Source organism: Lysinibacillus sp. GW821-FHT14F06, assembly GCF_058803665.1.
In genome coordinates this window covers 1-56,699 of record NZ_JBXAPF010000032.1, presented here as the reverse complement: position 1 = coordinate 56,699, position 56,699 = coordinate 1, and the positions used below count along the sequence as shown (strand labels likewise).

Sequence of the window (56,699 nt, the reverse complement as noted above, 5' to 3'; positions counted from 1 at the left end):
TAGCCTGGAACGGAAATCACCTTCATTTTGACTAAATATTCACAAAGAGTCCCTTGACTATTTAATTTTTCAACACTATGAGACGTCATTAAGACGTCTCTTCTACTATATCTACTAAGGAATCAAATTCTAATATCTCGCCCTTAGCCTTTGTTTTTTCCAGCACCTCTAAATACTCTTCTTTTCGATCGATGAGTCGTTCTTGCTGCAATTTTTGATATGAATGAAGAAAATCATCACTAGCTGCTTTTCCCATTAACTCACCTCATTTAGTAGTATTAATTAGCTCTATTATAATATTGGTAATTTTTTCTGACAATTAAATTTTCTTTTTTGATTATTACGTACTAAATTTAATGAAGGATAAAAGACTTAAAACTGTGCTAAATGATATTATTATTTATCTACATCGATTCTTTATTTTAATGAAAGTACGGAAGCACTCTTTTTTCTACAACTTGCTCACCAGCACTTATCCATCTACTTTTATCATGGATATGTGCATCCTTGTCTAATGGTGTCTGAAATTGGCTTACTCCAGAAGCATCTAGTAAAGAGCCCTCATCATAATCTAAGCCAACATTTGCCACGTGCTTTATTACAAATGGGTTTTGGAAGCGTATTTTGGCATCTTCATTATCCAGCTCTCCTTCTGTTACAATAAAAGGCACACGTAAATAAATTGTCTCTCCGCCCTCTTTCCACAATACCGTATCAAAGCTTCCTTTATAATACTCCCAGTTACCACCAATGGTAAATCCACGACCTTCAATTTTATCACGTAAATAGCCAAATTCAATTTCTTTTCCCACTATTTTTGAATCAAATTGTAACAATTTTGAACCCTCCTTCATATTACTTGCTAAAAGTCTATCCTAAAAAGAGGAATTACAAACTCTACTAGTAAAAAGTGGGTGACAATAAAGTAAAGTTTCTAGTTTCCCATACAAAATAAATTGGAACAACATCCTTATAATCAACGTGCTCGCTACTACCTATTTATATGGGTTAAATATGTACTTATGAAGTCAATCCATTTACACTATAATTGTAAAGTGAAAAACAATCGGCCTTTTAAAATAATCATTTAAGTAAAGGAGTGTTAGCTATAATGAAAAAATTTGTAGTTAGTTTGATTCTATTACTTTCTCTCTCATTTCTTCTTGCTGGCTGCGGGAGTAAGGATGTACCTTATGACTATGAATATGATCGCTAAAAACCCCCATAAAAAGTCTCGAAACCTTGTATAAATACAAAGTTTCGAGACGATTATTTAGCTCAATTATAATTTGTGTCTTTACGATTATTTTTCAAAAATTAATAAATCTCCTTCTATTCTCAATTTCAAACCCCTTTCCTGACCATTTTGATCCTTTAAGTTTAATCCTTTCTGTTGACGAATGGCATTTTCCTTTCTATCCATTCTCTAAACCTATATTGATAATTACTTTTAACTTATACAGGCAAAGGCTACATACTTTCAAAAAACAAAAAGACTATAAAACAAAGCGGGTTAATCGCCCGATGTTCCATAATCTTTTATATTTATCTTGACCTCGTATGTGATGGGAACCTCACTAAATATTTGATCCCAATTCTTTTTTACTTTTTCCCACACTTTAGGATATTCAATTCTTAAGCTATTGCCAAATCCCGAAACATCAGTTTGATATTGTTGCTGTATCTTCTTTAATACATTGTCTATCAAGCGCTCTACTTCTTTTTTTGTCGTTTGTTCTGCTATTTTCAGAAATTTATTGTTGAATGTTTTTTCGGTTAGCACCCAATGTTCTGCAATTCGACCTTCAGACTCTATTTTGACATGAAATGAAATACTGTCTCCCTTTACTGAAGGCAAAATTTTACTTTTCATAGATAATGCCTCATATATGATAGGCTGATTTGTCTTTTCGTCAAAACTTTCTACTAAACCACCTTTAGCTTTTCCAGTTATCCATGAAATCCCTTCTAATTCTAGTGCATTTAAAGAACCTCGAAATGTTTTTGTTTTCCCTTCGATGACTGCAGCACCCACAAATTTTACTTCTCCGTTTTCAGAAACTACATATTGTAACAAAAAACTAGCATTCGAATTTAATTTCCCCTCTAACTTGGCAAATGTCATAGGAGGGAGAATTTTAGATGTTCTTTCATGACCCTGAATCATCTCCCTAAGTTGAAACGCTGGAATTTTTGTCTGTTCATTTGATTCAAGTATGTCACTAGCACGATTTTTAGCAATAAGCAAAACGCCACTAGGCCTTATCTCCAGCTCTCTTAGAAAAAAATCCAATGTCTGTTTTAAATTCAATGTACTCGCTAAATCCTCTGCAATAATAATTACTTTAGAATGTTCTGCAAAGGCCCGTTTGTCAATTTTTAATAACATGTTTCGTAAGGTGGGGAGTACAGTATCTCCAGTTTCAGAAACATTTTTATAGGCCTGTTGATGCACAGTTCCACCTTTTGCTCCAGTAGCAGTTGTCTCTGAGGTTACTAATTGATTGGTTATCGTAATGAGCTCTCTATTTGAAGGCCTCCCTTCTTGCTCCTCCAAGCTTCCCGAAAAATCACTGTTTGTGGCTAAGTCCAAGGAAGTACCTGCTACTAGACCTAAATCTTCTATTTCTTTATTACTCCAGCATCCTGATAAGGGTAAAATGATTACAGATAACATCGTCCCCAACAGAAATCTTTGATACAAACGCATTAATGTCATGCTTTTTCACCCTTCAGTCTCGAAATAATAAGTAAAATTATCGGTAGTATACCGAAAAGAATAATAGCAGCATGGCCTATCTGATCGCCAAATTTAAATAAATCATTTATATTTTTTGGTGTCATTGCGATCATATATATAACAGGTAGCAAGCCAAACAAGAAAGGTTGAATATTAGTTTGAAAGAGTTGAGCTAGGCCTAATGCAGCCGCATAATAAGTAATTGTAAACGTAGCAAATATTTGCATAATCCATATAACAAGTAAAAAGGATTCGAATCGTTCAAAGATTAAGCCCGGAATTTCATAACTTCTCATTAATTCAATTGTGGGCCATGTTCTTGTCACAACTCCCTCTATAGATAATGCACCTATCACCATTACAACCGTAATCACATAAAAAATGAGAGGAATTATTAAACCAACTACTACAATTCTCACAGCCTTCGTTTTATCAGCTGGCTTCATAAATGCGACTAGTAGCAACATTATTTCTGGACCTAAAAATGCCAATGTAGCCGTTTTTATTCCTTTTAACATCGGGGTAACACCTAAGCCTAATACGGGACGAAGATTGTCTATCTCAAAAATTCCAAAGCTTAAAAAGGCAACCAGCAAGAAAATAACAAATGTAATGGGGAAAATGATTTCAAATAAACGAGCAATCGAGTTTATACCGCTACTAACCAAATATAGACCAACCCACATAAAGGGCAAAATAATTGCCCAGGTGGGGGTGCCCTCTAACAAAAAAAGAGAGGTCACCTCAGCCATTGTTCTGACCTCAAATGCAGAAATTGTAAAAAAATAGCTAATTATCAGCAAGCTTAGAATCCAGCCAAGCCATCTTCCAACAATTATTTGGTTGTACTGATAAAAGGTTTTCTCAGGAAATTGCTGACTTAATTTCACAATAATGATCCCTGCAATCATCGCAATAATGCCTCCTAAAAAAACACTAATCCATACATCTGGTGTTTTCACCTTCTCTACAGATGCTCGAGGCAGTGTAAGAATTCCAGTTGCAAGAATATAATTGACAAGGATAACAAGTGCCTGTGAAGAGCTAATTTTATCTTGTGAACTAATTATCATGCTAAGTCAATGTCCTTTCTAGAGGATTAATCTTTGCGGATAGGATCTTTCGTATGCAGCATCTTAGGACGGCGCTTCATCATCATTAGTGGCATACGAACCATAAAATCTTTCCAATCACTCGCTCGATATGGAATGGTTGGACTTACATAAGGAACGCCAAAACTTTTTAGTTTTACTAAATGACTACATAGAAAAAGGAAGAACAATACAACCCCAAATAATCCAAATATTGCGGCAAAAAACATCGAGACAAATCGAAGTAATCTCAATGTTATACCTGCACTATATTGAGGGATAGCAAAGGAAGAAATCGCCGTTAACGCTACCACAATGACCATAATTGGGCTCACTATTCCAGCTTGAACGGCAGCTTCTCCAATAACCAGTCCTCCCACAATTCCCATTGTTGGTCCAATCGGTTTAGGTAGGCGAAGTCCAGCTTCTCGTAATATTTCGATGGCTACCTCCATAATCAATGCCTCTATTATTGCAGGAAAAGGAACCCCTTCTCTTGTTCCCATCATGGACAATGCTAGTTTTGTCGGTATTAAGCCTTGATGAAAAGAGACAAATGAAATATATAAGGAGGGTGCAAAAAGGGTAATGCCCGCCGCTAGATATCGGAGCAGTCTAATTAATGAACTGGGTAGCCAGCGCTCATAATAGTCTTCAGGTGATTGCAATAGCATGCTAAAAGTAACAGGAACGATTAGAACATATGGTGTTCCATCAAGTAAAATCGCTACTCGTCCCTCTAGCAAAGCCCCCATCACTCTGTCAGGCCGTTCTGTATTCTGTACTTGTGTAAATGGGCTGAGGAAATTATCCTCTATCATTTGCTCTATATAGCCTGATTCAGGTACATCATCTATATTAATTTTATTGATTCTATGTTTGACCTCTTCCACTAAGTTAGGATCAGCAATCTCTTTTATATAGGCAATGACTAATTCTTTTTTGGAGCGCTGACCAACCTGGATAGGAATCATGGATAGGTCACAATTTTCTCCATGCTGTCGTAATAAAGCAGTATTATCACTTAACGTTTCTGTAAATCCTATCCTTGGACCTCTAACCAATGCCTCCGATACAGGTTCTTCATAATTACGCGATTTATTTTTTGTGGTACCCAAAATAAACACCTGTTTCATACCATCCACTACTAATAAAGTAGATCCAATCAATACTTTTGCTACCGATTTTTTAACATCATGCTCCTCGGTTAACTCACTTATTGTAAGGACATTATTTGTTATATGCTTTTGTAAATCAATGGGAGTTAAATCTTGATTTTTTGTTTCTGAAAACCCTCCCATTAATGAAGTTAAAATATGCTTATCAATTAGCTCTTTATCAGATAATCCTTCTAGAAAAATAATTGCTGCACGATTACCAGTGTTACCAAGATAAAACTCTCTAAAATGCACATCCCAGTTATGTCCAATTGCATTTCTTATAAATGAGAGGTCTTGGGTAATATCACCTGTAAAGTCAGGGAACGAAACCTGAACATGTTTTGAATTTATCCATTTTTGATTTTCCACTTCTGCTGTTTTGATTTCTAGCATTCCATTTTTCTTCCGATGAAGTATCAATCCATTAAACAATTTGTACAGAATATAAGGAATGAGAAATACCAAAAACCCTTGTAGAAATACTCTCCATTCTGGTATGTAGGATATCACCTTTTCCCACATAGTTATCACCCTCACTAACTGCTGTCTATATCTATAACTCCATCTTTATCTATCCATTAGCTTTTTAAACTTACAGTAAGCATTCTTTCCCAACCAGCATAATTATTTACGAACAGAAAAAGGATAGGAATATGTTTTATAAAATAGGATATGGTATAGTATCTACATTGAATAAATAGAAGGTGAAGAAATATGCTAGAAGTCAGTGAAAGTAAATTAACACAGTATATCATCCATTTTATAAGTGACTCACTTGTGCTAGGTGAAGAATCGTTTACACAACCCGAGGTCATGCTAGAAGCAGCTTTTACACAACTAGCATTTAGCAAAATCGATTTAGAGCAGCAATATGAATTTTTCCATGAAACTGATATTGCCTTAAATGAGGTATATACATATGTAAGTACCATTTTTAAAGAGGAAAAAGGCTTTCTTGAGCAATCCAAAAACATTGCTACTCATTTATATAGCGTCTCTCAGCACCCTAATATTAAAAGCGGTGAATTATTTATCGGCTTGTTTGACAATTGCTTCTTTATGAATGAAGCTAAAAAAATTGTTGCTATTGTCAAAATTGATGAGAAAGAAATGTTTTTAGATGTTAAGAATGATCAAAACAAAATGATTATTCATGGTATTGACGGCATTAATGTAAAGAAAATCAATAATATGGCCATCATCGTGGATATGGGTGAGGAGCAAGTGCCTGCTGTATTTATAAAAACGAAGAGAAAAGAGGATATTGTCTATTGGCAGGAACGCTTTTTAAAGATTAAAGCAGCGGATGAATATTATCACAAAACGAATTTGGCGTTAACAGAATGTAAAAAGTATATTCTTAAAGAAGATAATTTTTCAAATACAGAAAAGCTAGGGTTATTAAATAAAACGCTAGATTACTTTAGAAATGAAGATGAGTTTCAAGTAAATGAATATATCGAAACGGTATTTGATAAGACCGATTCCACACAAAGAGATATAATCATAAATTCTGTAAAACCCTATGAAACAATTATTTCTGAAAGCGCACTTGAAAAAGCCGAGAAAAAATATAAACGAAAAATAAAGCTAGACTCTAATATTGAAATTCAGGTCAATGTACAAAATATCGAGCAGGTAGATGAACTAATCGAAGTAGGCTATGATGAAGCCACAAATCGCAAGTATTATAAAATTTATTTTCAAGAAGAAATCTAATCAAGTAATTCAATGAAAATAGAATGCTCCTATTAGGTAGACAAATTGTGTTTAGCTAATGGGAGTATTTTTTATAGAAAATTTCCGTAAAACAGCACATCCAAAATTGTTAATATGTTACAATTTAAATACTTTATAAGGGGGTTTTTTATATGTCAATTATTGATGAATTACAATATTACGTGGATAGTGCTTCCATTGGCATTGTACTTGAGCTTCTCCTAGTAACAACTTGCCTTTCTACTATCATCTATGTGGTCACTAAAAATCAATATATTTCATACTTATCATCGGCACCGATATTTTATTTTATGTCCTTCTTCTTCTATCACAATTCACACTTTATTCTGCTAATAGTAGCCATGACGATTCAAGCTTCTGTTATTCTCTTTATTCAAAAGAAAAATCTGTTCAAAGCACTTATAGAAAAAGACCGTACTATAAAAACTAATTAGCATCACTCAAGCTGCAAATAATAGCAATTTGCAGCTTGATTTTCTAAACATGTCCAAATTTTAGTGCACATGCCCAATCAGGTCTATTTAGTTTTTCACTTTGCTTTATCGCATCTGTCACATCATAAGTAATATTTATTTGCTCAAAAATCCATCGACCATCACGTTTTTTCACAATTGTATAATTAGCAAAGGGTGTCCCCGACTCCATTTTATAATAGAAGGGTTCTTCTTCCTCATATGCAAGCAAACCGACACTTCCAGGATTAGCTATAACTTTGCCATTTGGTAAATAAACAATGTCTGATAAATGAGAATGACCACAAAATATGATATTTTGCGGAATTTCCTTGACTAGATTCATTATATCTTGTGGTTGCTTAAGAATTGCATCGTTGAGCGTTATATCATGCAATAAATACTGTTCGTCACTTTTTGGAGAGGCATGACAGAAATAAAAATCTTCTGTCTGAATGGAAAATGGCAGATTGTTTAACCAATTTTTATGCTCATTCTCCAGCATATCTATTACATATTGCGCAGTTAGATTATCTGATGATGCTTGTAACAATATACGATCGCAATTACCACTAACACTTTTTATGTCCACTCCCTTTAATAAATCATATGTTTCTAACGGGAAAAGCGGTCCATACAGTATATCACCTAAATTATAGATACTAACAATATTTCGTTGCTGTATATCATCTAATACTGCCTTTAATGCATCTTTATTGCCATGAATATCCGATAATACTGCTACGTTCATAATTTCCCTACCTTATAGTATTGGATTGGTACTACTCTATACAAATTAATCAGGTAAAATGAAACAACAAAAAGGACTAGGTTCAAAATAAATGAAATACCTAGTCCTCTCTGCTGTTTCTAGAAATAAGACTTTGACAAGATTACATGCATAGCATACTACATCGTACTAAACAAATACTGAACAAAATTAAATTCATTGATTTATTAAGTATTTGATAATGCATATTTATATGTTTGAAAAAGTCGTTACTTTCAATTTCAAACTATCCACAAATTGATTAATTTGTTCCATTTTTACTATTAAACATAATGCCGGACCGCATTCTCTTAAGCCATAATTATTCTTTTCCTTTGCATCTAATACAAAAATTAATTTAAAACGAGGCTCATTTTCCTGTCTTTCATGTTCAGGAACTTGGAACAGTCCATAGTCAGGAAAATAATAGGTACCATATTCAGGAATATGATAAATACACAAACCTGGATCATGGGGTTCAAGCATACTTAGGTGTGTATGATCAACTCGTTTTAGATCATCTAATAATTTTAGAAAATCTCTTTTTAAGCAAGAGATTTCTGTATGTATCTCTGGGAAAGTAGGACCAGTGCGAAAAACAATACCAAATTTCACACTCTCATCATTAACTAATATTAATTTAATTTCAACTTCACAACTGGGCTTGCTAGAATGATCCTTTAAAATAGCCATAAATAAGCTCCTTTTAATTAATTAAATTATGAAAAATCAAATATTCACAACTTTCCACGCTTTGCAGCATCCTTACTTCAAGTTAGATTTTATTAATATTCAGTGCAATAAATTGTGAATCTATGAGTCAAAATCAGCTGAACTTCCAGTGTCTGCATCATGTCTACTGTTTTTGCTAAATAACCACAAAAACCATGCTTATTGTTGGACATAAAAGAATCCTCCTAATTAGGATATTAGAAGGAATACAAACAGTTCAAATAAATTTTTTCACATTGTTAAATGGAATATCGCTCAAATAGTTTTTTTCATCAATACCCTTATAACTACATTTGTCACAATTTTATGTATGGGATGGAGCAGTCCAAAAGAGCCACTATTTCGAGATTGTGTAGCTGTTTATATCATTATGCGGTAAGGATTTAAACAGCATTTGTCTGCACTTTCTTTTGTTTTAGAAAAGCAGTTTAAGGATAAATCTTAACGAAATCAGATATCATTATTAACATTCAATCATCTAATAATGCCAAAATGCGCTCATAATAATATATGATTTCGTCTGAAAGAGGTTAATTAAGTAAAGACAAATATTTTACCAACCGCCACGTTTTTGAATTTCGTCTGTTTTAGCATCAATGTTTCGAGCAAATTCTTTTACTTTTTGTACAGAATCATCAACTTGGCGTTTCGTTGTTTGAATGCGGTTTGCCAAGCTAATCAATTGCGAAGGCTCTGGTGGATTTGGCTGATTCGCAAGCATCAGTAATTCTTGTTGAATACCTTCGAAATTAATGCCAGCATTTGAAATCATGTCACAAGCCAAAGTGATTTGAGATGCTGTGTGATCTACTGAATCAGCAACTCGCTGATTGTTATTCCAATTCATTCGACCTCCACCTGTATATGAATTCATTTATCGCTCCCCCTATCCTTGCAGCCTATCTGTTAACTCGTCGATATCAGTAATCTTTTTGTTAACACTATCAGTAAAAGAATCAATTTCATCCGTTAATTTGTCAACGTCTTTTACATTACGTTGAACTTCTGCCAAGTTATTTAATGCATTTTGCACCTTACCTGTAATCCCCATAGCTACACTATCTAGCATTGCTTTTACATGAGGTGGTGCATCTTGACCAACTTGCGCTAGCAACATATCAACTTGAGGCTGAATTTCAGTCAATGTCGTTTGAGCATTAATTAATTCGCGTGAACAAGAATTCAACTCATTATCGATTTTGTCCGAAGAACGGTCAATATTTGCTTGAATATCCTTAATTTCACCTAACACTTTATCAATTTTATTGCCAACTTCTCTTGCAGTTGATTTACTAATAATCATAATAGCAAGCTCCTCCTAAAAAAAATGTTAATTCATATATAGATTACCAAAAAAATCTTCTTCTTCCTAGCTTCTATATACAAAAATTTCTTTTAAATTCCCTTGCTTAAAACCTCTAAAGTTTGTTATATCAGTATTATTCGATAATTCTTTTTTCAAATTACCCCTAAATAACAAGACTCTTTGTCATAAAGATTTTAGAGAAACAAATCACTTACTTCTTAGTACTTTCAAACAATGCTCATTTGATGAAATGAAAAAGACCAGTTACTCACTAGTAATGAGTCACCTGGTCAATTGTTATAGCTCTGTAAGTTATTCTTCTCAATCAATGTATAAAAACTCTTTTTAATTAAAGGGACTACTTATAATATTTATAAGATAACTACTGATTTCCTAATCCAAATTAAACATTTATCTTCATTTTTCTACTTATACTTTCCATTCCTAAATGTTTATAGAATTCAATTGCATTTGTATTGAAGTCCTAAACATTTAATTCAGTAGATAAAGCTCCTCTTGCTTTTGAATTTCCTTTTTTACACCAAAATCATTTATAAAATGAACTAAGATGTGCATTATATGTAGACCTATATACATTCAGGACTGTCCTAAAAATCATCTGAAATGGACTTTTTGGACAACCCCTAATGAATATTGAAAATAGTAATAAGTTAATTTACAAGTTTTTGGTTATATTCAACCCATTTTTCCATCTCTCTCTCCACTGCTCGGTTTTGCCATTCAAACCAAATAGCAGAACATTCACTACAATGACTGTCTACGCCTTTTTTTCCATTCATATCATTACATGTAAATATAGTCTTTTTACGACAGCTGTAACAGTAAATTTCTACATCTTTATAAAATTCCATAGCTATCAACTCCTACAATTTACACCTATTTCTTTCCGTTTTTCATATAAATTATTCTAATTTATAAAGAAATTATCTAGTGTGCAACAGGTATGAAGGTAAACATACTAAAGCATAATGAAAAAAGATCGTTTAAGAGCAACCGAAGTAAATGAATACTAAATTCCTTATATACTAATTCATTATCTTATGAACTTCTTTCAATAATCTACAATAAATCCCCTTCGTTCAGCTATTTAGCACATCTACCTAATTATCGATTCTGTAAACATTACCAATAAAATGGGTTTTACTCTTCTTGGTTTGTAGCGTAAACTTTTTTACTTAAGAGGGGAGGAAATATTTATGTCTCAAATAAGACACGTGAAAATTTTAGGCACAGGAAAATATTTACCAAGTAAAAAAGTATATGCGCGTGAAATAGATGAATTATTAGGGGTAAAGGCAGGCTGGGTAGAACAAAAATCAGGTGTTGCAATGCGGTCTTTCATTGTAAATGAAACGGCCTCTGAAATGGCAACTTTTGCAGCAATGGAAGCGATTAAAGCTTCGGGTTTACATAAAAAAGATATTGATTGTATTGTAAGTGTTAGCGGAACAATGGAACAGCCTATTCCATGTAATGCGGCACTTGTTCAAAAGCAATTAGGTTTAAGTGATTCTAAAATCCCCTGTTTTGATATTAACTCTACATGTTTAAGTTTCGTAACAGGATTTGATACGATTTCCTATTTAATACATTGCGAAAGATATAGAAATGTGCTTCTAGTATCTAGTGATATTGCCTCAGTAGGATTAAATTGGGAGGCTAAAGAAAATGCCATTTTATTTGGAGATGGCGCTGCTGCTGTCGTCATTACAAAAACGCCTGAAAATGAAACTTCTAAAATACTATCTGGACATATGGAAACATTTAGTGAAGGAGCACATATTACCGAAATTAGAGGTGGAGGCACAAAATTACACCCTACTAATCCTAATGCACATGAAACCGACTTTTTATTTGATATGAATGGGAAATCCGTTTTTAAATTATCTTCCAAAAATATTGGCGCTTTTATGGAGAAATTATTAGCTACATCGAATTGTACAATGAATGATATCGATTTAGTTGTTCCACATCAAGCAAGTGGTATGGCAATGAGAATTTTAAGGAATAAATTAGGAATAGAAGAGGCAAAGTTCATGAACATTATTCATAATCATGGAAACACAATTGCTTCCAGTATTCCAATAGCTTTACATGAAGCCATTGTGCAACATAAAATCCAGCGTGGAAATAAAATTATGCTTATCGGAACATCAGCAGGACTTTCTATCGGAGGGGTTGTGTTTGAATACTAATATTCTACTGACAGGCGGGCGTGCCCCTGCCACTTATTATTTTGCCCGTTTGTTAAAGCAGCAAGGCAAGACCTTATTTATGGCTGAAAGTTTACCACAGCACCTATGTATGCACTCTAACCTATTTGAAAAAAACTTTCATGTTCGTTCACCTAATAAAAATCGTGATGCCTATATTCAGGATTTAATTAAAATCATTCAAGAAAACAACATTGATTTAATAATACCAACCTGTGAAGAAGTGTTTCATATTGCCTATGGCTATGAACAGCTTTCTCAATATTGTCGGGTCTTTTGCGAACCGTTAGAAAAAATTAACGTCTTTCACCATAAAGGCTTGTTTATCAACACGTTAAGTGGTTTTTTTAGTAAATATATAACTGCCCCTTTTACTGTAGTAATTGATACAACTACTATTCACTCTAAAGCAGAGATTGCCAGTATTCTAAAGGCGAACCACATTAACTTAAGCCATGAATATGTATGTAAGCCTGCTTATTCAAGATTTGGAACGGAAGTTGCTTTTAAGAAAGAGCATGAAATAATTGAATATCTATATTTTAAAAAAACGATTTGGGTTATCCAAGAAAAAATCGAGGGTATACAAATTTGTACGTATGCTATAGCAGACAAAGGCTTTATGAAGTACTATAGCGCTTATCAAACAAATGATCAGGTTGGGCTTGGTGCTACCATTTATTTTGAGCCTTTTCGTAATGCCAAATTGGAAGAATTCATGAAGCTTTACATCGAAAAATACCAATATACTGGCCAAATTGCTTTTGATTTAATTATGACGAACAAGGGCGAATTTTATCCGATAGAATGCAACCCTAGAACAACTAGCGGTATTTGTCTCTTTCCTCTTCAACAGCACGGAAATAACACTGCTTCCTATATTATTGGGAGAGAGACAACGATGTTAGGCTTAGCCATGCTCCAAACATTGCTCTCAAAAAACTTTTTTAAACAGCTTCGTAAAATGGCGAAAGCAAAGGATATTGTTTGGAATTCAAAAGATAGAAAGCCGTTCTTTGGCCAAATAAGCAGCTTTTTTTATTTATTAAAGGAAGCGAAGAGAAGAAAAATCTCTAGTTATCAAATGAGTACCATGGATATAGAATGGAACGGAGAGGAAATTGTAAATGAGTAATATTTTGGTTACAGGAGCAACAGGCTTTTTAGGACAGCATGTTGTAAAAAGGCTCGTTGTTAAAGGGTATAATGTGACTGCTATTGGACGTAATAAAACAATTGGGAAAACACTTCCTAAAGATGTCCGATTTATTTCCCTTTCTTTAGAGGATAGAAAAGGAATTTTCAATGCTATGCAGAACCAAGATGTTGTTATTCATTGTGGAGCACTTTCCTCGGTTTGGGGTAAATACGAAGATTTCTATACATCTAATGTAGTCGGTACACAAAACATGGTTGATGCTGCCCTTTTGCACAATATAAAAAGATTTGTTCACGTTTCCACACCAAGTATTTATTTTAATTTGCAAGATCGATCAAAAATAGATGTTAAAGAAGATAGTTTATTGCCTAATCCTGCAATTAACTATTATGCTGACACAAAAAGAAAAGCAGAAGAGGTTGTAGACGAAGCATTTAGAAAAGGATTAGCTACCATTACCATAAGACCTCGTGCGTTATTTGGTCCTGGAGATAATGCTATTATTCCTAGATTAATTAAGGCCAATCAAAAATCTGGCATACCATTTATAAATGGTGGAAAGGTATTAACAGATATTACATATGTTGAAAATGTTGTAGATGCCTTATGTCTTTGTCTGGATTCGGATGAAAAAACCTTTGGTCAAAAATATAACATCACAAATGGTGAGCCAGTGTATTTATGCGATATTTTAGAAAAAGTCTTTAGTATGCTGAACCAGCCTATGAGGAAAAAAGAATTGAAATACAAAAGTATATTACTAGTTGCTAATCTTTTAGAAAAAGCATATCGAATCTTCCAAATTAAAAAGGAACCAATCATCACACCTTATACAGTGACAGTATTAGCTCACTCTCAAACTTTAAATATAGATGCTGCTAAAACAGATTTAGGCTATAAACCACTTATTTCTGTTGAAGAAGGGATTCATCTATTCGCAGAATGGTGGAAAACTCAAAATGATTAGCTATAAATTATTTCATACAGGGTACTGTACGCATAATGCAAAAATAGCTTTAAAAGGAGAAGCATCCTATGAGATGAAATTTCCTGCTATGGTTGCTCTATTAAAACATCCGAATAAAGGCTATATTTTATTTGACACTGGATATACTAAGCGTTTTTATGAAGAAACGAAAAGATTCCCTTATTCCATATATGCTAAGATCACGCCTGTCTATATAAAGCCCGAAGACAGCATCCTAGCACAACTAGCTCAAGAAAACATTTTTGCGGATGATATTCAATATATTTTTTTGAGCCATTTCCATGCCGATCATATGTGTGGATTAAAAGATTTTCCTAACAGTCAATTTATCTGCTCTAAAGAAGCCTATCTTTCAATAAAAAATAAAAAAGATATAGGTGCTGTATTATCTGCCTATATCCCCAATCTATTACCTGCTGATTTTGAAGAACGAGTTTCTTTTATAGAAGATGCAAAAACAACTCAAATCGGTAATCCATCCATCAACACAATTATTGACATTTTTCAAAAACCTCTTTTTGATATATTTGGTGATGGGAGTTGTATTGCCATTAATTTATCAGGGCATGCAAAAGGACAATTTGGTTTGATTTTTGAAAGTGACAAAAAGGAAACTATTTTTTTAATCGCGGATGCTGTTTGGAGAAGTGTTGGCTATAGGGAAAATCGTTCCCCTAGTAAATTAGCCTATATAATTATGGCTAACGCTAAAGAATATAAAGAAAACTTCGAAAAAATAGTGCAATTGCATTCATTAGACAAAAAAATTAAAATTATTCCTACTCATTGCGAAGAACCATTTCAATAAATAGGCAAAGAGGTTAAAAATGATGAAGGTCATTAAAATTCTACAAAACTATTTAAGAGTGAAACGTATACAAAAATACTCACCACAGTCCTTTCGACAATGGCAGAGCAAGCAATTGAAAAAACATCTTTTATGGATAAATAAACATTCTTCATATTATCGACAGTTGAGGTTAAAAGCATCTAATGACATAACTAATTATCCTTTTATGGATAAACAAATAATGATGAATCACTTCAACACCCTCAATACAAAAGGCGTTTTAAAAGAAGAGGCTTTCGGGGTTGCTTTAAATGCTGAAGAAAATCGAGATTTTTCCCCAACAATTGGTAATATCACTGTAGGATTATCATCTGGAACATCTGGAAACAGAGGGATTTTCTTAGTTTCAGAAGAAGAACAAACAGCCTGGGCAGGGACGATTTTAGCAAAATTGCTGCCTAATGGTTTTAAAAACAAAGAGAAAATTGCCTTCTTTTTACGTGCAAACAGCAATTTGTATGAGTCTGTAAAAAATAAAAAAATAGAATTTTCATTTTTTGATTTACTAGATAGCTTTGAATCCCATATAAAAAGGTTAAAAGCCTATCAACCAACGATTATTGCAGCACCCCCTTCAATGGTTAGACGCTTGGCTCAAGCTGTAAAAGAAAATAAACTAGCCATACAACCTATCAAAATTATTACAATGGCAGAAGTTTTGGACCCTTTAGACCAAGTATTCATCGAAAATATATTTAATCAAAAGGTTCATCAGGTCTATCAATGTACAGAGGGTTTCCTTGGATGTTCTTGCTCACATGGTACGATTCATTTAAATGAAGATATCGTTTATATCGAAAAAGAATTCCTAAATTCGGAGAAAACGAAATTTTATCCGATTATCACTGATTTTAGAAGACGTACACAGCCCATTATTCGTTATCGTTTAAACGATATTCTTACAATAAAATCCGAGCCTTGCCCTTGTGGCTCTCCAATGTTGGCGATTGAACAAATTGAGGGACGTATGGATGACTTATTTATTTTAAAAGATAGACACCATGATCATCTAGCATACGTTTTTCCTGATTTTATTCGACGAGCTTGTATTACCGCTTCAGAAAACCTAAAAGAATATAGAGTTATTCAACATAGCGAAAATAAAATCGAGGTCCAATGTTTAGTGTTTGATGAAGAGCAAAGACAAGAAACTGAACAAAGCATTCAAGCAAATTTAATGGTCTATCTACAAGAAAACTACCACTGCCCTCTTATCACTTTCAGTCCATATGAAGAACAAGACCGATTAACAAAACTGAAACGGATTGAAAACAAAATGGCAGTTAAAGAGGTTGTTCAAAATGCTGAATGATGATAAAGGTACTCTATTCAACAAAAATAATATGCACGAATTAGATTGGCATTTCTATGAAAACGGAGCATTTTTACAAGCGTTTTTCGAAGACATGATTGCTGACACAGCAGCTTATATCCAAAACGTAAAAACAGACATTTTTTTTGCCGCAATTGGGCGTAAATTAATACCCTGTACAGTCAATGACAGCACCTACGAAAATTCATATGTTTGTTCACCATATACGCATTATATTTCCTATGCAAAGGAAGAATTGCGCTTTATTTCTTCAAAACCGTTAAGAGTTGTTCTTAAGGCTATAATTAATCAATTTGGCTATATAGCAAAGAAAATGGAAATGAATAAAATCGTTTATATTAACAATTATTGCCTTTCCACAAACTTAATAACGCCTTTAACAGTAGAGGAAATTTTTTTAATAAAAGAGCTGCTGATTAAACATTTTCCAACACACCAACTTGGCTTTCGATCTATTAATGAAATTTGTCATAAAAATATGATGGAGGGGTTTGAAAAAGAGGGCTTTAATTTATTACCTAGTCGCTATATTTACATATCTACGAACGATAGACTAAATACACCTACTAAAAGTGAAAGAAAAAAACGAAAACATGATGAGAAATGTTTAACCAAGGATATGACGGTTGTTTCTAATAAAGAATTAGCAACAGCAGATATTGAACGAATCGTTGAGCTTTATCATCAATTATATATAGAAAAGTATTCTGATTTAAATCCACAATTCACCTATACATTCATTGAAAAGATGCTGAAAAAGAATTTATTCATTTTTCAAGGAGTAAAAATTAACGGTCAATTAGAAGCTATTTCTGGAACCTTTGTGTTAAGCAATATGATGACAAATCCGATTTACGGTTACAATCTCTCATTATTCCCGAAATATCAGCTCTATAGAATTCTGAGACACTTAAACACAACATTAGCTCTAGACAATAAATATTTATATCATCAAAGTGCAGGCGCTGGTCACTTTAAAAAGGCTAGAGGCGGTGTAGGAACACCTGAATATACAGCCCTATACGTCAACCATCTTCCCTTCTATAAAAGATGTTATTGGAAACTATTATCTTTCTTGCTTAAGAAAATTGGAATCCCTTTAGTAGAAAGGCTGGAATTATAAGATCTAAAAGCCGGGGTTGTGTGATTTACACAAACTCGGCATTCTCCTAATAAACAATTAATCATTTTTATAAATATACTCTAATTGGTAAATATACAATGGACTTACGGACTAACAAATAATGATTTAAACATATGAAGCAAGTTAAAAAAAGACAAACTAATGTGTAGGAAATCTTCATTTTCTATTGTTTTCTCAGAAAAAGGGGAAATCGCCTCAAACCCTTGATTCCTATAATTATAGCTATAAAACGAATTCGAGTAGTAGTTAGACTAAACGTTCTCTTTACCTAAAAATATTCTCCAAATGCCACTGCATATAAACTTTTTGTCTGTCTGTTAATTTGATTTTCATCGTTACTTGGATGTTCATAAACTGCCTCGTATTGTCATCTATGCTATCTGAAACAACAATTTGTCCATTATTTAGAAAGCTAATAAACCCTTTGTCGAACAATTGATCATGATTTGGGCAAAGTAGCAAACCATTGTCAACATCAAGTCGTTCGTGGTGATTTGAAATAGACCACGGCTTAATGTGACTCGCAATTAAAAATGCTTCCTCTGACACGCCACATAGCTTACACTTTTTCTCAAAGGACAATAATGCCTTTTTAAACGACGACTGACCAATACGTGACTTCACAATCTGCTCTTTTTCCGTTTCCTCAATTGGTGTCACTTTCAATTCATTCATTTCTTGTTCAAAATCATGTATGTAGTCTGCTTTGGTATTTGTTGTTTGATTGGATGAAATCTTTACATATGGCTCTCCACTTATAAGATCCTTATAAGTAAAATACACATGTCCATTATACGTTTTTACCGCTTGTGGCTCATGTTGTAATGACTGCTCAAAACATAGTACCCAAAACTGAAACTCAGGCTTTTCAAATCCAAAATCCCGCGCACGTTCCTCCACATATTGTCTAATTCTAACCTGCACATCTGTAGGAAATCGTTCAATCGTTTCATTTACCACACCATGCCGAACATCCATCACAAATGTACCAATCACTGTATACAGCTCTCGCATCGCCCCACCTTTTTTACGAAACGTCACAAGATTCGAATAGTTATACGAGCGTGGGGAAGGAAATGCATGGATATGGTAGCATTCGATTAAATGAATAGTTGATGATGCTGGGATGGAGAGGACGATGCCAGTGTTAGATTCTTTAACTTGTAAATGAGCTTGAGTCTCAGACTTTTCTACAGCTTCTTCCCATTCTTTCACTAAAGCTGCCCCTAAATCTGCCGTTAACAAATAATTTGTGTTTTGTCTAATTTTCAAAATGGGTAAGTGTTGTAAAATTTCATGTTGCAGCAAATTTGTTCTTTTTAACATGTTCTCTACTTCTACCTCTAAAACTTTCAAACGAACAGCTAAATAAACTTCGGTCACGTCTTCATACCAATACTGTGCAGATTCCTCACTATTTATGTAGTCTTGAGGAAGTGATATTACTTGCGCTCTAGCGACAATTCCACTACTTCCTTTTTCATTCCCATCAGATCGCCAAATAAAAACATCATCGCCAATTTCAATATAATTTGCTAAATGCTGCTGCCGCATAGACCAAGTAATCACATCATTATCAAGTAAATAAGCATCCACATTAAACCTTGTTGGATTGCCTTGGAAAATCCATTTATTCATGAAATCACCTCTTTGTATTTGTTCTAGAATTATATATTATTAAATATTCTTTAACGATTTTTATATTAAACAGCGCTAAGACAATATCAAAGTTATAAACCTGTATATCTAAGTTATTTTCTTCTCAATAGATTCTAAAAATGTAAGCACATTTGCCATTGCTCTAATTACACGTCTAGAACCTTGGTATTACTGCCCTTAGTTAGTAATAACATCCAAAATTTGTCCCAATCTTGTGAATCTTAATTTCAATCTATCTTATAAAGATATGGACCACACATTGATTCGTGTGTATGAACATATGTCCAAGTAAAGTTTTTATCAAATATATATATATCTTGTTGAGTATCAAAATCCCTTGATATTACTTCATTAGCATTTGTATAAAGGAATATTATTGGTGAACCTTGATACATTACATAAAATTCTTCTTTAGATAAAGTATCAAATGCTTTTCTGGCAGCATCTTTTTTCAAGCATTCTTGCTTATCATAGCTGAAAATATGCCATTTAAACTGTTCATAATATATTTCTTCTTTTAATTCTTCACTAATGTTTTGTGCGAATGTCTTATCCCATAAATTATTAATTACCTCTGCTTCATTAACTAATTCTATGACAACACCTTTTTCACGTAAGTTTTGTTTAAATATATAATCTTCTTGGATAAAAACTATTGACCAATAAACATTTTCTAATTCTTCCTCTGGTAAACAGTCTAAGATTTTATCAATTTTATCTCTAATCATTTTTTCCTCCATTAACGAATTAAAGAAATCCGTTTTTAGTAAAAATCAAACTTTTTTATTACTTCTTCAACTCTCCTGCTTAGTTAGTTTAATAATTCGATAACACGCTAACCTGGTGAGTCTGTAGTTAAAAACTACATAGTAAATCAACTAAATTACTACTATACCTTTAACTAAACGCTTCATATCTTAAGACCTCTATCAGACCATACTTTCACTAATCTGCTTTGTAATTTAATAATACCCCATAACACTTTCATTTGGATAACTATTTCCATTTACCATTCCAGCTATTTACCTAATGATGGTTCATCATGTACTATTGATTGTGGAAGACCATCACGCTCATTCAACCAATTATAGAAAGGTATTGGGCGTTCATTATAAGGCGTTTCTTCTATATGTGATAATTTATCAACTTACTATTTAAACGTTCTACAGCCTTCTATATGCCCCAATAAATACGGCTCTTAATGCCTAGCAACTGCCAGTACACCTTCTTTAATATTCATAGCAAAGCTCCTCAGCAACTTCTGCGTATTGCTACACTGCCTGATTGATTATAATTTCATCATTGACCATATCAAATTCTTTTTTATTAATATCACTAGTTAACGATTCTAACAGTTTATCCGAATCCGTTGTATTAGTGAATAATGGCTTTTCACCTACTTTTGTGCAAAAGAAAAAGCATCCTCGAAAGAGAACACTTTTATAATGTTTGTTATTAAACTTATACTTCCTTACTGAACAATATTTAACTCTGTAAATTAATCCAATCTTTTCTAATCAATCCCATATAATAAATATCGTAAAATCTTCCAAATCTAAATAGTTCTTCTTTTAAAGTTCCTTCCAAAGAAAACCCACATTTTTCATAAGAAGCAACTGCTCTTTTATTAAAACTAAATACCTGAAGTTTTACTTTATTTAAATTCATATAATTGAATATAAAGTCGATCAATACTTTCATCGAATCTGTTCCATAGCCTTTTCCTTGGTATGCGGTTCCAATGGAAACACCAACATGACAAGTACTGTTTTTCCAATTCACTGAGTAAACAGATATCGTCCCAATAAAGATTTTCTCATCTTTCAGCTCAATCCCGAATATATATTCATCTTTTTCAGGATTTACTTCACTTAGAAACTTTTCATGGTCACCTTTAGTTGGTGGAAATGGAATCCCATCATTCATTAATAATCGACTTTCTACAACATCTTCAATTGCATAGAAATTTTCATAATCATCTTTTGTAATTTTTCGTAAAACGATTTTATCACCTGTTAGAAAATTTTCAATATAATGCTTTATCATTTTTATCCCCCTATTAATACGCAGGGAACAGCAGTAAGGGTTATTCTACTGAACCCTTGCTAATTTTTTGCTTCTTTGATCCTGTTAAAACTTCTAATACAATACATGCCATCAAGAGTTCATCTCCCTTTACTTATGATATAGTTAAATTGTATATAAATTTAACAATTTTTTCAATCCAATTATTTAACAAGTAAATCTTTAACTATTTCTTCGATAACCTATCCTGCACAATATGGAACGATTAAACATCCCATTTATAAATCTCGTTGGGCAATTGAAAGTTTTTTCGTTGGATTAAACAAAACATGAATGTGCCTATTCTATTCGGGACAACAAGAAATTAATGCCATATTTTATTCGCAGCCCTTATTGCCTGAAAACATGAATGTTTTATTGTAATAAGGAGCGCCAAAATTGCATATTAACAACGCATATGCACGATTTTATGTACACTAGACAGCAAACCATAATTGATTAATTGTTGATGTATCAATTGTTTGCACCCCTTGCATAAAAAGCTGTATAAATAATGTTCATTAAAAAAACAAAAAACGTTGATTTAACAACGCTTTTTGGCTTTTTGATATATTTCTAAACTTTCATTTGACGTTTATTAGGTTTATTTTGTATACTTTTTAAATTCTTGTTGCACTAAGTATATTTTTCACAATCTCTTTATTGTAAAGTGAAACTGTCAGCAAATATCTAAAGTTAATAACTTTTCATATTAAGAGAATATAAAATATCTTTAAAGTAGTTCTCTGCTAAGTTGTGTAGGGTATGACTGAATTGTTTTCTGACACCGTAGCTAATTGTTCGAGGGTTTTCCATTCAACAATTTTTTCATATTCTTCTCCTTTAATACTAAAACTAATTTTTATTCTTCGTTCACTGTCTTCATTTACCTCTTCTCCCAATACTAATTTAAGCGCAATTTTACCATCACCGTTTATCTCTATATCTTTTATATTTTTTAATTCTCCTACATCTGATTCACCATATATCCCTGATGACTTCAATGGGTTTGCGCCAAAGACTTGATATTTTATACCATCTTCCTCGTATGTAATAGGCTTCTCATCTTTTTTTATCAACTTTATCGATTCTATTGTTACAGATGATTCTCCTGACCAATTAATTGGAACAACCAAATAAAAAGTTTCTTCTTTCCAATCAGTGCCAAAGTTACCTAAAAGAAATTCACCGTTTACATCCTTGCCCTGCTCGCTACAACCCACTACTGAAACCAAACAGAATAAGACACTTAAACATAGTGAAAATTTCTTCATATAAACACTCCTTTGATAAATATTCTATTATCTTCCAGCATTTTGCAGGCTAAACCTGTTATCGGAAATCGATGCTAGCTCACACGGTTTTATCTTTGGTAAAAATTCATTCTTTCAATTCTTCTATTTTGTATGAAGTTGTATTATTAATAAATCCTTTTATAAATCAATGATGTTATCAAAAGATGTAACCGCAAACGAATTACATCTTTTTCGTTATTTACCATTTTTACTAGAGCTTCTTAATTGATTATAAAATTTTGAAACCTACACACAATAAAAGGCAAAAATGACCTATCTTTAAAACAAATACCAAGTATAAATTATTTTGGATTTTAACCGATGTATATTAAGAGCGTAAAAGCTATTTACAGGAAATGAAGGGGCGATATTATGAAAGTGAGTTTGAATGGTTCATCGGTTGATAGCGGGTTGCAAAAATGCAATATCGGCATGTTTAACAAAGGCAATAAAGGCTCTATTAGCACAAATGCAAGCGGGAAAAATAGCGCCGCAGTTATTTTTAGCCGTTCACCTTTTAGTCCGAACGTGTCTAACGATACATTAAAAGATTTTTCGAATGACCTAGCTCGATTAAAGTTAAGCTTAAAAAATAATTCCGATAGCAATTCTGATAACGAATTATTAGGCGAGTTTTTGACAAAAATTGAACAATATAAAGAAAAAGGCATATTTGACGGACAGGCAGACGATAAAAACACCAACCAGATTTTTCAGAACAGTGTTTTAGATTTGGTTGATGAATTTCGTGCTAAAGCCGTAAATGAAGAGGCCCAAAATTATTTTAAGGAAAAGAATGCAAGAGCTGATATGGCAATGTTTCTTATCAGGGGTTTAGGCATAACAAGTGGGGAGGTTCATATTTCTGATGAGGGCATTTCTCGAATGATGAAGTTATACGAGGAAAAGTTAAAAGACGGTACGTTAAATTCTGATAATGCTGAAATACTCGATATTGACGCTTTTAATAAATATCGCGAAAAAAATAGCAAGGATATTGAAGAAGCAATCAAAGAGCGTGAAGCATACAGTTTATTATTGAAAAAACTTGACGCATTTAAAAATTCTTTAGTCCAGTATTTCGAAGGGAAATAACAAACTGCAATAGATAATCCCAAACTAAAGTGTACCCTTTGTAAAGGACATTTTAAAAAAGACTCTAGGTAACTTGAAGAAGATGATGTCTGTATTGCGCAGGCGTCATCTTCTTTAGGTTCCACTGACCTCGATAGTGATTGTAATAAGTCATATAACTTTTAATTTCCCCTTTTACATCTTCTAGTGTTTCACATGATCTTAAATCTGTTTCATCTTTAAAATGCCCAAAGAATGATTCTTGAGGAGCGTTATCCCAACAGTTCCCACGACAGGACATTGACTGACTTATTCCCATTTTCTTCACAAGCTTTTGGAATTGGGGATTGGTGTAGTGGAAGCCTTGGTCTGAGTGGATGAAGGCACCCTCATTTAGTTTTATTCCATTCTTCTTTAATTTCTTTAAAGTATTCAGGGCAATATCTAACGTTATTTTATCAGATACTTCATAAGCCAAAATTTCATTGGTTTCCCATCTTTAATTGTAGACAAGTAGGTGCGTTTACCTTTCCGTAACTCAAAGATAGGTGATGTCTGTTAATAATACTTTCCCAGCTACCCTTTGCTTAAATTGACGGTTTAGCAGGTTCGATAATGTTCGATGTTCCTTTGTTGCTTTGGCAATTCGTCGATATGGATTATCGCGAAACTGCCGAAAAAAGATTATTGGTCGAACTTGCTGTAGTGAGTGCCGCGTGCCAAGGTGAATTAGTAGCTATAGAAGAAAAACACTTGAACACTGAAAAAAATACTCTTTTAATAGAACAAGCTTTAGTTAATTTAACTGTGATGGAATTATTGTAAAAGAGACTAGACAAAAGGTAAAAGAAAACGTGTAGTAACTATTCCATCAAATATAATGAATGATCAAGTTACGCTTGCTGCAGTTAAAAAATATCAACTAGAAGAGGCTGGCGATGAACGAGAATGGAAGGAACATTTTTTCATTTTCTCAAATGAATTTGGTAAACCGTATCGCCCTGATTCAATAAGTCAATGGTGGGACAGTTTTACAAAAAGGAATCCTGATTTACCTAGAATACGTTTCCATGATCTATGTCACACTTCAGCATTTTATTAATTCATGCTGGCGAACACCCAAAAGTTATTCAGTCAAGATTAGGACATTCAAATATTACCACAACAATGAATACTTATGGACATTTATTAGAAGAAACTGATCAAAGAGCTAGTAATCACTTCAATAAGCTTTTTATCAAAAAAGATTGATTTGGACAAACTTTGGGCAGATTTTTCAGCTATTCGTAGTTATGCATAAAAATAAAATGCCTTACAACCGTTGTGGCTGTAAGGCTTAGGTTAGCGTCCCAGGAGGGATTCGAACCCCCGACCGACGGCTTAGCTTACCACTAACATCACTCTTTACAATCCTAGTAATACCAAGCCATTGAGACACTCTTAAACTATACATGGGATTCGGTCAAATTACGTTTTTAGACCGAAAGTATCTTTATATATAAAATAACATCAATTAAAAATGATTAAAAGTAAAAACAGTCCTATTTGTCTCACAAATTCATCTGATTAAATCAATTTAAAAATCACTTATAAATCTATTCATTTCTTCTACATTTGCGAATCTTTTATTTTTGTCTGGATTTAACCCTTTAATTTTATACTCATATAATTTTCCATTAGTTATATGTTCTAAATTCACTTTTCCTGTCATAATGAAAAGAATTAACCTAGTTAAGGCATATGTTTCATGAAGAATATTATAATTTTTAAAACCATCAATATGTAAAGATGAATCATTAAAAGAGCCTTTAATATCTGAATTTAATGAAGTTAATTCTAGCTCTGGAATTTTGACAAGACCAAAATCAGATATTTTAGCTACAACTATATCATCATATATCATTATAAGTACATTATTAGGACTAATATCTCTATGCAGGTAACCTTTTGAATGGATATATTTGAAAGCTTTCAATACTTGAAAACATATGTTTTTCCTTTGTATCGTAGAAAGAGTTGCGTTATTTTTTAATATGTATTCATACAATGTACAATCCATACATTCCATAATGTATTCGTTATTATCGTTGTTATACCTATAAACTTCAACAATATAAGGAGAACGCATTTTTTGCATCTCTGTAAATTCATTTTTAAATCTAATTAATTCTTTATGCTTTAAGTCTTTTTTTGCTCTTTTAACAATGAAGCTTTTATTATAATATTTATCTTTGTACCTATATACATTAGCGTAAGAGCCTTCTCCTATCATTTTTAAGTTTTCTATACTAATTTGATTAGGTGCTTCTATTTCTATGGAAGTATTCATTTTGAAAATTGGGATTTCATAATATAAATCAATCATATCCATATTTTCTGGAATTGAGTTTCCCCCACTAGAAGATAAAAACTCTGAGCATTTATTTATTACACTTTCATAATATTCATCAATTGAAAAAGTATAAATTGAATTTTTTAATGCCCTTTTAAGTCTTGTAGCTATATTAATCATTTTTATTAAATCTCTACTGGGTTCTGCCCAAAAATGAGCTGTATGTTCATTAGTAGGTAATCTTTGATTCATGGTTTTAAATAGATTAATTAAATTTCCATGTAAAGTTACAAAGATATTTTTTAATTTTTCATTTCCAATATTTGTATATAAATCAGCAAACTCTAAATCCACATATTCCTCTATTTCTTTATATTGAGATGTAATATAGTTGTTTATATCCATTTTATGCACACCTTTACATTATAATTATAATATTATAGATGTTAATTTGAATAATCTAATGATTCGCAAATCAGATTCAGACAAATCATTTAATTAATTCAAAATACAAAGAGAGCCTAATATTAGACTCTCTTATATACTTTTGCTACAACTGCTTTTGTTGATAAGAATAGAGTATTGTGTTTTGTAAAACTGAGCAAGTTACAATTAGGCTTCTTTAATTTGGTGGCTCAATTCCTACCTAAATATTATAATTTCCACTTTATTTATCTACTCTCTGCCCATTTTACAACTGCCACCTCTAAAACATCCAATCTAGGTAAAATCGAACGGTACCAGTGACTTGCTTCATCGCCAGGAAGACAATTAGCGGACACCAAAAATGCCCTTCTTTGCCAATTAGGGAACTGCATAATATTTCTCTTCCTTGTCTTAAACCACGATTGTTGATTTGCATTACCTAAAGCTAATATTATTTTTCTTCTTAAAAAATCATCATAATAATCATTGTAGTATGTAGCTAGATTATCAATATTCCAGCCTGTTCCGTTGCTAAAAGTTTTGAATAGCCACATTCTATGAAATTCTAAATGACCTACAATAGAATCTTCTAATATACTTATTAATTTTCCACTTATTCTTTCCTTCTGATAAATGCTTAAGTCTAGTTGATTAATGTACACAAATATATGTTGGAACGCCGTATATAGTTTATCTATATTATCTAAAACTAAATCTAACGCTTCAGTATTATTTAATTGAGCCATTCTTCTCAAAACAAATCCAACTATTTTAGCATCTGCACTCTCAGAATCGATTTGTTCTTGTAGAATTGCTATAAGATTTAGGCTATCTATTTGTTGCTGTAGTTCATCTGGTAAAATATCATAATCAATATCTCCGTACGGGTCATCTATGCCCATTTCTTTTATAATATCTAAAAATTCATCTGATAACCTCTGAATCTCTATTGACTCTCCTGATTTTAAATATCCCTCTCTGAATTCTTCCACAGACACTATTCTAGTTTTATGTTGTTGTAAAGTTAACCCATGATTTTCAAACAACATTTCCGCTAAAATGGCTAATTGTTGATAAGCCTCTTTTTCACTCGAGCAAAATATTCTAAAATCATCAACATATCTACAAAAGTCTATACCTTCGCTAAGCAATCCTTCATCTATATCATTTAGCGCAAGTTCTGCAAGCAATCTTGATGCATCTTGTCCTACTGGTATTCCATAAGAAATACTATAATTCCAACTATTTAATAGACGTTTAATTGCACGTGCATGATTGCTCATAGTAGTACACGAACTTAAAGCATTTTCCAATGGATGTAAGTATAATCTAGGGAAAAAGTCTGCTATATCTGCTACTACTACATATTTAATGTTATCATCACCAGTGAATTCATCGACTTTCTCTTCGCAATAACTCAAGAAACTTCCATAATGTATTTCTGAATCAAACATTCTACCGTCATCATTTGGATTAAATCTATAAGAAAAACTTACGTTCCTATCTACTGGAATCCTTTTTGATTCAATATCTTGACCAATTTCATATACTAAAGCTAAATATACCAATGTATCCAATGGATCTAACTGTGTGGATAATCTAAAGCCAAACTTATGTTTTGGCGTTAGGCTCCTTCTATAATCTCTTACATTCCACTGTAACATATCATGATTTCTTAAATATTCTTTAAGAGATGTTCCATTAGGTAATTCTCTTGTAGTTCTATCCCATAAATATCTAATTGCTTCATATTCAAAGGGAACTGGAAAAATATCGGTATCACCATAATTCTCTATATGTTTCAATGCCCATTCTAATGATTCAATTTTAAGCTTTAACAAATTAATCACTCCAATTAATAGTTCAATAATCACTAAACACCTTTGAATTACCAATACAATTTTACCATACAAAAAATAGAAAAACACAACAAATATGCCATATTGAAATATATAGACATACCTATCATCTCGTTTACCACTTCAATTTCTGTGTCTGTAAGAGGACTACACCATCTATAATAATTTAATTACTTTAGATCGGAAATACCCGCCCTATAATTCTGTATAATTTTCACTAATCCATATGCCTTTTCAACGGAAATTTAAATAATTTAAACGATTATTATCAATTCTATTCGAGTAATTCGGTTGTCCATAATATAAATACATATGTCTTTCAAATCCTTATGGTCAAATTTGTTGCCTTTTTAAAAAATATGTATCAACAACTTTAGACAATCCCACCAAAGTGTTTTTAATATCCTATTCTTATTTTTAAATCAATCAATTTATTGTTTCAATTTTTTCTTTAATGTATGTAATGGTATTAAATGAGAAGTATATTCCAAAGCATCTATACATTGTTTTATCGCTAAAATTATTTTTAAACAATCATTTCTCGAAACCGCATTAAAATTATGGTTTCCATGCATAATGCAATTTCTATTTAATACATCAGTTTTTAGTTCTTTATTTGAAGAAAAGAAATAAGAAAATGCTGAGCATGCAACATAAATAGTTAAATATTTTAAAGTTTCAGTAGTATTATTTCCAAATTTTGAATATAAATTATTCCTAATATCTTTGGCTAATCCTCCTATATATATATTTTCATAAATCATAGTTTGATTCTCTTTATTCTGAATCCAACGATTAAATAAATTATCATAAATCGCCATTAGAGGGAAAATAATAATATTATATTGTTCTTTTTTTAACATATCAAAACACGTTTCAAGTATATCTTTTTGTAATTTCAGCTTTGGTGAATTCACTATTGACTCCATATAATTGGTTAAGTTCTCTTCTAAATAATTTACTACAAAATCTTCATTGATTTTATCTGCTTGTTTTTTAAAAGCTAAATCTAAAGTAAGAACAAAAATTTCATCATCTATAAACCATTCTTTTTCTCCAAAATAATCAATTATCTTAAAATATTTATGTATATATGTCTCCCTAATATGTATAAAATCTCCGATTTTTCTTTTACTTTGAAGAAAATCCTTCTCTATCTCATCAATTTTCTTCAAAGTTTCTTCAAACTCTTCTGATTTTGAGTTAGTAATTAAAGTCTTGAATTCATTTATATTTCTTAGGAATCTATCTATAACTTCTATTGATGGTTTCTCTAATTCAAACATTTTTAGAGTTAAGTCTTTAATATTTACTTTACTCAAAAGAATCTCACCTCATTTTCCCATTAAATTCTCAAATGCTATCTATATTCTTATTGAGCTATTTCATACACTTATTTAAGTGTATATGCTTTTTCATTCCATGATAATTTAAAGTAATCAATAATTTCTCTCTCGACAAACTTATGTTCAATTGGAACAATTGTTGATGTCTTATTTCCTATAGAGTTTATTGAGCAACCTAATAAATAAACTTTCCCCTCATCAATTATTAAGTATCTATCATGATTATCCTTTGACTTTCTAATTTCTAGATTTCCTCGTTCTTTTCTCAGTGCTTTATACTGAATTTCAGAATCCCCTTGTAACTTTTCAGTTATCACCTGAATATTTACATTTGGGTCTAGCTCTTGAATTAAAGTAAGTAGTACTTCATTTATATATGGATCGATCAATTGAACGTTCTTTTTAGCCCCACAAAATAATTCTTTAACTTTCATATAACCTTTGTAAGGTTTATTGTTTTGAAAAAATACAGGATTATCTTCCTTTTCCTCTTCTTCGCCTATTGAACTCCATATTTCCTCAAACCATTTACCATCAATTGATGACCATTTAGGATTAACAATTCCTTCTTCTACCTCAACTTTATCGTAAATCAAGTGATCTTTATCAATTTGAATATCCTTATAAAAAATCCCTATTTTATCCTTATCGACTTCATATCCAACATCTACCAAATAATTATTTTGAATTTCTTCTAAAACAATTTCTATGAAATTGGTAATACTACCATATCCATAAATAAATTTAATTAATAAAATAGGTTCATTGTTAATTACTTTGAACTTAAATTCTATAAACATTTTTCTAATATCAAATTCAGCATACAAAAATAAGCCCTTCTTTATAAATAACTCTTTTCTTGAGAGAGAGTCTAACCCTTTTTTTGCTTTGTATAAATTACTTAATATATAATGCTTTGAAGATTTATCAAATAGTCCCTTTCTATTTGTTAGTTCAAAAGAAGCTCTAGTTATAAAATCTAACGCTTTGATTAATTCATCCTTTGATAACTGATTTATTATAAAGTCATTACCAGTAAATTTATAATTAATCAGTTGAACTAATCTAGTCATCTCTTTATCTGTTACTTGTTTATAGTCCTTCTCTATTTTTGAAAAAATTAAATCTAACTCTTTTTGCTCAGTCACACTAGCACTTCCTTTAATGTACATTTTATATGTAATTATACATTTGAGATCTTTAAAAAAACGATATAAAAATAATTTATATCGTTCATAATAAAAGAATAATTTTACTTCTTAATTCTCAAATTGACTATAAGCCTTTTTTAAATATTTCGCAATATTTTCAAAGTCTGGATAAATAACAGATTCATCCATCCCTAAATCTTTCAACCATGCTTTGAATTCCGACTTCTTTACTGAAGGAATTATATTTCTCAATATAATTTTATTTAAATCCATGTGTTCTTTTAAATTAATTAGGGTTTCTTCATCTAAATAATCCAGATTCGTCTCTAACATTGAACTCTGTCTCCAGTCAAATATCCGATACCTTTGAGTACCATTTCCTTTATCTAATAACCCATTCACAATAAAAGCACCTTGTTGTCTAATAATTCTATTATTATTTAATACTGGTTTCACAAAACAAATATCCAATAAGTCAATCGGATTTATTTCATCTAATGCTAATTGTGTCTGTTTTTTTATTTCATGACTTAATCTCTTCACTATCGGCAAAGAATTGAAATCTCTAATTATTTTAACTTGCATATCATTTATATTTTCCATAAAAACTTTTGAACGATTTTTAGAAATGTTAGGTAATGAATGTTTTATTAAGCTTATTATGCTCTCCATTATTTCTGTCAGTAATTCGTTTTTATCATTTATATTTAATATGGATAACGCAGATAACATTTCTACAGTATCACTATCAAAATATTTAATATCATCTTTATTTGTTCCATATACAATTAGTTCTCCATCAACCTTAAAATCGTTCTCAACTGCAAAAAATAAGGCAACCATGACACTAGAAGTAATATCTAAAAGTCTAGTTGGTAAAGAATAATGTTGCATAGCAGTTAGTTTCTCTAAGTATGTATTCAGTGCTAACATTTCTTCAGAACACCTAACTTGGATTTCACGAAACATTATATCTTCATTTTCAATAAACCCCTTTTCTCTATAAATACTTGGAATCGATAAATAGTTTGAGTTAGTATGTCCTCGATAAAATAATATTTTCTCCGATGATTCCTTAGATTTCCTCTTAATAAATTTATAAAAATCTAAAAAATCTTCCATTAAACTCCTTTTTATGTCATTCAATTCCAAACCCAGATTCATAGTATTTTTATTATTATAATCAGATAACAAATTAATTTTTTGAACTACCTTCTCAAAGATTCGATCCTCATATTCTATGCTATTACTTAATTTCACTTGTTCTTTTATTCTGTTTATTAAATTAAAAAGTTCATTGGAATCTTCTAAGAAATTAATTCGATATTTAAAAGAGTTGTAAATATATAACTTCCCTTCATTCTGTACTGCTGTATAAATAAGAGCATTAATGATCTTTTTTCTTCTTAGTTCCAATTCATTTTGAGAATAATTTAATCTTTCTTTAACTAATGACAATTCTTTTTTCAAACCATTTTCTTCTTCTAAATTCTCTTCTCGCTTTATTTTCAGCATATGTAATTTTTGAAGTATTTCACTATACTTACTTTCATCAAGTTGATATTTCATCTTTAAGTCATCTATTTCAGAATAAATACTTCTCAATTCAGTATCAATATTTTCAATATCTTTATAAATATTATCTATATATTTTTTTTCAGTATTTCTAAATAAGCTATCTTTAATTCTTTCTTTATCTGCTACTAAATCTTCTAGGAAATAAATCCTATAACGATGCGTTTGTCTTTTTTCATCAACTTTTTCTAATTCTATATTCAATTTCTTCATTTCACGATTGTACTGCGCTATATTACTTCGAACTTCAAAATTTCTATTTTGAAGAAACTTTAGTTCTTTATTATTGTTATTATTTTTTGCTCTATTATAATCTTTCACTAATTTAGAAAAATCACTACCCGAATTTTTAACATACTTACTAATTAATTCTTGTTTAACTCGATATTTGATCTCAGGCTTCTTATTTATCAGAAAATCATCCACACAAATATATCCATTTAAATCTAATAAGTTTTCTACTTTTTTTAAGACGTCATTTAAATCTTCACTACTTCCCAACAAATACTTTCCCACCAGATACACCTCCAAAGTAACAATAACTATTATATCCTTTAAAGTGAATTTTTACATTTTAATTATCTTATACACAGTTGCTCTGCCAATTCCATACTCCCTAGCAATATCATTTGCACTCTCTCCTGCTTCAAATAAAGCTCTTACACGCTTCTTAGTCTTCTCATCGATTGGTGGTCTCCCTCCTACTCTTCCACGTTTTCTTGCACTCTCTAATCCTGCTTTTGTTCGCTGTTGAATAATATCACGTTCAAACTCAGCAAATACAGCTAACATACCAAACATAGCTTTACCTGTTGGAGTAGTTGTATCAAATGCATCGTTAATTGAAACAAACTCTATTCCCTTATCTTGTAACTCTCCCGTGAGTGTAAATAGCTCTTTTGTGCTTCTAGCTAATCTATCTAACTTATACACAACAAATAGATCTCCATTAGCTGCAGCTTTCATCGCATGTTCAAGTTCAACTCTTTCTTCTTTACGACTTGATATTTTTTCAACATACAAGATAAACTCTAATCCTTTTTCTTTAGCATAGTGTTCAATGGCTTGCTCCTGCATATCTAGATTTTGATCTTCTGTACTAACTCGACAATATCCAATAACTCTTCCCATAATACCCCCCATTCCATTTACTTATACGTTTTATACACTTTTAACAATAGACGAGTTTATAGACAAAAACAACAAAAAAACGAAGTATAAACGTTAATTTATACTCCGCTTTAAATTAGTCTATTAAACGATGGTTTTATAGATCATCTACAAATGTAATATTATATGAAATCGGCGTTTTTTCCCACTTATTATTTTCAAAAAAACTATATGGGTCACAAATTTTCTGTATCTTCGGCGACTTGCTTAAACATTCAGCAACTAAGTAAATATAATACTGATTTCTATACCTCTCTGATGAATTAAGTTCATTCATGGTTAAAATAAAATTTGGAAATCTTTTAGTAGCAGTGCCTTTTACTTCAACATACTTTTCTACTCCATCTATATCAATGAACTTAATATCATATCCAGGCTTTTCACTTAGTTGAGCTACCCATAATACTTCTTTCATTCCTTCTTTTTTCAACAATTCTAATACTATCTCTTCTGCTCTATCTCCAATGATTTTAGCGTTCTTAGAATATCTTGGAACTCCACTATTTTTATTAGGATTGGAACTTCTGTGTTCTTTATTTGAAATTGGTTGTTTTTTTGTATGTACAATAATATCATCTACTACAGAAATATTTAGTTCTTCTAATTTAACAAGTGACTTTTCTTCTACAACCAAATTACTTCCTTTTACATCTTTTTCGACTTTATGACTAGTCTGAGAAAGAATTTTTATATATAATTCCTCAGAAATTTTTCTTACTCCATCTCTCCAATGGTTTTCTCGAATAACTTCTTCATAGTAATGATTATTTTCATCCTTATTGATTACAGGTTTATCAAACGGTATGAAATCTAAAATTTGCGCATAATATTGTTTTGGATTTTCTTCATCCTTATGAACCTCTCCAATCGTAGCGACACCAAAATAATGAGGAAATCTAGTTAATCTAAAATCTTCATAAGCTTTATTTTTCATTGTTCCTTTATAATAAATTACTCTAGTTCCACTCGTTAGCTTATTAATATATTTCGTGGGAAAGTGATATAAAACGCCTGTTTTGTCATCCCATTTTGATTCATCATTCTCAGTTATAACAGCATATTCCATAAGTCTTCTCCTTTATACTTTTGCTTTATTTATCATATCATTTTCTTAATGAACCTATTGTATTTATCTACCAGACCATATCGTCTCGTAAAAATACAACAAGACCACATGAATGATGCCCATGTAGTCTTATTTACTCTCCATTTAGATACCTTTGAATCTCAGAATTGACTTTTGAAACCAAAGCTTCTCCATTGTAGCCATAATAATCTCCAATAATGTCTTCATAATAATCCAATGTATAGTCATCCAATGTGTTAAGGAAGAATTGATTTAGAGCAATGAGATTATCCTTAGTAGTTGCATAACCTTGGATTTCTGTACCAATTGCTAAATATGCATACCTATTAGCTATGTGATCTAGCTGTGTTAAAAAATCATCGTCCGTTTTAATTTTAGCTCTTTTGAATACTTCTTTTGCATACAGAATAAAATAAAATGCAATTTCAAACTCTAATCTCAATTCAACATTCCTATTTGCACCATCTAAAAATCTATTCACACTATAGTATGAGTAATTTACTTGCAAAGTGGAATTGAAGTGTTGTAAATCCTTCTCCATTTCAATTATCGTATCTTGTAGACTACTAAACGGAAGGTTTGTTTCTTCAACCGGACGATTATACAAATAAGCATTTTTTAATAATGAACTTAAGTATTTCGAAATTAATTCTTTATGAATTGATTTATAATAACTTATTTTATCTCGTCTAACAGTTAACAGATTATTCAATAGTTGCGCTAAAACAGCCGCTATTAATGCTACAGAGGCTGTTATTATTGCAGGAATATATTCTACAGGCATCACTCTTCACCCTTTCAAATCTTCAATTTAATAATCTTTTAATATAAGTTTTTACGCTCTCTTACAAGGATATTACAATTTCACTAATTAATCTATCAGACACAAATATCCTTTATTTGATCTCTATCATTTGATATATACATACCTTATGATATGCATCTTCCTCTATTCATTACTTTATCTACTTTAAATCGATGTATGGGAGATATAAATAAAAATTTCAAAATATCACCTCTCCTAAACGCTTTTACTCCATTAAAATGTTCATAAGGACAACTAATTCTTAAAGATTGCTATTGAAAAAAAAACATACGAGATCATATGGTCAAATTTGGTGTCAGTGTATAATATCACTCTCAACATTTTCATCCTACATTAGAAAATCACATATTGGGGACGCTGCGTTTTTTGAAATGTTTTTATCTCCCGCTACGCTCTCGATAAAAATCAATTCAAAAACACGCTTTTCGTCCGTCCCCAAACCCCTCGACGAGTTTCATGTTTGGTCAATTTTGGTGTCCGTATATAATATCACTCACAACAAATTTAACCGACCATCTTTTCTTTAATCTGAATAATTCTCCATGCAGTTTTATAGCGTTTTCCCTCCTTTTTAGCCTCATGTGGAAAAATTCGATAAGAAGCTCCTTTAGTTGTAAGTAGCTCATTAATTTTCTTTGGTTTAGTGACTAAACGTCCATTTGATTTCAAGTTCAACTGTTCAGCAAAAGCTCGCTTTTCCTCATTGCTATAAAAAATTAATCCCTCAGTATACCCTTCTTCTAATGCTGTACGAGTGTTCAAATCTAAATAAGCATCCATTGATACGCTTCCCTCTTTTCCAAATAGCTCAACAATAAATTGACGATACCCGCCAGCCATTTCTTGAATATCCTCAAGTCGCTTATATTTATACTTATAGCTATCAAAAAGAAGTTGGTTTACACCTATTTTATACAACTGATTAGGGAGCGGCTCATAGTAAACTAGCTGATAAGGATCAGGTTCACGATAAAATTATCGATCATATTCTCCTTGGGAATGTTCCTCAAGAAACTTGGCGTGTTTCATACGAGTGGTTAAATTCCCTTTATCATATCCTAATCGCCCATTCGAACGATTCTTCACTGCAAGATGCACATAATCAGTTTCTGTATCTCTTATACGCTTTCTTCCTACACACTGAACCAGCACATCAGGATCAGCTATATCTACTATAATAAAGTGCAGGTCATCATCAATGATATTTAGTCCTGCATCAAGCGTTTGCGTAGTGAATAAGAATAGATCATCAAAGCGTTGGTTCTTTAAAAGTTGCTCTCGCTTTTCCTCATCGACATATTTATAATTTCTATGACTTTTACCGCAAATGAACATACTATGTTCTTCAAAGTGCTTATATAGCTCATAGCAATCATTAGCAGATTCAATAAAGATTAGAGCCTTCTCCCCTTTTGCTATTCGCTCTTTCAATCCATTAATTAAAAACTGTTCATCATCAAAAAACTCTAAGGTTTTAACATAATCATAATTAGCTGAAAGAGTGTATTCTTGTGGAGTAATTGATTTGCGGTTATGCAAATATTCTTTAATGAAATCATTTGTAGCACTCATAAGCACTACAACTCGCTCATCTGTTCCTTCGATAATTTCATTGAGAGATAAGTCGGTGAATTTATTGAAAGAAGAATCATTTCCGAAATAATGGTATTCATCACAAATAATAAATTCGTACATCCATAGATCAAGCTGATTTTGACGAATAATTGCCTTCTCAAAGCTCTGGTAAGTGATTAAATCAATTACATCAGATTTTCCTTCAGCAGCTACTTCAGCTTCAAATTGTTCCAAAGTGCCGGATCGATGAAGAAAGAACAAAATTTGCTTTCCTTTCTCTTTCGCATAATCATAAAGTGTATTTTTTACGAAGTGACTTTTACCTTTTCCTGTGCCAGCAGAAATGGTGATAATGTCCCCTCTTTGCCATTCAAGATAATCTTGTTGTATTAATTCAGTAACATTCATTATAAACTTCCCCTTTATTTCGAAAAAATTATGGGGCTAATATATAGCCCCAATTAAATTAAATAGAAATTATTCCTCGTTTGGCAAACTGATTCATTAATGAATCAAATTTAAATGCTTGTGAAAAGTTTGCCTTTTGATTTGTTTTCTTATTAATTGTGTAATACACAAAATCACCCGATGGTAAAATTGCCAAATGAATGATATATTTTGTATTCGAAATTACGTATTTATCCAATGAATTTTCAAAAGAAAACCCATGTAATCTTAAATAAATTCAAGGATGTATTTGTGCCATATAAACACCGTTTCATCAGGCTCATAAGCTCTCTTCACTTCCATGCTACCGTTATCTTTAAAATACTCACAATATTCAACTAATTTTTGCATACATTAGCCCCCCACCCATTCTATTCAAAACATTCAGATTTTTAAGTCTACCCAAATCCTATAAAACACTTTTATTAGATTTATAAAGATTCCTTAACTCTGCAGCCTTTTCATTCCAGAGTTTTATTGCTGACATACCTCTTAGATGTTTAACCTTCTCATTATAGGCTCTATCTTCAGCAAATAATTGTTCGTAAGTACTAATTAAGAGACGAGTCTCAACAATTGATTGATTAAGAGAAGATTTTTTCTCTATATCATTTGAATGATTAAAGAAGTTTATCAGAGCATCTAAATCAGTTTTTGCAGACTTTAGGTGTACCTCGAATGAAGCAATTTTTGATTCAACCATTTGAATTTGCGCATCAATTCCTTCGAACTTAAATGTACCTAATTCAAGAGCTAATTCTAATTGCTTACGACTTAAACCATATGATTTTCGAAGCTCCTCTTTATTCGTAAATCGCTCCCATACCAGATATTTTCCTTTATGATACTTAACCATATAGTACGGTTTATGAACATCATCATGCGCTAATTTTAGCAACCAAAATACACTACTAGATGTATAATGTTGTTCTCTACGATGTAATTCATATTTATCAATACCATCTGCAAATGCTAATTTTGTTCGGACATAAAAGTGATCGTGATTATCTACAAAGTAAGCAAATGCGGCTTCAAGTACATTTTGGTAAAGCACCTCAACACCTTTATATGCTCCATTACCAGCTCTCTTAAATTCCCCAATTATTCTACCAATAGTTGCTTCAACCATCGGTAAGTCTTCAAACTCACAAGCACCGATTTCATAAAATTTAATTGCATTACTTCGGTTATCTTTTTCGCTATCGGAAGTTGCAGAATTAAAATAATCCTGAACCTTCTTTGAGTGATGTTTAATAATGATTCTTTCTAATCGTTGATTTTCTACGATAGTTTCCATGTAAATCTTCCTTTACTCTGTTTTATTTATTGAAGTAAAATGGAGATTTTACTCTCCACTTTACAAAATTAAAGTTTAGCTTTCTCCTTAATTTTTTGGTAAATATGTTGCGGCTTCAAATAGCTGACTGAGATAAACTTCCTCATCCACATCAGCATACTTATCCTGAGCATCTTCAAAGAACATTTTCAAAATCTCTTCTTCGGATGCATCCATGATCATAACTGCTTCTCTCATTAGATCATCAATTAAATCATCGTCACAGTTATCAAAGATCATCATTTTATATTTTTCTAATAACCATGAACGATAACTCTCCGTAAAATCTTTTAGAAAATTACTATTAGGAATCATCATTAATTCCTTTTCTACAAAGTTTATTTCATTATTCCTATCCATTTTGTTATCCTCACTTTATTTCTAGTATTAAAATCAAATTACTAGGTTTTTTATTTTAATTAATCCATTCTTTTGTGAACGAATCTTAATGATATGAACCAAATCTATGCGTCGCTAATACCATATCGAACACTTGTTTAGAGTAATTCATATCTTCTTCATAATAACGATCATTCGCACTTACGACTAATTCGTCTAATAGCTTTTGCTTAGGCGTATTGTAATAATACAATCGCTCTTTGTTTAACTTTGCGATTAATTCAACAATAAACTCATCATTAGTATCAGAAACTGATAGTTCACGAAGCTTATTTTCTACATCTACAATTGCATAAGCTCGAAACTTTTCGATTACTAAATCAGTAAACCATTCTTTTGGAATAGTATAGAACTCTACAGTCATTTATTCTCACCTCACCTTATATATTAATAATATTTTAAAGTGCAATTATGCACTCTGAACACAAACACGAACATTGCTAAGTGTAGACAATACTTAGTTTCCCTTAAAACTACAAAACACGAACTTAGACCAACTTTCTCGGTCTAAAATTCGTGTATTTGAATAATACTCTATTATTCTAAGTTTGTAAACCATTTTATAAATTTCTTTTCCAAGAAAATAAAATTACAGATTTTATATTAAAGATACTCCCTCAAATCCTTTGCAACCTCTTCAACATCCAAATCCAAATACTGAGTCGTGACAGCCAAATCACTATGACCTAAAGCTTTTGAGATGATAGCTATACTTGCTCCTTTGTCATGTAATCTCTTCGCATACGCTCGTCTGATAGCATGAGCATTAATATTTTCTAATTTGAATCGCTTAGCGTACTTAGTCAATTGTTTTGAGATAGCATTATTAGTCGATTTGGTATTAAGGCTTGTTCCTTTAGTCGAAATGAACAAATTGCTATTGCTTTCACTATAATGATTACGAATGTTATTATTGCATCGAATCAATACTTTGAATAACTCCACCAATTGTTCATCAATAGGAAGCTTTAAAATTTGGTGATTCTTTAAGATAGCTCCTTCTAGTACAAGCGTCTTACTATCAAAGTCAATGTGATGCTCCTTTAGCTGTCCCAAGGTATTTATACGAATCCCTGTTTTATACATCGTCAGTATCGCTGCAACATCTCTTAATCCTACAAAAGTATTCTTATCAATCAACGAAACCAAAATTGCAATATCATTCGGCTTAGCACCTTTTTTAACCTTCTTATCAACCTTCACATTTATAGATTGCCAAAAGTTTATCGTTAGCCATCCATTTGTTAAACACTTACCTAGGAACGACTTCAGCACCTTTAAACGTGTGAGCTTCGTTTGATTCACGACCGCCATTCCGTTAAGCCATGAATAGATTGTGTCTACTGTAATATCATCTAAATACTTTACTACTGTACTTTTAGCGAAATTCGTTAATACCGTATTGTAGTCCTTTAGCGTTCTTGCTCTGTAACCACTCACTTCCATTTGCTTGATAATCGTTTCTAACGCCTCTGTAAAGCCTTTTGAGAAGCTCCTAACCTTTTCACCTTTAACCGAAGCGGCAAGCTCCTGTGTCGTTAATATAAAGTCTACATCAAACAATCCCGACTTTTTGGTCATAAAAAAAATCCTCCATTCAATTGAATTGGAAGATAATTTCGGTACGCTATTCACGTAATTTTTCGGGTAATAAAAAAGGAATTCTGCATCAGTGACCGAAGCCCCGACCGAATCCCTAATTTCTCACAAATCCAATTGTATCAATGGTTTGTGACTGATTTATTGACGTCCCAGGAGGGATTCGAACCCCCGACCGACGGCTTAGAAGGCCGTTGCTCTATCCAGCTGAGCTACTGAGACATGATGTCGTTTCTATATATTGCATATGAAGGACAATATTTATTATATGTACTTTAGAGGGAAATGTCAACATTAATTTTACTTTGAAGGCAAGGTTTGCCTCATAGAGGTTATTATATGATTTCAAGAGTGACATTATGAATCTTTGCCTGTTCTTTTTTCTAGTCATGACCGTTATTTTTGCTAAAATGATGAGTAGCAAAAACGGGAGGTATGATTATGTTTAAAGAATCAGTAGTTATTGTCACGGGTGGTGCACAAGGCATTGGTAAAGGCATTGTGCTTGCGTATGCGAGACAGGGTGCTCATGTTGTTATTGCTGATGTGAACAGAGAGTTAGGTCAGCAAGTAGAGTGCGATTTGCTAGAGCAAGGATATTCTGCGCTTTTTATTCATACTGATGTGACAAAGGAACAAGATATTATTCAGTTAATGCAAAGGACCTCTGATTATTTTGGTACTATTCATATTTTAATAAATAATGCGGGTAAGTTTCAACATAAATCTCCATATGACGTAACATTTAAGGAATGGAATGATATGATGCAATCTAATTTATCGAGTGCCTTTTTCTGTGCAAGGGAGGCTGCGAAAGTGATGAGGTCTCATGAGCACGGTGGTGCGATTGTTTCTCTGGCCTCTACTCGTGCTGAAATGTCTGAGCCTGAAACAGAGGCTTATGCGGCAACAAAGGGTGGAATTGTCGCGTTAACGCATGCTTTAGCACGGTCATTAGGTCCAGATCATATTACCGTTAATTGTATTTCACCAGGATGGATTGAAACCGGTGATTATCAGCAGCTTCGTCATGTGGATCATGCGCAGCATTTATCTGGACGTGTAGGTGTTCCTGAAGATATTGCTCAAGCCTGTCTCTATTTAACAAACCCTGCAAATAATTTTGTAACAGGCATCAATCTTACTGTCGATGGGGGTATGACAAAGAAAATGATGTATGAAGATTAATCAAATTTGCCATCTTTCATACTCGGAACTTAAAAAGAGTATTCTACAGTAGTAAGAAAAATAAAAAGGAGTGAATGATTGTATCCTTATTCTCAAGGGTTTACTCTTAGTATGCTGTATCCCGCTCCATACACTCATTATACGGCACCAATTCGCCATTTTTTAAAACGGTCAAATGATTGTCGGCGCTGTATAAGTAAAACTGAATCTGATTTTATGGCAATGAATCGACTTCTCTGGATGGAGCACGTTAATTGGACGAGGATGACAATTATCAGCATTGTTTTTAATCTGCCTGACCTTCCCTTTGTGCAACAACGATTGTTACGTAATGCGACCGACTTAGGAAACTGTCTACGTCCATTCTATGGTGATACTATTGCTGATCGTTATGCTGCATTAATTAAAGAGCATCTTATTATAGCAGCAGAATTAGTGACTGCCGCTGCTAAGGGAGATGCTAAAACAGGAGATGCTAAAGAAAAAGAATGGTATCGGAACGCAGACGAAATTGCTATATTTTTACACAGTATTAATCCTTACCTAAGTATAGAAGGTGTGCAAAAAATGTTCTACACACATTTAGCGTTAACGAAAAATGAAGCCATAACCATGATACAAAAAGATTATCAAACAGATGTAAATATTTTTGATGAAATTGAGGCTGAAGCACTTGCTATGTCAGATATGATTGCCCAAGCGATTGTCCTACAATTTTGTTATCTCTTTTAGGAATAAATACCAGATCTATTGACAATGATTTTTGTTAATAAATCTGGTTTTTCTGCTCAATTACAGGTGGAAAAATTTTCGCCTTCCTGCACTTTGCAAAATGGACTATTGGTTGAGTCCTTTGGAGCATTTCGTTTATAAAAGGTGCTAGCTTATTGCGCTCAATATTGATCTGTGCTTTTTGCAGCTGCCAAGGCAGATGATGTATATCGATACGTAATAATAAATTATTCGATTTTGTCCATGAGCAATAGCGTTCTACTAACCATTTATCAAAATTGCTGCTAGTAATTTCACTAGGTAATGGTTTATAAGAAATTCTTGCTCTTTCCTTAAAGATGTTACTATGACCTGTAAAAGAATAGTTATTCCCCTTTTGTCGTAGTGCCATTTTTGCATAACGATATTTTAAACCGCCCATTGAAGCTAATTGTGCAACAAAGTGATTTGAAACATCTAAGGTAAAAAAATAAATACCTTTCTTCCCCCTATACGTCACATAGGTACGTATATTAAGCTGTACATAAGAATCAGTTCCAGGAAATGGTGGCAGCATTCGTAGTCGTTGTCCTTTTACTTTAAAAAGCACTATACTAAGCCAAGCGTTTTGTTCAAAGAGATCTAATTTTAAACCAATTGGGATATGTTGCTCTAGTATATGAGGAGGGACAGGCCAATGCAAAAACAATACGTCCTGCCATATTTGCGTTAAAATCCACGGTTTGTTCCACATTCAATCACTCCCTTCTGTAGAATCAATTCTCTCCTACAAAAGAGTAGTTCAAACATTTTATTTTTGTTCCGTTTCTAGCGTTTCATTTACAACAAAGCGATAATATAAATTGCGAAGCTCAGATTCTTTAAAAAGCCCTAAATGTTTTTTTAATTGTGGATGTACTAGAAATCCATGTGTACGTAGCTCTTTAACAAACCAACCCTTTGAATATTTATGCATCTAATATAGTCTCCTTTAGCATTTATTCATACATAGGGTATGCGCTTGGATTCTACGAAGTGACCTTTTGACAAAATAAAAAAACGAAGGGAGCTCCCCTCGCTTTCCATTTATGTGCCACAAAAAGTACGATATGGCTGTGTAGATGGTGCTGGTAATGTTGCGTATTGTAATTGCTCATTAGAATGCTCAAACGGCTTCGCAAGGGCCTTTAATAATTTGTCCATAACACTGTAGTCCCCATTCTCGACTGCAGCTTCTAATGCTTCTTCCACTCGATGATTTCGTGGAATGATCGCTGGATTATGATTACGCATTAATTGCTGAGACATTTCCTTTGTTTGCGATTGCCTAGTTAATCGCTCAAGCCATTTACAATGCCACTCTTTAAATGCCGATGAGCTAAATAGCTGTGATTCATCCCATCTTTCAAAGGTTAATGCAATAAATGTATTTGTATAGTCTGCTTGATATTGCTGCATCAGCTTTAACAGTTCTTCAATAAGAAGCACATCCTGCTCTTCTTCATTAAAAATTCCAAGCTTTGCTCGCATACCTGCTAGCCAGTTATCATGATACAATTGCGGATACTTTTGCAATATTTCTTGAGCTAGGGTTATTGCCTCTTCCTGATTTTCATGAATTAATGGTAATAATGTTTCAGCCAAGCGTGTTAAATTCCAGCCACCTATATTGGGCTGGTTGCCATATGCATAACGACCTTGTCGATCGATGGAGCTGAACACTGTCGCCGGGTCATAGGTATCCATAAATGCACAGGGGCCATAATCAATCGTTTCACCACTAATCGTCATATTATCCGTGTTCATAACACCATGAATAAAGCCCACTAACTGCCATTTTGCAATAAGGGAGGCCTGCTTCCTGATAACCTTCTGAAGTAGGTATAGATAACGATTATTAGACTGATTAGCATTTGGAAAATGTCGCTCTAATGTATAATCTGCCAACATTTTAAGCTCCTCATCTGTTCCCCACTGTGCTGCAAATTGGAAGGTACCTACACGCAAATGACTGCTTGCTATACGAGTTAGAACAGCACCTGGAAGCTCGGATTCACGGAGAATTGTTTCACCTGTCGTTACAACAGCCAAGCTTCGTGAAGTAGGAATACCGAGTGCAAACATGGCTTCGCTCATTATATATTCACGCAGCATTGGTCCAAGTGCTGCCCTACCATCCCCACCACGAGAAAATGGCGTTCTTCCTGAGCCTTTTAGCGCGACATCAAAACGTTCATTATTCGGGGTTATTTGCTCTCCAAGCAACAGTGCTCGACCATCCCCTAACATATTGAAATGACCAAATTGATGACCAGCATAGGCTTGTGCAATGGGATTTCCTCCAGTCGGAACCTTGTTTCCAGCAAAAATCGCCACCGCTTCTTCATTGGATAAGGTTTCTATCGTTAAACCTAATGACGTAGCAACCGCTTCATTTAATTTTACCAACTTAGGGGCACGTACAGGATTAAGTGCTAGTTCCGTATAATAAATGCTAGCAAGTTGGACATAACTATTTTCAAAATTCCATCCAAATATATTTTCCATGTTCTCTCCTTTGTTGTTTTTTATATTTATTTTTTCTTAATCATTAAAATTAATTCATAGTCAATTTTACCACTAAGAAAGCCCACAAAAAATAAAGCCGCTTGCAAATAAAAAATCCGCCTTTACCAATGTAAATAAAGCGGATTTCTACAACTGTTGTTATTCATTTCGCATAAATGTATAAGAGTCTAAAAGCTGGTGATCGTCCGTAAAGAAATCAACTTTAAAAGCTGTCTGATTAATCTCCACAACGGCAAAGCTCTTCTCTTGGCGTCCACGTGGCTTTAATAAGCTCCCTGGATTTAAAAATAAAATATCATCAATCATCTCGGCTCCTAGCATATGAGAATGACCGAAACAAACTATTCGTGCGTTCACTTCTTTCGCTCGGTAGGACAATGATAGAATGGAGCTTTTTACGTTAAATAAATGACCATGGGTAGCAAAGACTTTTATATCGCCAAAATCAATAACTATTTCATCTGGAAAGGCAGGATCTATATCACAATTACCCCGTACTTTTTTCATGCCATCTAATACGTGATGGGAGAAAGGAAGCTCACTATCTCCACAATGAATCAAGATGTCAATGTTCGGGTAAAAGCCTCGAACCTTTTCAATCACGCCGCTATCACCGTGAGTATCGCTCATCACTAGTATCTGCATGGATATCACCTCTTATTTTATAAGATTTGACAATTGTTCCTTCAACTGACGAATTGCATTTCCACGGTGAGAAATGGCAGCCTTTTCTTCTGGTGATAACTCAGCCATCATACGACCTAAGCTTGGTACGTAGAAGATTGGGTCATATCCAAAGCCATTTGTACCGCGTTTTTCAAGGGCAATAACACCCTCACAAGTACCAAAAACTGTAGTTGTTTTAAAATCTGGACCTGCAATGGCAATACAGCAGCAGAAGCGTGCTGTACGATTTTCATCTTCAACATTCTTTAAATTTTCTAGCAGTTTGACTATATTCGCTTCATCATCATGATCACCTGCATATCGTGCAGAATAAACGCCTGGCTCTCCATTTAATACATCAACAGCTAAGCCGCTATCATCTGCAATAACAATTGTGCCAAGCTCTTTTGCTAATGCTTCTGCCTTTAAGACCGCATTTTCCTCAAATGTAGTGCCCGTTTCTTCTATTTCCATTTCTGGTGCCACATCAAACATGGTTACCACTTCATAGCCGAGTGGACCAAATAAAGCTTCGAAATCCTTTGCTTTTCCCTTATTCTTCGTTGCTATTACTACTTGCTTCATTACTTTTGTCCTCCAATTTGATCTGCTATTTCACCAAGTGCCCCTTTTTGCAGTGCAATTAACTCTTGAATACCCTTTTCACCTAGTGCTAGTAAATCATTTAGCTGTGCACGTGAAAAAGTTGATTCTTCTCCAGTTCCTTGAAGCTCAACAAATTGTCCTGCTCCTGTCATCACAATATTCATATCGACAGCAGCATCAACATCCTCTACATAGTTTAAGTCTAATATTGCTCCCTGTTCTTCAACAATCCCAACACTAGTTGCTGCTAAATAGTCAGTCACGGGAAATTTTTCGAAAGGCTTTTCTGCACCAAATTTAGCGATTGCCTGTGTCATTGCAACAAATGCACCTGTAATAGAGGCTGTACGTGTCCCTCCGTCTGCTTGAATAACATCGCAATCAATCCACACTGTTCGCTCACCAAGTGCCTCTAGGTCAACAATAGCACGCAATGCACGACCGATTAAACGTTGGATTTCCATTGTACGACCATTCACCTTTCCTCGAGATGACTCACGTGGTGTACGCTGTGCTGTTGCACGAGGTAGCATTGAATATTCTGCCGTAATCCAACCTTTGCCCTGTCCTCGTAAAAATCCTGGTACCTTATCCTCAATTGTTGCTGTGCAAATCACTTTCGTATTACCTACTTGAATTAAAACTGAGCCTTCTGGGTGTAATAAATACTCACTATCTATTTTTACTGGTCTCAGTGCATCTGCATTTCTTCCATCAAATCTTGTCATCATTTTCGTTCCTCCTAAAAACTTTCGCACTCATCTTATCATACTTTAAACATTCAAAAAAGTGTACGGTTCCCTATGTACGATGCCAGAAACGGCAAAAATCAGCCTAGCCCATCGCTAAGCTGATTTTTATTTTAATGTAATACGTTTAATATTGAGAGTACCTTGTTCAAGCCAATTTTCTGCAATCGAACTGAAAATTGGTACAGATCCCGTGGCGTAAAATTTATGAGCAGGCACAATAGTTGAATCAGCCAACGTGCCATTATACGCAAGCATTTCTTGAACATCCTTTGCTGTTTCCTCCGCAGAAGACAGCACGAAAACATCTTCTCCGACAACAGCTTCAATTTGTTTTTGCAATATTGGATAATGCGTACATCCTAAGATGACCGTGTCAAATTGTTCATTTTTCAACGGCTTTAAGCCTTCAGCAATTAACTTATTTGCAAATCCACCTTTATATTCGCCACTTTCAACAAGTGGTACAAATGTAGGACAAGCAAGTGGAATAATATGTGTTGACGTATTGAGTGATAGTAAGGCTTCCTCATACGCCCCGCTTTTAATGGTTCCTTCTGTTGCAAGCACAACGACTTCATGTCGCTTCGTTTTCTTTACAGCTGCACGTGCGCCAGCATTAATAACGCCTAGTACCGGAAAAGGCATATTTCTTTGTAAACTTTCGAGTGCTACTGCAGTCGCTGTATTACAAGCAATAACAAGCATCTTAATATTCATTTTTTCAAGTGCTTTTGCCATTTGCCAAGTGAAATTCCGTACTTCCTGTCGACTTCTCGGACCATATGGACATCTTGCTGTATCGCCAATGTAGTAAATCGTTTCATTTGGCAAACGTTTCATAATTTCCTTTGCTACGGTTAAACCGCCAACTCCTGAATCAATAACGCCTATCGGGGCATTCATACTTTCCGCCTCAATCCTGTTTCATGTGTACATGTAGTCTTTGTAGATAGCCTGATAATTGTGCGACTTCTTGTTCATTAAAACCTACAAGTTTTTCCTGCAAATACTGTTGTCTTTTTTCAATAACCTCTTGAATAATTCGTTCGCCCTTCTCGAGAAGATGAACAACAACGACACGACGATCATTTTCGTCACGCACTCGTTTCACTAATTCATTTTTCTCCATTCGGTCCACTAAATCTGTTGTTGTACTAAAAGCTAAGTATAATCGGTTTGACAAGTCGCCAATTGTCATATCACCAAGTTCTTCTAACCACTGTAATGCAACAAATTGTGGCGGCGTAATCGCATATTGCGAAACAATCTCTCTTCCCTTTTGCTTCACAATGGCCGCTATATAGCGTAATTCCTTTTCAACCGTTGCAACGGTTTCAGGTGAGTGTTTTGTTACTTCATCCGACATATAACTATTTCACTCCTAAAAATACGTTGAATAGTTCTATTTTGTCGTTTTTTTCATGAAATAGCAAGTGTCCATTAGTCTAATTTAAATTCTTCTAAGCGTAACAGCTCAATTAACGCCTGAGAGCGATTCGTTACACCTAGCTTTTGAATTGTATTGGAAATGTGATTTCGCACTGTTTTTTCACTTATACCAAGTTGCTCTGCTATATCCCTCGTTGTTTTTTCAGCTAATAAAAGCGCAAATATTTCACGTTCTCGATTTGTTAATAGAGAACGATGATGAGAGCCATTCATTTTCAGTTACACCCTCCTCCCCCGCACGTATTGTAACTTATGTTAAGGAGTGAAGAGCGGTGACGGCTATTTTCATGAATATGACGTGTTTCCTTAAAAATTTCGAAAATTACTGACATAAATATATGGAATGTATCGAAAACGACTCTTACTGAACAATAAAGGTTGTTCACTTCCAAAATAAATTCCTTATCACACGAATATAAAATAACGATTTATATTAGAGTATGGAGAGGCTTGCTAGATGATTCCTTGCTTCTTCAGATAAAGATACACTTTTCCCAGTGCGTGGATCCATTTGCACAACTGTACCTCGACCCGTGAAACAAACCTCGTCCCTTTGATTTTTCCCTAAATAATGAATATCTAATGATGAATTTCCTACCTTCGCAACCTTCGTATAAATTTTTAGGACATCATCGAAGAAAACCTGTTTTACATAATCACATTGCAAATCTGCTACGATTGGAATTCCTTCAATATTCTCATCAATTGCAGCTGGCATTAGGACCCCTAAGTGGCGAAAATAATCAATTCGTGCTTGTTCAAAATATGTAAAGCTGACTGTATTGTTCATATGACCGTACATATCTGTTTCAGAAAAACGTACACGTACCTCGATATAAAATGAAAAATCCTTTGTCCATTCCTGAAAATCTTCAATATAATTTGCTTTCATCTTAGCCATCCTCCTAAAATTAGTTCGCCTCCATCTGTTAAAGAAGTTAGCGAATCGATAGATGAATATACATTCATTATAAAGGAGATTATTATATTATCATAGAAATTTCAGCTATTTGCTTGTTTTATTCACAAATTTCCTTAGCTAAAAAAATTCGAATAGAAAAAACCCCTTACACTTTCCGTGTAGGGGGCTTAAGAGAAAGCTTGTACAATTAGTCAACGAAGTGGTCAGAACCGAAGAAGTTACGGAACATTTGCACTGTAGTTGCACGGTTTAATGATGCGATAGATGTTGTTAAAGGAATACCTTTTGGACAAGCAGCAACACAGTTTTGAGAGTTACCACAGTTTGCAAGGCCTCCATCACCCATAATTGCGTTTAAACGTTGGTCTTTAATCATCGCACCAGTTGGGTGAGTGTTAAATAAACGTACTTGTGATAATGGTGCTGGTCCGATGAATGAAGCTTTTTCAGACACGTTTGGACAAGCTTCCATACATACACCACAAGTCATACATTTAGATAATTCATAAGCCCATTGACGTTTACCTTCTGGCATACGCGGACCTTCACCTAAATCATAAGTACCATCGATTGGCACCCATGCTTTCACTTTTTTCAGTGCGTTGAACATACGTTCACGGTCAACTTGTAAGTCACGAATAACAGGGAATGTTTTCATAGGCTCTAGTTTAATAGGCTCAGTCAATTGGTCAACAAGTGTTGAACAAGATTGACGTGGGCGACCATTAATAACCATTGAACATGCACCACAAACCTCTTCTAAACAGTTCATATCCCATGCTACTGGTGAAGTATTTTCACCATTTTCAGTAACAGGATTTTTTTGAATTTCCATTAAAATTGAAATTACGTTCATACCATGACGGTAAGGTACTTGGAATTTTTGCCAGTAGCTATTGCCGCCTTTAGTATCTTGACGTAAAATTTCCACTTTGACCATTCTTCCAGTATTTGCTGCGATTTGCATAACTTTTAGTCTCCTTTCGCAGAGTAGTCGCGTTTACGTGGTGGAATTAAAGAAACGTCGACTTCTTGGTACGTGATGATTGGATTACCAGTAGTTGGATCAAACTTCGCAATTGTTGTTTTTAAGAAGTTTTCATCATCACGGTTCGGGAAATCTGGTTTATAGTGAGCACCGCGAGATTCATTACGCAATAATGCACCTTGTGTCATTACTTTCGCTAGAATTAACATGTTTTTAAGCTGACGTGTAAAGTGTGCACCTTGGTTGCTCCATTTTTGTGTATCATTGATGTTGATGTTATTCCAACGCTCAGTAAGCTCATCTAATTTTTTTAATGTATCTTCAAGTTGGTCGTTATAACGTACTACTGTCATCGTAGCAGTCATCATCTCACCAAGCTCTTTATGAAGCAAGTAAGCGTTTTCCGTGCCGTCCAATTTCATGATAGCATCCCACTTATCTTGTTCTTCTTTAACGCGAGCATCGTAGATTTGTTGTGGTAAGTCTTCTGCATGCTTTTTAAGATGTTTTACGTAGTCTACTGCGTTAGGACCAGCAACCATACCGCCATAAATAGCAGATAATAATGAGTTCGCACCAAGACGGTTTGCACCATGTTGAGAATAATCACATTCACCTGCTGCAAATAGACCAGGTATTTCAGTCATTTGGTTGTAGTCAACCCATAATCCACCCATTGAATAGTGAACTGCTGGGAAAATTTTCATAGGTAATTTACGTGGGTCATCCCCTACGAACTTTTCGTAAATCTCGATGATACCACCAAGTTTAACGTCTAATTCATGTGGATCTTTATGAGAAAGATCTAGGTATACCATGTTTTCGCCATTTATACCAAGTTTTTGGTTTACACAAACGTCGAAAATTTCACGTGTTGCAATATCACGTGGTACTAAGTTACCATAAGCTGGGTATTTCTCTTCTAAGAAGTACCAAGGCTTACCGTCTTTATAAGTCCAAATACGTCCACCTTCACCACGAGCCGATTCTGACATTAAACGGTTTTTGTCATCTCCAGGAATCGCTGTAGGGTGAATTTGGATGAATTCACCATTCGCATAAGAAGCACCTTGTTGGTAAACGATAGAAGCAGCAGAACCTGTGTTAATGACAGAGTTTGTTGTTTTACCGAAGATAATACCAGGGCCTCCAGTCGCCATAATAACAGCGTCTGCACGGAATGATTTAATTTCTTCTGTACGCATATCTTGCGCAACGATACCACGGCAAACGCCATCTTCGTCAATAATTACACCAAGGAATTCCCAGTGCTCATATTTATTAACTAAACCAGCCACTTCGTGAGAACGAACTTGCTCATCTAGTGCATATAGTAATTGTTGACCAGTTGTTGCACCTGAGAATGCAGTACGGTGCATTAAAGTACCGCCAAAACGACGGAAATCAAGAAGTCCTTCAGGTGTACGGTTGAACATAACACCCATACGGTCCATTAAGTGAATAATACCAGGAGCCGCATCACACATACCCTTAACTGGTGGTTGGTTAGCTAAGAAGTCCCCACCATACACTGTATCATCAAAGTGAATCCAAGGAGAATCCCCTTCACCTTTTGTATTTACCGCACCATTAATTCCGCCTTGCGCACATACAGAGTGTGAGCGTTTTACAGGAACTAATGAGAATAAATCAACTTCAGTACCAACTTCAGCTGCTTTAATCGTTGCCATCAGACCAGCAAGACCGCCGCCGACAACAATTATTTTGCTTTTCGCCATGATTATTTCTCACTCCTCTTAAAAAATTGCAATGATTGCATGTGCTCTATAGTAGCTTCTATTAAATTAAACGAAAGCTAAAATAGCAGCCACACCAACTACACTTAGAATTACGAAAAGAATGTTTGTTACATAAGTAGCAATCTTTTGAGACTGAGGAGATTGTACAATACCCCAGCTTACTAGGAATGCCCATAGACCGTTTGATAAGTGGAAAGTTGCTGATAAAATACCAACGATGTAGAATCCAAGCATGATTGGATTAGCAACAATATTCGCCATCATATCGTAATCAACGTGTGTACCAAGCGCTTTTTGAATACGAGTTTGGAAAATATGCCATGCAATAAAGATCACTAAGAATACACCCGTAAAACGTTGTAATGAGAACATCCAGTTACGGTATGTGCTGAAACGTCCTGTATTAGGTGTAGCAGTGAATGCGATGTAAACACCATAGAATGCGTGGAACATTAATGGAATATAGATGACAATCCATTCAACTAGGATAAGGAATGGAATCTTTTCCATTACTGCGGTAGCATCGTTGTAACTTTCTGCTCCGCCTGTTGCTGTAAAGTTAATGAACAGGTGCATCGTTAAGAACAGACCTACTGGAATGATCCCAAGTAGAGAATGTAAGCGACGCCATAAAAACTCTCGATCTTTCGACAAGACTGTTACCCCCCTTAGTACTTAAAATAGCACAACAAAAGAAGTCATCATTTTGTAAATGATACTTCATTGACTGTGTATTTCATCATGGTACAATATTATGACATGTTTATTGTACTCTCAAGAGCTACGAGCGTCAAGGTAACTTGGAGTTTTTCATAGTCCTCATTAAAGAACTAATCTAGTACATGATGCATCATTTTTTCTCGAAAAAACTATCTTTACTTTATCGGCGTTAAATTATAAGAAAATTCTAAGAAAGAAGGATTTCAATGTTAAACCCTCCATATCCTACAATCTCATCGTTTGGCTATGAGATTATCCGTGATCATATTTTGTCTTCTATTCTTGGTAAACACGAAGAAGATGTACTTTACTGGGCTGGTAAAGAGCTTGCTAGGAAGTTTCCTTGTAAAAGTCAAGAGGAACTTATCGCATTTTTCGCAGATGCCTGTTGGGGTACCCTTGAATTAATCAAGGAAACAAAAGATGGGCGTATATTCCAGTTGACAAATGACCCAGAGCTGTTATTAGTTGGGCATCGTTGCTTTAGATTGGAAGCCGGTTTTATAGCTGAGCAAATTCAACAAGCTAAAGGCTATTTAACAGAGTGCTACGACGAAAAACGAATCAAACAGGAGCACGTTATGTTCACTGTGAAGTGGGATGTTAAAGAAAGAATTATGAATACTATACCAACAGAGTAAAAAAAGGATTGCATCCCTCTCTTTATTTATGGGATGACAATCCTTTTTTATAGTTGCGCATGTCTTTCTTTTAACAGTATATCTATTAATGCAATAAAGGCTTCTAATATATTAAGTGAGTGTTGTATCATTTCCTCTAAATTACCAATCGACAGTTCGTTTACTAATTTTTGAGCAGCAGTATGTACGAATTCATGCGGTTGCTCTATATGACGATACTCTGATAAATAATCATACTGCTCAAAATGTCTATAATACCATTGTCCAAAAGCACATTGATGATGTGTTTTTAAAATATCCTTTTGTCCTGCCTTTTGAATCGTATTTCGTAAAAAGCTTGCATGATCCATTAATCTTGCTGCTAACTGACTAATGATGGTCTGCTCTGAAGGTTTGCGAATGGTTGGTACAATAGCTTTTAGCATTTCAGTGACTTGATTTTGAATCGTCTCGGAGAAATCACTAGTATGTGATAATTCTGTTGTTGTGACAGCCAAACGATCAATCGCTACTACATTTTCCTCAGATGCAACTGTTATTTGGTGGACTCCATGCGCTACCTCTTCAATACTTTTACTTGTAATAGATAGATTCGTAATATTGTCTTTCATATTGCTTAAGAAATTGGTGAAATAGTGTTCTACCTGTTCAATATTCGTTATTGTATAATGTAATTTCTCATCAATGACTGATCGGATTGTAGTCATTTCTTTTAAAGAACCTTTGGAGCTATTGGCTAACTTTCCTACCTCCATAGCCACAACATTAAAACCTTTTCCATGCTCACCAGCACGTGCAGCTTCAATGGAGGCATTTAACGCAAGCAGTTGTGTTTGATCTGCAATCGTTGTTACGCTTTTACCTATGTGATTCATTTTATTCATTTCATCTTTCAGTTGCTCAGTTGAATGAGCTCCCTGGATTAATAACCCCTGAACGATTTCACCTTTTGTAATCGATGACTCCATCTCTTTCACTAATTGGATAGAATGCAGTTTGATTTCTTGAATGTTTGCATTCACATTTTGTTCTACCGCTAATATTTCTTCTGTGTTCGACGACATTTCTTCACTCATTGCTGAAATATCCCCTACACTTGTTGACACTCCCTGCACCTTTAAAGCTGTTTGAAAATTAATTAATTCCATATGCGCTAGTACAAAATCTAATATTGCATTTTTCACATCAATACTTTCCTGTGCAAGTTCCAATTCTAGAATTCGTTTTTTCAGTAATTGTATTTCAGAATCATTGCACTGTTTTACACCTTCATCAATTGGCTTTTGAAATAGACCAAATAATGCCATTCAAATACTCACCTCTTCCTTGGTAAAACATGTAATCATTCTCTATTATATAACAATCAATTTCGATAAAACATTAAATTGATGTAAACACCTATATATAAAAAGGATGTGGCTATTGGCACATCCTTTCATTCTTACATATAAAGTGCTTGCTCTAAATTAAATTCATCATGTAAAGCATTAGCTGCATGAATCATGTCATCTTGAGACACGACAACCGACACTTTTATTTCAGATGTACTGACCATCTTAACAGGGATGCCTTCATTTCGTAAACGGTCAAACATTCGTGCAGCAACGCCTGGATTAGACGCCATCCCTGATCCGATAATAGATACCTTTGCCAAGCCAACTTCAAAATCAGCAAAGCTAAACCCAAGCGATAGTTTACTTTCTTCTAGAACGCGCAATGTCTCTGCAAACTCTTCTTTTAAAATCGTGAAAGATACAGTTGGTTTAAGACCGTCGATGATCGCTTGCACGATGATATCCACATTAATGCGATAATCTGCAAGTATCGTAAATATATCTGCCAACGAAGCATCCGAATAAGCCTCATAACCTACCGTTAAACGAATAACGTCTGATTCATAGGCAACACCACGTACAATCGAATTTTTTTCCATTTCCACTTCCTCCTTCAATAAAGTACCTACTGTATCTTTTTCATATGATCGAATAATAACTGGTATTTGAAACTTCTTTGCTAATTCTACAGCTCGAGGATGTAAGATATGTACACCTAAATTCGATAACTCTAACATCTCATCATAGGAAATTTCCTTTAACTTTTGTGCACCTTTTACATTATTTGGATCAGCAGTATAAACGCCATCCACGTTCGTGTAAATATCCACACGCTCCGCATCTAATGCTGCCGCAATGGCCACAGCTGTCGTTTCTGCTCCACCTTTCCCAAGAGTCGTAATATTTTGTAAATGATCAATACCCTGCTCCCCAGCAACTACGATAATTTGCTTCTGGGCCAAATGCTCTTCTAATCGACTATCATCTATATACTCAATGTGTGCATTAACATGCATTTCATCTGTCTGAATACCTGCCTGCCAGCCTGTTAACGACACTGCCTCATAGCCTTCTTCCTGTAAGGCAATGGCCACTAAGGCGCTTGATAACTGTGAGCTCGTTGAACGCAGCACATCTAATTCACGCTTAGACGCATCATCAGATAAATCACGTGCCATTTTTGTTAATTCTTTCGCTGAACTCCCCATTGCTGCAGTGACAATTACAACATCAAGCCCTTTTTCTTTTTCATTAATCGCCTTTTTCGCAACCTCATGAATGTGTGCAGTTGAAGCTAATGCAGCGCCACCAAATTTCATTACAATTCTCGCCATCCTGATTCTTCTCCTTTTCATCTATCTCTAATTTACCGTCATTTCTAATCGGAGTATCTGCTAGAAAACAATCAGAACCACCAGTCTAACTGGTGGTTTGCTCTACGCGTGAAACGCTGGGGTACTGGCCCATGTCTAAAGA

57 protein-coding genes, 2 tRNA genes and 1 pseudogene are annotated in these 56,699 nt (G+C 33.7%); 13 read left to right on the top strand and 47 right to left on the bottom strand.

Annotated elements, in window-relative coordinates; genetic code table 11:
- Positions 1-88: 88 nt before the first annotated feature.
- The 5 genes from AC1RNS_RS21390 to AC1RNS_RS21370 form a co-directional block, all read right to left on the bottom strand.
- Positions 89-256 (bottom strand): hypothetical protein, encoded by a 168-nt coding sequence (locus tag AC1RNS_RS21390; RefSeq protein WP_492995592.1) that lies wholly within the window; start codon positions 254-256, stop codon positions 89-91.
- A 166-nt stretch (positions 257-422) separates the two neighbouring features.
- Positions 423-836 (bottom strand): YugN family protein, encoded by a 414-nt coding sequence (locus AC1RNS_RS21385; RefSeq protein WP_492995590.1) that lies wholly within the window; start codon positions 834-836, stop codon positions 423-425.
- Positions 837-1,513: 677 nt separating this feature from the next.
- Positions 1,514-2,710 (bottom strand): Ger(x)C family spore germination protein, encoded by a 1,197-nt coding sequence (locus tag AC1RNS_RS21380; protein WP_492995598.1) that lies wholly within the window; start codon positions 2,708-2,710, stop codon positions 1,514-1,516.
- A gap of 5 nt (positions 2,711-2,715) precedes the next feature.
- Positions 2,716-3,813: a spore germination protein gene (locus AC1RNS_RS21375; RefSeq protein WP_492995589.1), complete on the bottom strand. Its 1,098-nt coding sequence runs from the start codon at positions 3,811-3,813 to the stop codon at positions 2,716-2,718.
- Positions 3,814-3,839: 26 nt separating this feature from the next.
- Complete coding sequence (locus tag AC1RNS_RS21370; protein ID WP_492995587.1) at positions 3,840-5,384, bottom strand: spore germination protein; 1,545 nt, start codon at positions 5,382-5,384, stop codon at positions 3,840-3,842.
- Between the two features lie 321 nt (positions 5,385-5,705).
- Here AC1RNS_RS21370 and AC1RNS_RS21365 point away from each other — a divergent pair, with 321 nt between their 5' ends.
- A complete protein-coding gene (locus tag AC1RNS_RS21365) occupies positions 5,706-6,710 on the top strand; it encodes a nucleoid-associated protein (protein ID WP_492995586.1) in 1,005 nt (334 codons plus the stop codon).
- Between the two features lie 152 nt (positions 6,711-6,862).
- A complete protein-coding gene (locus tag AC1RNS_RS21360) occupies positions 6,863-7,165 on the top strand; it encodes a hypothetical protein (RefSeq protein WP_492995585.1) in 303 nt (100 codons plus the stop codon).
- A gap of 43 nt (positions 7,166-7,208) precedes the next feature.
- Here the strand turns inward: AC1RNS_RS21360 and AC1RNS_RS21355 are convergent, their stop codons facing one another.
- The 5 genes from AC1RNS_RS21355 to AC1RNS_RS21335 all read right to left on the bottom strand — a co-directional run bounded on the left by AC1RNS_RS21355 (position 7,209) and on the right by AC1RNS_RS21335 (position 10,862).
- Complete coding sequence (locus tag AC1RNS_RS21355) at positions 7,209-7,934, bottom strand: metallophosphoesterase family protein (RefSeq protein WP_492995583.1); 726 nt, start codon at positions 7,932-7,934, stop codon at positions 7,209-7,211.
- A 228-nt stretch (positions 7,935-8,162) separates the two neighbouring features.
- Positions 8,163-8,645 carry a hypothetical protein gene (locus tag AC1RNS_RS21350; protein ID WP_492995581.1) on the bottom strand — a complete coding sequence of 161 codons (483 nt, stop codon included), beginning with the start codon at positions 8,643-8,645 and terminating at the stop codon, positions 8,163-8,165.
- Positions 8,646-9,237: 592 nt separating this feature from the next.
- Positions 9,238-9,558, bottom strand: coding sequence for a cyclin family protein (locus AC1RNS_RS21345; RefSeq protein ID WP_492995580.1), 321 nt, complete (start codon positions 9,556-9,558; stop codon positions 9,238-9,240).
- 12 nt (positions 9,559-9,570) lie between these two features.
- Positions 9,571-9,987 carry a hypothetical protein gene (locus AC1RNS_RS21340; protein ID WP_492995579.1) on the bottom strand — a complete coding sequence of 139 codons (417 nt, stop codon included), beginning with the start codon at positions 9,985-9,987 and terminating at the stop codon, positions 9,571-9,573.
- A gap of 674 nt (positions 9,988-10,661) precedes the next feature.
- Entirely contained in the window at positions 10,662-10,862 is a 201-nt protein-coding gene (locus AC1RNS_RS21335) for a hypothetical protein (RefSeq protein WP_492995577.1), read from the bottom strand.
- A gap of 345 nt (positions 10,863-11,207) precedes the next feature.
- On the opposite strand from AC1RNS_RS21335, the gene AC1RNS_RS21330 reads away from it, so the two are divergent.
- From AC1RNS_RS21330 to AC1RNS_RS21305, 6 genes are read left to right on the top strand one after another with little or no spacing between them, the layout of a single operon-like run.
- Entirely contained in the window at positions 11,208-12,206 is a 999-nt protein-coding gene (locus AC1RNS_RS21330; RefSeq protein WP_492995576.1) for a beta-ketoacyl-ACP synthase III, read from the top strand.
- Positions 12,196-13,359 carry an ATP-grasp domain-containing protein gene (locus tag AC1RNS_RS21325; RefSeq protein ID WP_492995574.1) on the top strand — a complete coding sequence of 388 codons (1,164 nt, stop codon included), beginning with the start codon at positions 12,196-12,198 and terminating at the stop codon, positions 13,357-13,359. The genes AC1RNS_RS21330 and AC1RNS_RS21325 overlap by 11 nt, the downstream gene beginning before the upstream one ends.
- The gene (locus AC1RNS_RS21320; protein ID WP_492995572.1) at positions 13,352-14,350 is read left to right on the top strand and encodes an NAD-dependent epimerase/dehydratase family protein; all 999 of its coding nucleotides are present in this window, start codon (positions 13,352-13,354) and stop codon (positions 14,348-14,350) included. The genes AC1RNS_RS21325 and AC1RNS_RS21320 overlap by 8 nt, the downstream gene beginning before the upstream one ends.
- A complete protein-coding gene (locus AC1RNS_RS21315; RefSeq protein ID WP_492995571.1) occupies positions 14,343-15,179 on the top strand; it encodes an MBL fold metallo-hydrolase in 837 nt (278 codons plus the stop codon). The genes AC1RNS_RS21320 and AC1RNS_RS21315 overlap by 8 nt, the downstream gene beginning before the upstream one ends.
- A 22-nt stretch (positions 15,180-15,201) precedes the next feature.
- Positions 15,202-16,533 carry a F390 synthetase-related protein gene (locus AC1RNS_RS21310; protein WP_492995596.1) on the top strand — a complete coding sequence of 444 codons (1,332 nt, stop codon included), beginning with the start codon at positions 15,202-15,204 and terminating at the stop codon, positions 16,531-16,533.
- Positions 16,523-17,677: a hypothetical protein gene (locus AC1RNS_RS21305; RefSeq protein WP_492995570.1), complete on the top strand. Its 1,155-nt coding sequence runs from the start codon at positions 16,523-16,525 to the stop codon at positions 17,675-17,677. The genes AC1RNS_RS21310 and AC1RNS_RS21305 overlap by 11 nt, the downstream gene beginning before the upstream one ends.
- 285 nt (positions 17,678-17,962) lie before the next feature.
- Here AC1RNS_RS21305 and AC1RNS_RS21300 read toward each other — a convergent pair whose 3' ends face one another.
- The 4 genes from AC1RNS_RS21300 to AC1RNS_RS21285 form a co-directional block, all read right to left on the bottom strand.
- The gene (locus AC1RNS_RS21300) at positions 17,963-19,336 is read right to left on the bottom strand and encodes an HNH endonuclease (RefSeq protein ID WP_492995568.1); all 1,374 of its coding nucleotides are present in this window, start codon (positions 19,334-19,336) and stop codon (positions 17,963-17,965) included.
- A gap of 248 nt (positions 19,337-19,584) precedes the next feature.
- On the bottom strand, positions 19,585-20,085 hold the full coding sequence (locus AC1RNS_RS21295) for a DUF4275 family protein (protein ID WP_492995566.1): 501 nt from the start codon (positions 20,083-20,085) through the stop codon (positions 19,585-19,587).
- A 757-nt stretch (positions 20,086-20,842) separates the two neighbouring features.
- Complete coding sequence (locus tag AC1RNS_RS21290; protein WP_492995565.1) at positions 20,843-21,403, bottom strand: GNAT family N-acetyltransferase; 561 nt, start codon at positions 21,401-21,403, stop codon at positions 20,843-20,845.
- A 767-nt stretch (positions 21,404-22,170) separates the two neighbouring features.
- Complete coding sequence (locus AC1RNS_RS21285) at positions 22,171-22,695, bottom strand: hypothetical protein (protein WP_492995564.1); 525 nt, start codon at positions 22,693-22,695, stop codon at positions 22,171-22,173.
- 393 nt (positions 22,696-23,088) lie between these two features.
- Here AC1RNS_RS21285 and AC1RNS_RS21280 point away from each other — a divergent pair, with 393 nt between their 5' ends.
- Positions 23,089-23,811, top strand: coding sequence for a hypothetical protein (locus AC1RNS_RS21280; RefSeq protein ID WP_492995562.1), 723 nt, complete (start codon positions 23,089-23,091; stop codon positions 23,809-23,811).
- 64 nt (positions 23,812-23,875) lie between these two features.
- On the opposite strand, the pseudogene AC1RNS_RS21275 reads toward AC1RNS_RS21280, so the two are convergent.
- Positions 23,876-24,451 (bottom strand): annotated as a pseudogene (locus AC1RNS_RS21275) (IS3 family transposase); the annotation flags it as partial.
- On the opposite strand from AC1RNS_RS21275, the gene AC1RNS_RS21270 reads away from it, so the two are divergent.
- On the top strand, positions 24,406-24,615 hold the full coding sequence (locus AC1RNS_RS21270) for a hypothetical protein (RefSeq protein WP_492995561.1): 210 nt from the start codon (positions 24,406-24,408) through the stop codon (positions 24,613-24,615). The pseudogene AC1RNS_RS21275 and the gene AC1RNS_RS21270 overlap by 46 nt on opposite strands.
- A 520-nt stretch (positions 24,616-25,135) precedes the next feature.
- Here the strand turns inward: AC1RNS_RS21270 and AC1RNS_RS21265 are convergent.
- The 17 genes from AC1RNS_RS21265 to AC1RNS_RS21185 all read right to left on the bottom strand — a co-directional run bounded on the left by AC1RNS_RS21265 (position 25,136) and on the right by AC1RNS_RS21185 (position 41,140).
- A tRNA-Ser gene (locus AC1RNS_RS21265) sits at positions 25,136-25,226 on the bottom strand.
- A gap of 140 nt (positions 25,227-25,366) precedes the next feature.
- Positions 25,367-26,527 (bottom strand): protein kinase family protein, encoded by a 1,161-nt coding sequence (locus AC1RNS_RS21260; protein WP_492995559.1) that lies wholly within the window; start codon positions 26,525-26,527, stop codon positions 25,367-25,369.
- Between the two features lie 266 nt (positions 26,528-26,793).
- Positions 26,794-28,389 carry an RNA-directed DNA polymerase gene (locus AC1RNS_RS21255; RefSeq protein WP_492995558.1) on the bottom strand — a complete coding sequence of 532 codons (1,596 nt, stop codon included), beginning with the start codon at positions 28,387-28,389 and terminating at the stop codon, positions 26,794-26,796.
- Positions 28,390-28,838: 449 nt separating this feature from the next.
- Positions 28,839-29,729: a hypothetical protein gene (locus tag AC1RNS_RS21250; RefSeq protein WP_492995556.1), complete on the bottom strand. Its 891-nt coding sequence runs from the start codon at positions 29,727-29,729 to the stop codon at positions 28,839-28,841.
- Positions 29,730-29,800: 71 nt separating this feature from the next.
- A complete protein-coding gene (locus tag AC1RNS_RS21245; RefSeq protein WP_492995554.1) occupies positions 29,801-30,901 on the bottom strand; it encodes a hypothetical protein in 1,101 nt (366 codons plus the stop codon).
- 111 nt (positions 30,902-31,012) lie between these two features.
- Positions 31,013-32,995, bottom strand: a complete 1,983-nt coding sequence (locus tag AC1RNS_RS21240) for an FRG domain-containing protein (RefSeq protein ID WP_492995553.1) — start codon at positions 32,993-32,995, stop codon at positions 31,013-31,015.
- A 51-nt stretch (positions 32,996-33,046) separates the two neighbouring features.
- Positions 33,047-33,610, bottom strand: coding sequence for a recombinase family protein (locus AC1RNS_RS21235; protein WP_492995551.1), 564 nt, complete (start codon positions 33,608-33,610; stop codon positions 33,047-33,049).
- Between the two features lie 136 nt (positions 33,611-33,746).
- Positions 33,747-34,715, bottom strand: coding sequence for a protein NO VEIN domain-containing protein (locus AC1RNS_RS21230; RefSeq protein ID WP_492995550.1), 969 nt, complete (start codon positions 34,713-34,715; stop codon positions 33,747-33,749).
- Positions 34,716-34,848: 133 nt separating this feature from the next.
- A complete protein-coding gene (locus tag AC1RNS_RS21225) occupies positions 34,849-35,520 on the bottom strand; it encodes a hypothetical protein (protein WP_492995549.1) in 672 nt (223 codons plus the stop codon).
- A gap of 546 nt (positions 35,521-36,066) precedes the next feature.
- On the bottom strand, positions 36,067-36,480 hold the full coding sequence (locus AC1RNS_RS21220) for a hypothetical protein (RefSeq protein ID WP_492995547.1): 414 nt from the start codon (positions 36,478-36,480) through the stop codon (positions 36,067-36,069).
- A gap of 57 nt (positions 36,481-36,537) precedes the next feature.
- The gene (locus AC1RNS_RS21215) at positions 36,538-37,545 is read right to left on the bottom strand and encodes a DEAD/DEAH box helicase family protein (RefSeq protein ID WP_492995546.1); all 1,008 of its coding nucleotides are present in this window, start codon (positions 37,543-37,545) and stop codon (positions 36,538-36,540) included.
- A 267-nt stretch (positions 37,546-37,812) separates the two neighbouring features.
- Complete coding sequence (locus AC1RNS_RS21210) at positions 37,813-37,935, bottom strand: hypothetical protein (RefSeq protein WP_492995545.1); 123 nt, start codon at positions 37,933-37,935, stop codon at positions 37,813-37,815.
- 58 nt (positions 37,936-37,993) lie between these two features.
- Positions 37,994-38,881 carry a hypothetical protein gene (locus tag AC1RNS_RS21205; protein WP_492995543.1) on the bottom strand — a complete coding sequence of 296 codons (888 nt, stop codon included), beginning with the start codon at positions 38,879-38,881 and terminating at the stop codon, positions 37,994-37,996.
- Positions 38,882-38,968: 87 nt separating this feature from the next.
- On the bottom strand, positions 38,969-39,280 hold the full coding sequence (locus AC1RNS_RS21200) for a hypothetical protein (RefSeq protein ID WP_492995542.1): 312 nt from the start codon (positions 39,278-39,280) through the stop codon (positions 38,969-38,971).
- Positions 39,281-39,365: 85 nt separating this feature from the next.
- The gene (locus AC1RNS_RS21195) at positions 39,366-39,683 is read right to left on the bottom strand and encodes a hypothetical protein (RefSeq protein WP_492995541.1); all 318 of its coding nucleotides are present in this window, start codon (positions 39,681-39,683) and stop codon (positions 39,366-39,368) included.
- Between the two features lie 239 nt (positions 39,684-39,922).
- Positions 39,923-40,900 (bottom strand): tyrosine-type recombinase/integrase, encoded by a 978-nt coding sequence (locus tag AC1RNS_RS21190; RefSeq protein ID WP_492995540.1) that lies wholly within the window; start codon positions 40,898-40,900, stop codon positions 39,923-39,925.
- A 166-nt stretch (positions 40,901-41,066) separates the two neighbouring features.
- Positions 41,067-41,140, bottom strand: a tRNA-Arg gene (locus tag AC1RNS_RS21185).
- Positions 41,141-41,359: 219 nt separating this feature from the next.
- Here AC1RNS_RS21185 and AC1RNS_RS21180 point away from each other — a divergent pair.
- Both AC1RNS_RS21180 and AC1RNS_RS21175 read left to right on the top strand, forming a co-directional pair.
- Entirely contained in the window at positions 41,360-42,106 is a 747-nt protein-coding gene (locus tag AC1RNS_RS21180) for an SDR family NAD(P)-dependent oxidoreductase (protein ID WP_492995539.1), read from the top strand.
- 111 nt (positions 42,107-42,217) lie between these two features.
- The gene (locus AC1RNS_RS21175; RefSeq protein ID WP_492995595.1) at positions 42,218-42,838 is read left to right on the top strand and encodes a hypothetical protein; all 621 of its coding nucleotides are present in this window, start codon (positions 42,218-42,220) and stop codon (positions 42,836-42,838) included.
- A 34-nt stretch (positions 42,839-42,872) separates the two neighbouring features.
- Here AC1RNS_RS21175 and AC1RNS_RS21170 read toward each other — a convergent pair whose 3' ends face one another.
- From AC1RNS_RS21170 to AC1RNS_RS21110, 13 genes are all read right to left on the bottom strand, one after another.
- A complete protein-coding gene (locus tag AC1RNS_RS21170) occupies positions 42,873-43,571 on the bottom strand; it encodes a YqjF family protein (RefSeq protein ID WP_492995538.1) in 699 nt (232 codons plus the stop codon).
- Positions 43,572-43,628: 57 nt separating this feature from the next.
- Positions 43,629-43,793, bottom strand: coding sequence for a DUF2639 domain-containing protein (locus tag AC1RNS_RS21165; RefSeq protein ID WP_492995537.1), 165 nt, complete (start codon positions 43,791-43,793; stop codon positions 43,629-43,631).
- A 110-nt stretch (positions 43,794-43,903) separates the two neighbouring features.
- Positions 43,904-45,364, bottom strand: a complete 1,461-nt coding sequence (locus AC1RNS_RS21160; RefSeq protein ID WP_492995535.1) for a protein adenylyltransferase SelO — start codon at positions 45,362-45,364, stop codon at positions 43,904-43,906.
- A gap of 159 nt (positions 45,365-45,523) precedes the next feature.
- Positions 45,524-46,030, bottom strand: coding sequence for a metallophosphoesterase (locus AC1RNS_RS21155; protein WP_492995534.1), 507 nt, complete (start codon positions 46,028-46,030; stop codon positions 45,524-45,526).
- A 12-nt stretch (positions 46,031-46,042) separates the two neighbouring features.
- Positions 46,043-46,636: an XTP/dITP diphosphatase gene (locus AC1RNS_RS21150; protein WP_492995532.1), complete on the bottom strand. Its 594-nt coding sequence runs from the start codon at positions 46,634-46,636 to the stop codon at positions 46,043-46,045.
- A complete protein-coding gene (rph, locus tag AC1RNS_RS21145; RefSeq protein WP_492995593.1) occupies positions 46,636-47,385 on the bottom strand; it encodes a ribonuclease PH in 750 nt (249 codons plus the stop codon). Before rph ends, AC1RNS_RS21150 begins: the two co-directional genes overlap by 1 nt.
- A gap of 129 nt (positions 47,386-47,514) precedes the next feature.
- Positions 47,515-48,312, bottom strand: a complete 798-nt coding sequence (gene racE / locus AC1RNS_RS21140) for a glutamate racemase (RefSeq protein WP_492995531.1) — start codon at positions 48,310-48,312, stop codon at positions 47,515-47,517.
- 10 nt (positions 48,313-48,322) lie between these two features.
- Positions 48,323-48,775 carry a MarR family winged helix-turn-helix transcriptional regulator gene (locus AC1RNS_RS21135; RefSeq protein ID WP_283869081.1) on the bottom strand — a complete coding sequence of 151 codons (453 nt, stop codon included), beginning with the start codon at positions 48,773-48,775 and terminating at the stop codon, positions 48,323-48,325.
- A gap of 74 nt (positions 48,776-48,849) precedes the next feature.
- Complete coding sequence (locus tag AC1RNS_RS21130) at positions 48,850-49,071, bottom strand: helix-turn-helix domain-containing protein (RefSeq protein WP_004226437.1); 222 nt, start codon at positions 49,069-49,071, stop codon at positions 48,850-48,852.
- A 220-nt stretch (positions 49,072-49,291) separates the two neighbouring features.
- Positions 49,292-49,750 (bottom strand): acyl-CoA thioesterase, encoded by a 459-nt coding sequence (locus AC1RNS_RS21125; protein WP_492995528.1) that lies wholly within the window; start codon positions 49,748-49,750, stop codon positions 49,292-49,294.
- A 217-nt stretch (positions 49,751-49,967) separates the two neighbouring features.
- Entirely contained in the window at positions 49,968-50,747 is a 780-nt protein-coding gene (gene sdhB / locus AC1RNS_RS21120) for a succinate dehydrogenase iron-sulfur subunit (RefSeq protein WP_283869083.1), read from the bottom strand.
- A 5-nt stretch (positions 50,748-50,752) separates the two neighbouring features.
- Positions 50,753-52,507 carry a succinate dehydrogenase flavoprotein subunit gene (sdhA, locus tag AC1RNS_RS21115; protein WP_492995526.1) on the bottom strand — a complete coding sequence of 585 codons (1,755 nt, stop codon included), beginning with the start codon at positions 52,505-52,507 and terminating at the stop codon, positions 50,753-50,755.
- A 66-nt stretch (positions 52,508-52,573) separates the two neighbouring features.
- Entirely contained in the window at positions 52,574-53,182 is a 609-nt protein-coding gene (locus AC1RNS_RS21110; protein WP_492995524.1) for a succinate dehydrogenase cytochrome b558 subunit, read from the bottom strand.
- Between the two features lie 272 nt (positions 53,183-53,454).
- Here AC1RNS_RS21110 and AC1RNS_RS21105 point away from each other — a divergent pair, with 272 nt between their 5' ends.
- Entirely contained in the window at positions 53,455-53,889 is a 435-nt protein-coding gene (locus AC1RNS_RS21105; RefSeq protein ID WP_492995523.1) for a YslB family protein, read from the top strand.
- 47 nt (positions 53,890-53,936) lie between these two features.
- Here the strand turns inward: AC1RNS_RS21105 and AC1RNS_RS21100 are convergent, their stop codons facing one another.
- Together AC1RNS_RS21100 and AC1RNS_RS21095 are read right to left on the bottom strand one after the other, a co-directional pair.
- Positions 53,937-55,196, bottom strand: coding sequence for a methyl-accepting chemotaxis protein (locus tag AC1RNS_RS21100; protein WP_492995522.1), 1,260 nt, complete (start codon positions 55,194-55,196; stop codon positions 53,937-53,939).
- Between the two features lie 134 nt (positions 55,197-55,330).
- On the bottom strand, positions 55,331-56,557 hold the full coding sequence (locus AC1RNS_RS21095) for an aspartate kinase (protein ID WP_492995521.1): 1,227 nt from the start codon (positions 56,555-56,557) through the stop codon (positions 55,331-55,333).
- Positions 56,558-56,699: the final 142 nt, after the last annotated feature.

Coding starts and splice junctions, on each gene's coding strand:
- racE (WP_492995531.1), bottom strand. CDS start 48,312: ATGAATGCCCCGATAGGCGTTATTGATTCAGGAGTTGGCGGTTTAACC.
- AC1RNS_RS21295 (WP_492995566.1), bottom strand. CDS start 20,085: ATGATTAGAGATAAAATTGATAAAATCTTAGACTGTTTACCAGAGGAA.
- AC1RNS_RS21155 (WP_492995534.1), bottom strand. CDS start 46,030: ATGCAGATACTAGTGATGAGCGATACTCACGGTGATAGCGGCGTGATT.
- AC1RNS_RS21310 (WP_492995596.1), top strand. CDS start 15,202: ATGAAGGTCATTAAAATTCTACAAAACTATTTAAGAGTGAAACGTATA.
- AC1RNS_RS21095 (WP_492995521.1), bottom strand. CDS start 56,557: ATGGCGAGAATTGTAATGAAATTTGGTGGCGCTGCATTAGCTTCAACT.
- AC1RNS_RS21135 (WP_283869081.1), bottom strand. CDS start 48,775: ATGTCGGATGAAGTAACAAAACACTCACCTGAAACCGTTGCAACGGTT.
- AC1RNS_RS21225 (WP_492995549.1), bottom strand. CDS start 35,520: ATGCCTGTAGAATATATTCCTGCAATAATAACAGCCTCTGTAGCATTA.
- AC1RNS_RS21305 (WP_492995570.1), top strand. CDS start 16,523: ATGCTGAATGATGATAAAGGTACTCTATTCAACAAAAATAATATGCAC.
- AC1RNS_RS21160 (WP_492995535.1), bottom strand. CDS start 45,364: ATGGAAAATATATTTGGATGGAATTTTGAAAATAGTTATGTCCAACTT.
- AC1RNS_RS21365 (WP_492995586.1), top strand. CDS start 5,706: ATGCTAGAAGTCAGTGAAAGTAAATTAACACAGTATATCATCCATTTT.
- AC1RNS_RS21320 (WP_492995572.1), top strand. CDS start 13,352: ATGAGTAATATTTTGGTTACAGGAGCAACAGGCTTTTTAGGACAGCAT.
- AC1RNS_RS21335 (WP_492995577.1), bottom strand. CDS start 10,862: ATGGAATTTTATAAAGATGTAGAAATTTACTGTTACAGCTGTCGTAAA.
- AC1RNS_RS21175 (WP_492995595.1), top strand. CDS start 42,218: ATGCTGTATCCCGCTCCATACACTCATTATACGGCACCAATTCGCCAT.
- rph (WP_492995593.1), bottom strand. CDS start 47,385: ATGACAAGATTTGATGGAAGAAATGCAGATGCACTGAGACCAGTAAAA.
- AC1RNS_RS21270 (WP_492995561.1), top strand. CDS start 24,406: ATGTTCGATGTTCCTTTGTTGCTTTGGCAATTCGTCGATATGGATTAT.
- AC1RNS_RS21260 (WP_492995559.1), bottom strand. CDS start 26,527: ATGGATATAAACAACTATATTACATCTCAATATAAAGAAATAGAGGAA.
- AC1RNS_RS21315 (WP_492995571.1), top strand. CDS start 14,343: ATGATTAGCTATAAATTATTTCATACAGGGTACTGTACGCATAATGCA.
- AC1RNS_RS21150 (WP_492995532.1), bottom strand. CDS start 46,636: ATGAAGCAAGTAGTAATAGCAACGAAGAATAAGGGAAAAGCAAAGGAT.
- AC1RNS_RS21170 (WP_492995538.1), bottom strand. CDS start 43,571: ATGTGGAACAAACCGTGGATTTTAACGCAAATATGGCAGGACGTATTG.
- sdhB (WP_283869083.1), bottom strand. CDS start 50,747: ATGCAAATCGCAGCAAATACTGGAAGAATGGTCAAAGTGGAAATTTTA.
- AC1RNS_RS21345 (WP_492995580.1), bottom strand. CDS start 9,558: ATGAATTCATATACAGGTGGAGGTCGAATGAATTGGAATAACAATCAG.
- AC1RNS_RS21375 (WP_492995589.1), bottom strand. CDS start 3,813: ATGATAATTAGTTCACAAGATAAAATTAGCTCTTCACAGGCACTTGTT.
- AC1RNS_RS21380 (WP_492995598.1), bottom strand. CDS start 2,710: ATGCGTTTGTATCAAAGATTTCTGTTGGGGACGATGTTATCTGTAATC.
- AC1RNS_RS21215 (WP_492995546.1), bottom strand. CDS start 37,545: ATGAATGTTACTGAATTAATACAACAAGATTATCTTGAATGGCAAAGA.
- AC1RNS_RS21235 (WP_492995551.1), bottom strand. CDS start 33,610: ATGGGAAGAGTTATTGGATATTGTCGAGTTAGTACAGAAGATCAAAAT.
- AC1RNS_RS21205 (WP_492995543.1), bottom strand. CDS start 38,881: ATGGAAACTATCGTAGAAAATCAACGATTAGAAAGAATCATTATTAAA.
- AC1RNS_RS21285 (WP_492995564.1), bottom strand. CDS start 22,695: ATGAAGAAATTTTCACTATGTTTAAGTGTCTTATTCTGTTTGGTTTCA.
- AC1RNS_RS21195 (WP_492995541.1), bottom strand. CDS start 39,683: ATGACTGTAGAGTTCTATACTATTCCAAAAGAATGGTTTACTGATTTA.
- AC1RNS_RS21165 (WP_492995537.1), bottom strand. CDS start 43,793: ATGCATAAATATTCAAAGGGTTGGTTTGTTAAAGAGCTACGTACACAT.
- sdhA (WP_492995526.1), bottom strand. CDS start 52,507: ATGGCGAAAAGCAAAATAATTGTTGTCGGCGGCGGTCTTGCTGGTCTG.
- AC1RNS_RS21370 (WP_492995587.1), bottom strand. CDS start 5,384: ATGCTAGAAATCAAAACAGCAGAAGTGGAAAATCAAAAATGGATAAAT.
- AC1RNS_RS21230 (WP_492995550.1), bottom strand. CDS start 34,715: ATGGAATATGCTGTTATAACTGAGAATGATGAATCAAAATGGGATGAC.
- AC1RNS_RS21190 (WP_492995540.1), bottom strand. CDS start 40,900: ATGACCAAAAAGTCGGGATTGTTTGATGTAGACTTTATATTAACGACA.
- AC1RNS_RS21340 (WP_492995579.1), bottom strand. CDS start 9,987: ATGATTATTAGTAAATCAACTGCAAGAGAAGTTGGCAATAAAATTGAT.
- AC1RNS_RS21280 (WP_492995562.1), top strand. CDS start 23,089: ATGAAAGTGAGTTTGAATGGTTCATCGGTTGATAGCGGGTTGCAAAAA.
- AC1RNS_RS21330 (WP_492995576.1), top strand. CDS start 11,208: ATGTCTCAAATAAGACACGTGAAAATTTTAGGCACAGGAAAATATTTA.
- AC1RNS_RS21200 (WP_492995542.1), bottom strand. CDS start 39,280: ATGGATAGGAATAATGAAATAAACTTTGTAGAAAAGGAATTAATGATG.
- AC1RNS_RS21360 (WP_492995585.1), top strand. CDS start 6,863: ATGTCAATTATTGATGAATTACAATATTACGTGGATAGTGCTTCCATT.
- AC1RNS_RS21125 (WP_492995528.1), bottom strand. CDS start 49,750: ATGAAAGCAAATTATATTGAAGATTTTCAGGAATGGACAAAGGATTTT.
- AC1RNS_RS21210 (WP_492995545.1), bottom strand. CDS start 37,935: ATGCAAAAATTAGTTGAATATTGTGAGTATTTTAAAGATAACGGTAGC.
- AC1RNS_RS21300 (WP_492995568.1), bottom strand. CDS start 19,336: ATGAATAAATGGATTTTCCAAGGCAATCCAACAAGGTTTAATGTGGAT.
- AC1RNS_RS21130 (WP_004226437.1), bottom strand. CDS start 49,071: ATGAATGGCTCTCATCATCGTTCTCTATTAACAAATCGAGAACGTGAA.
- AC1RNS_RS21100 (WP_492995522.1), bottom strand. CDS start 55,196: ATGGCATTATTTGGTCTATTTCAAAAGCCAATTGATGAAGGTGTAAAA.
- AC1RNS_RS21290 (WP_492995565.1), bottom strand. CDS start 21,403: ATGATAAAGCATTATATTGAAAATTTTCTAACAGGTGATAAAATCGTT.
- AC1RNS_RS21180 (WP_492995539.1), top strand. CDS start 41,360: ATGTTTAAAGAATCAGTAGTTATTGTCACGGGTGGTGCACAAGGCATT.
- AC1RNS_RS21390 (WP_492995592.1), bottom strand. CDS start 256: ATGGGAAAAGCAGCTAGTGATGATTTTCTTCATTCATATCAAAAATTG.
- AC1RNS_RS21105 (WP_492995523.1), top strand. CDS start 53,455: ATGTTAAACCCTCCATATCCTACAATCTCATCGTTTGGCTATGAGATT.
- AC1RNS_RS21350 (WP_492995581.1), bottom strand. CDS start 8,645: ATGGCTATTTTAAAGGATCATTCTAGCAAGCCCAGTTGTGAAGTTGAA.
- AC1RNS_RS21355 (WP_492995583.1), bottom strand. CDS start 7,934: ATGAACGTAGCAGTATTATCGGATATTCATGGCAATAAAGATGCATTA.